Raw genomic sequence first — 45,995 nt, 5'->3', positions numbered from 1 at the left:
TCAAGATGAGATTTCCCATCGCGTTAAGCGAGTAAGATCCCTCGAAGATGACGAGGTTGATAGGTCCGAGGTGGAAGCGTGGCGACACGTGGAGCTGACGGATACTAATCGATCGAGGACTTAACTAAACCGGGAAAAGCCGAGAACGGTCCTTGGCGAATGCCAAGGAAGCATCCGACGGAAGTAGTAGCTTTCGACGAAGAAATGCTTGCATTTCGACGGAGAAAGCGGAACGGAGGAGGATGCTAGTTTGAGGCTAGACATCAGAGCCTGTTATCTAGTTTTGAAGGAATGAATCCTTCAATAAAAGTTGGCTCGGTGACGATAGCGGAGAGGACACACCCGTTCCCATCCCGAACACGGAAGTTAAGCTCTCCAGCGCCGATGGTAGTTGGGGCTGGGGCCCCTGCGAGAGTAGGACGTTGCCGGGCAAAAAGGCCAAGATTGGTTGATCCAGTCTTGGCCTTTTTGTTTTTTACAACATTTAAAATATTGTTTGAATGATTGTTTTGATTCAATTGAAAATGGAAAAAATAATATGTGAAAAAGGATTGTTTTCTTGCATTTTATTTGAATTCAATATATATTAAAAGTAAAGTCAAATATAGTCAAAGTCAATTGACAGAGGAGGGATTATGTGAGGAATATCTCTGATGTCATTGAGCAATATTTGAAACAAGTGCTAAGTATGAGCGGGCGAGATATTGTTGAAATTAAAAGAAGTGAAATTGCTGATAAATTTCAATGTGTTCCTTCGCAAATTAATTATGTAATCAATACACGCTTTACTTTAGAGAGAGGATATATTGTTGAAAGTAAGCGTGGAGGCGGAGGATATATTCGCATTACAAAAGTAAAAACACAAAATTCTTCGCAGTTAATTGATCATCTTTTGTCGTTAATCCAAGAGCGAATGAGCCAGACAAATGCAGAACATATTATTCAACGTTTAGTGGATGAAAAGGTAATTTCGAAGCGTGAAGCGAATATTATGTTAAGTGTTATCGATCGCACCGTTTTATCAATCGATCTTCCTCAACGTGATCAATTACGCGCAAGAATATTAAAAGCGATGCTTACATCTCTAAAATACAATTCGTGAGTGGGGAGAGAGGTGGATACGTTGATATGTCAAGAATGCAAGCAAAGACCAGCGACGCTCCATTTTACCAAAATTATTAATGGTGAAAAAACGGAAATTCATTTATGTGAGCAATGTGCTCATGAAAAAGGGGAAATGTTTATTTTCCCTGATAGTTCAGGATTCTCCATTAACAATTTACTTGCGGGACTATTGAACATGGATTCATCGATTAAAGAAGCAAAAGCAACGCCATTTCATAATCAAGAAATTTTGCAATGTGAACGTTGCAAAATGACGTATTCTCAATTTGTAAAGGTAGGGAAATTTGGTTGTTCGGATTGTTATGAAACGTTTCAGAATTACTTAAATCCGATTTTGCGTCGCTTGCATAGCGGAAATACGCTGCATGCCGGAAAAATTCCGAAGAGAATCGGCGGAAACATCTATGTGCGTAAGCAAATCGAACAGTTAAAGCAAAAATTACAAGAGCTTATTGTAAGAGAAGAATTTGAAAAAGCTGCAGAAGTTCGCGACCAAATTCGTGCCCTTGAAATGAAATTGAATGGGGAAGGGGGCTTTTAAGCGATGGAATTTCATCAGTTTTTTAACCGGGCACTTAGCTCATGGATGAATCAAGAAGGCCCCGATTCTGATATTGTATTAAGTAGTCGCATTCGCTTAGCGAGAAATATTAAAAATTTTTCCTTTCCAACTGTATTTACAAATGAGGAAGCTTTGCAAATTGTTCGTTTCTTTGAGATTACTTTTTCTGGAAAGAGTTATGGTCATATTGGTCGATTCGTTCTCTTAAAAATGAATGAGCTCCAACCAATTGAAAAAAGAGTATTAGTAGAAAAGCATTTGATTAGTCCACACCTAGCAGAAGATGCTGTTTTTGGAGCTTGTCTTTTATCGGAGAATGAAGAAGCAAGCATTATGATTAACGAGGAAGACCATATTCGTATTCAATGTCTGTTCCCTGGTTTCCAACTAACAGAAGCGCTTCAAGTCGCAAATGAATTGGATGACTGGATTGAAGAACATGTCGATTACGCTTTTGATGAACAAAGGGGATATTTAACAAGTTGTCCGACGAATGTAGGTACAGGATTAAGAGCCTCCGTTATGATGCATTTGCCTGCTCTTATTTTAACTCAACAGATGAATCGGATTATTCCGGCTATTAATCAGCTTGGATTGGTTGTTCGTGGCACATACGGAGAGGGTAGTGAGGCTTTAGGAAACATCTTTCAAATATCCAATCAAATCACATTAGGAAAATCTGAGGAAGATATCGTTGAAGATTTAAAAGGCGTCGTTCGCCAACTGATTGAACAAGAGAGAATGGCGCGTGAGGCATTAGTAAAAACTTCAAACATACAATTAGAAGACAGAATATTTCGTTCTTACGGCATATTAATGAATAGCCGAATTATTGAATCGAAGGAAGCGGCGCAGCGTCTCTCCGACGTTCGGTTAGGAATTGACTTAGGTTATATTAAAGATGTGCCAAAAAACATTTTAAACGAACTGATGATTTTAACGCAGCCTGGTTTTTTACAACGATATGCAGGCGGAGCTCTACGACCTCATGAAAGAGATATTCGCAGAGCTGCACTTATTCGAGAACGTCTAAATAGCTGGAAAAATAAGTGAAAAAAACGGAGGGTGATGAGAAATGATGTTTGGTCGATTCACTGAGCGTGCGCAAAAAGTTTTAGCGTTAGCTCAAGAAGAAGCGATTCGCTTAGGACATAATAATATCGGTACAGAGCACATTTTGCTTGGTTTAATTCGTGAAGGTGAAGGAATTGCTGCAAAAGCTTTAATGGCACTAGGTTTAGGTCCTGAAAAAATTCAAAAAGAAGTGGAATCATTAATTGGTCGCGGAAGCGAAGTAGGGCAAACGATTCATTATACTCCTCGTGCGAAAAAAGTAATTGAATTATCAATGGATGAGGCGCGTAAACTCGGCCATTCTTATGTCGGCACTGAACATATTTTGCTCGGGTTAATTCGCGAAGGAGAAGGAGTAGCAGCTCGCGTTTTAAATAATTTAGGTGTTAGCCTTAATAAGGCGCGCCAGCAAGTATTGCAATTGTTAGGAAGCAACGAATCTGTTTCTGGGCACCATGGAGGCACAACAACACATGTGAATACACCGACACTAGACAGCCTTGCCCGTGATTTAACCGCAATTGCAAGAGAAGGGGGCTTAGACCCTGTTATTGGGAGAAATAAAGAAATCCAACGTGTCATCGAGGTATTAAGCCGAAGAACAAAAAATAACCCTGTTTTGATCGGGGAACCTGGGGTAGGAAAAACCGCTATTGCTGAAGGATTGGCTCAACAAATCGTTAATAATGAAGTGCCAGAAACGCTTCGAGATAAGCGAGTTATGACGCTCGATATGGGTACGGTTGTTGCTGGAACGAAATATCGCGGTGAATTTGAAGATCGTTTGAAAAAAGTGATGGATGAAATACGTCAAGCAGGAAATATCATTTTGTTTATCGATGAATTGCATACGTTGATTGGTGCTGGAGGAGCAGAGGGAGCAATTGACGCTTCAAATATTTTGAAGCCTTCCCTTGCCCGCGGCGAGTTGCAGTGCATCGGTGCAACAACGCTGGATGAGTACCGAAAATACATTGAAAAGGATCCGGCTTTAGAAAGACGTTTCCAACCGATTTATGTAGAGGAGCCGACGATCGAAGAATCCATTCAAATTTTAAAAGGATTGCGAGACCGTTATGAAGCGCACCATCGCGTTTCTATTTCTGATGAAGCGATCGTTCAAGCTGTAAAGTTATCTGATCGTTATATTTCCGATCGTTTCTTACCAGATAAAGCGATCGACTTAATTGACGAAGCTTGCTCAAAAGTTCGTTTGCGTTCCTTTACTACGCCACCAAATTTAAAAGAACTTGAACAGAAGCTAGAAGAAATTCGAAAAGAAAAAGACGCAGCTGTGCAAAGCCAAGAGTTTGAAAAAGCGGCATCATTGCGCGATGCAGAACAAAAATTGCGCGAACAGCTTGAAGAAACAAAACGGGCTTGGAAAGAGAAACAAGGACAAGAAAACTCCGAAGTAACTGTTGAAGATATTGCGATGGTTGTGTCAAGTTGGACGGGTATTCCAGTATCGAAATTGGCGCAAACCGAAACAGAACGTTTGTTAAAGCTTGAAGAAATTCTTCATTCACGCGTGATCGGTCAAGAAGAAGCTGTAAAAGCTGTAGCGAAAGCAGTTCGTCGCGCGCGTGCTGGATTAAAAGATCCAAAACGCCCAATCGGTTCATTTATCTTCTTAGGTCCAACAGGAGTTGGAAAAACAGAATTAGCAAGAGCGCTTGCTGAAGCGATGTTTGGCGATGAAGATGCACTTATTCGAATCGATATGTCTGAATATATGGAGAAACATTCAACATCTCGTCTGATCGGTTCTCCTCCTGGTTATGTCGGTTACGAAGAAGGGGGACAACTAACAGAAAAAGTTCGCCGCAAGCCATATTCGGTCATTTTATTAGACGAAATAGAAAAAGCGCATCCAGATGTGTTTAATATCCTTTTACAAGTGCTTGAAGATGGTCGTTTAACCGATTCGAAAGGCCGTACCGTTGATTTCCGAAATACAATTGTGATCATGACTTCTAACGTTGGTGCGGATGCATTAAAACGTAACAAGTATGTTGGATTTAATGTGCAAGATGAAAGCCAGCAATACAAAGATATGAAAGGCAAAGTGATGGATGAATTGAAAAAGGCATTTCGTCCAGAATTCCTAAACCGAATTGACGAAATTATCGTCTTCCATTCTTTAGAGAAAAAACACTTAAAAGAAATTGTTACGTTAATGGTTGAGCAGTTGAAAAAACGTTTAAAAGAACAAGAAATTGAGCTTGAGTTAACAGATGCGGCAATCGAAAAACTAGCGGAAGAAGGATATGATCGAGAGTATGGAGCTCGCCCGTTACGTCGCGCGATTCAAAAACATATTGAAGATCGTTTGTCAGAAGAATTGTTAAAAGGAACGATCGGCAAAGGACAAAAAGTAACAGTAGATGTGAAAGATGGGCAATTTGTTGTATTAACAAACGAGGTTGTTGGGTAAATAGAAGAAAAAACAAGGTATGCAGCTAGAGGCATACCTTGTTTTTCATCTACATAAGAAAGGAATTGGACCATGGTGAAAAGAAAAACAAAGTTTGTTTGTCAACATTGTGGATACGAAACGCCGAAATGGATGGGGAAATGCCCAGGTTGCGGTGCTTGGAACTCGATGGCTGAAGAAATAGAAGCTGTCAAATCGCATTCACGAGCTTTGTTTCTTCACACAGATGAAGCGATGATCACAAAACCAGTTTCGATTACAACAGTCGAAACGACGCGTGAACCGAGAATCGAAACAGATTTAATGGAGTTTAATCGCGTGTTAGGCGGAGGAATTGTTCGTGGTTCGCTCGTATTAATTGGCGGTGATCCCGGCATCGGCAAATCAACGTTGTTGTTACAAATATCTGCTCAATTAGCGCTGAAACAGCACAAAGTATTATATATTTCTGGAGAAGAATCGGTGAAACAAACAAAGCTGCGTGCCGAGCGATTGCAAGTAGTTGCTGAACAATTGTACGTACTGTCAGAAACCAATTTAGAATATATTGCTCAAGCTATTGAAGAGACGAAACCATCTTTTGTGATTATCGATTCCATTCAAACGATTTATCGTTCCGAGATTACATCAGCTCCCGGAAGCGTTTCACAAGTGCGTGAATGCACGGCTGAGCTAATGCGGATTGCAAAGACGAAAGGGATTGCCATTTTTATCGTTGGCCATGTGACGAAAGAGGGATCCCTCGCTGGTCCACGAATATTAGAACACATGGTAGATACGGTTCTATATTTTGAAGGAGAACGCCATCATACGTATCGCATTTTACGTGCTGTAAAAAACCGTTTTGGTTCAACAAATGAAATCGGCATTTTTGAGATGAAGGAAACGGGTCTTGCTGAGGTGACAAATCCATCAGAAATTTTTCTTGAAGAACGTTCTAAAGGAGCAGCAGGCTCAACTGTTGTGGCGTCAATGGAAGGAACAAGGCCTGTTTTAGTAGAAATACAAGCATTGGTTTCTCCGACTAGCTTTGGTACACCGAGACGAATGGCAACAGGGATTGATCATAATCGTGTTTCGTTGTTAATGGCTGTACTTGAAAAACGAGTAGGGTTACTGTTGCAAAATCAAGATGCTTATTTGAAAGTAGCCGGGGGAATTAAGCTGGATGAACCGGCTATTGACTTAGCGATTGCGGTAAGTATTGCTTCGAGTTTTCGTGATCAACCGACAAATCCCGCTGATGTGATTATCGGGGAAGTAGGGTTAACTGGAGAAGTACGCCGCGTTTCGCGCATTGAACAAAGGGTACAAGAAGCGATAAAATTGGGATTTCAGCGCATGATTATCCCAAAAAGCAACCTAAGCGGGTGGAATGTTCCGAACCATGTAGAAGTGATCGGTGTAACGAATGTAGAAGAAGCGCTTTACTATACGTTAGGCGATGGGAAAAATCGGTGGATGTAATTTTCTGGTATTTAACAAATATATTAAAAAATAATTAAAAACGATGTCATTATTGGTTTCAAACATTGGAAACTGTTTATAATGTAGTAGAGGAGGTGAAAACGTGTTAAAACGGATCGTACAGTTATTTTTTCTTATTGTTGGTGGAATGTTAGGGATTATTTTCCTTCCACATTTATTTAAAATTTTGCATGTTGAGTCTATCCCTTATTTAGAGAGTCCTTATGTATCGGCGCTTTTAGGAGCGATCATCTTATTCCTTCTCACATTTTGGTTGGTCGATTATGTCGTTGGACTTATTCATTGGATGGAAGAAACGCTTGTTAAGGCTCCTGTTACCGATCTTTTATTCGGTAGCTTTGGCTTAATTTTTGGCTTAATCGTGGCCTTTTTAATTGTCATTCCTTTAAAGTCTATTCAGTTTCAAGTTGTCAATACAGTTTTGCCGATTTTTCTCACCCTTTTACTTGGTTATTTAGGATTTCAAGTAGGATTTAAGAAAAGAGATGAATTAATGAATCTTTTTTCTCTCTCGAACCGAATGACGAAGAAAAAAGGTGGGGAAGAAGAGGCAAACGAACATAAAGGGAAATCATTGAAAATTTTAGATACAAGCGTTATTATTGACGGAAGAATTGCAGATATTTGCCAAACTGGATTTTTAGAAGGAACGATTGTGATTCCTCGCTTTGTTCTCGAAGAATTGCAACATATTGCGGACTCTTCGGATGTATTAAAAAGAAATCGAGGAAGAAGAGGGCTTGATATTTTAAATCGAATCCAAAAAGAATTAGCGATGGATGTAGAAATTTACGAAGGTGATTTTGACGATATTCAAGAAGTTGACAGCAAGCTCGTAAAATTAGCAAAATTAACTTCAGGGGTTGTTGTTACAAACGATTTTAACTTAAATAAAGTATGTGAACTGCAAAATGTAGCGGTATTAAACATTAATGATTTAGCAAATGCAGTCAAGCCTGTTGTTCTTCCAGGAGAAGAGCTGAATGTGCACGTCATTAAAGATGGAAAAGAACATAATCAAGGTGTCGCTTATTTGGATGATGGAACGATGATCGTCGTTGAAGACGGAAAAGATTATATCGGCAAACGAGTGGATGTATTAGTTACGAGCGTGTTGCAAACGTCTGCGGGAAGAATGATTTTTGCAAAGTTAAAGTTGCTTGAAAAAGCATTATAGTTTATTGTTAGGGGAAAGAGCAATGGATTATCAAGTTGTCATACCAGCTGCTGGACAAGGCAAAAGAATGAATGCTGGAATGAATAAACAATTTATTGAACTTGATGGAAAACCGATCATTATTCATACGTTAAGCGTATTTGAACAAGATGATTGGTGTAAAGGAATTATTTTAGTCATTAATGAACAAGAACGTGCTCATTTTGAAAAAATGCTCAAGCAGTTTCAAATTAAAAAAGTAGTTGCCCTCGTTTCTGGAGGTTCTGAACGTCAGCATAGTGTTTATAACGGTTTAAAAGCTGTTCAACATACGGATACGGTTCTCATTCATGATGGGGCTCGTCCGTTTATCACCATTGCTAAAATTCATCAGCTTGTTGAAACAGCAAAGGAAAAGGGAGCAGCGATCGTTGCTGTTCCTGTTAAAGATACGATGAAGAGAGTGATCGATCACCTTGTAGAGCAAACGGTAGATCGATCGAGCTTGTGGGCTGTGCAAACGCCACAAGCTTTTTGCGTTTCACTTATACGAGAGGCGCACGAACGGGCCAATGCAGAAGGATTTATCGGAACAGATGACGCTAGTCTTGTTGAAAGAATGGGGAAGGAAGTTGTTGTCATCGAGGGAGACTATACGAATATCAAACTTACAACCCCTGATGATTTATTATTTGCAAAGGCCATTTTGTGTTCAATGAAAGGTGGATCATATGTATCGAATTGGACAAGGATTTGATGTTCATCAACTAGTAGAGGGTCGCCCGCTGATCATTGGCGGGGTTTCTATTCCTTATGAGAAGGGGTTGCTTGGCCATTCCGATGCGGATGTTTTGCTTCATGCGATTGCTGATGCGTGTTTAGGTGCGATTGCGGAAGGGGATATTGGCAAGCATTTCCCAGATACAGATGACTCATACAAGGATGCTGATTCAGCTGTCTTGTTGCAACATGTTTGGAATTTGGTCTGTGAAAGAGGATATAAACTTGTGAATGTAGATTGTACAATCATTGCACAAAAACCAAAGATGGCTCCATACATTCCACAAATGAGGGAGCGAATTGCGGCATTGCTAGGTGGCGATGTATCACAAGTAAACGTCAAAGCGACAACGACAGAAAAGCTCGGGTTTACTGGGCGAGGAGAAGGAATTGCTGCTCAAGCAATCGTTTTATTGCAAAAGATCGAGAGTTAACAACAATGGATTTTAGCAGAGGTTTAATGATACAATGAGGTACAGAAAAAAGCTGGATGGAGGTTAATAAGATGTCACGAGAAGTGAGAGTGCGCTATGCGCCAAGTCCGACTGGTCACTTGCATATTGGAAATGCGCGCACGGCGCTATTCAACTATTTATTTGCGCGTAATCAAAAAGGAAAATTTATTATTCGTATTGAAGATACAGACCAAAAACGAAATATCGCAGGCGGAGAGGAGAGCCAGTTAAAATATTTAAAATGGCTCGGAATTGACTGGGACGAAAGCGTAGATGTTGGCGGTGAATACGGTCCTTATCGCCAATCAGAGCGCAATCATATTTACAAACAGTACTATGAAGACTTGCTTGAACGTGGGTTAGCCTATAAATGTTACTGTACGGAAGAAGAATTAGAGCGCGAACGCGAGGAACAAATCGCGCGCGGAGAGATGCCGCGTTATTCAGGAAAATGTCGTCATCTAACAGAAGAAGAGCGCAAAAAGCTAGAGCAAGAAGGAAGACAGCCAAGCATTCGTTTTAAGGTTCCACAAGGAAAGGAATATAAATTTAACGACATCGTCAAAGGTGAAGTTTCTTTCCGATCTGATGATATTGGTGATTTTGTCATCGTCAAGAAAGATGGCACACCGCTCTATAACTTTGCGGTTGTAATTGATGACCATTTAATGAAAATTTCACATGTTCTACGCGGTGATGATCATATTTCCAATACACCAAAACAATTAATGATTTACGAAGCATTTGGCTGGGAACCTCCAGTGTTTGGACATATGACGCTCATTTTTAACGAACAACGTAAAAAATTAAGCAAACGCGATGAGTCCATTATTCAATTTATTGAGCAGTATGCTGAGTTAGGATACTTACCAGAGGCGCTTTTCAACTTCATCGCTTTGCTCGGTTGGTCTCCTGGCGGTGAAGAAGAAATTTTCTCAAAAGAACAATTGATTGAGATTTTTGACCCAGCTCGTCTTTCTAAATCGCCAGCTATATTTGATAAGCAGAAATTAACATGGATGAATAACCAATATATGAAAAAACTTGATCTTGATCGAGTTGTAGAGCTGGCTTTGCCGCATTTAGTGAAGGCAGGTCGCTTACCAGAGCAGATGAGCGAAGAACAAAAACAGTGGGCGCGTAAATTAATCGCTTTATATCAAGAGCAAATGAGTTACGGTGCCGAGATTGTTCCGTTATCTGAAATGTTCTTCAAGAGCGAAATCGAGTATGATGAAGAAGCAAAGGCGATTTTAGCTGAAGAGCAAGTGCCAGAAGTATTAAAAGCATTTTTAAACGAAATTGAAAAGCTTGAAACATTCGAGAGCGATGACATTAAAGCAGCGATTAAAGCGGTACAAAAAGCAACAGGGCAAAAAGGGAAAAAATTATTTATGCCGATTCGTGTCGCTGTGACAGGACAAACGCATGGACCTGAGTTGCCGGAAGTAATCCACTTGTTAGGAAAAGAAACGGTTGCGGCTCGCTTAGAAAAATTAGTGCGTTAACATTTTTCCTTTTATGTAATAATATAAAAATAGAATATAGGCGAAAGCGTTGATGAGGAGAAGTAAAAAGTATCGACATGACAGAGAGAATCACCTTTGGCTGGAAGTGATTTATGTTCGATGCTTTTGAAATGCACCTCAGAGTCTCCTTTCGAACCAGAGCAGAGGCGTTCTGCAGTAGAATGGAGCGGATCCCACCGTTATAAGGGTTAGAGTGAGCCTTTTTGGCTAAACAGAGTGGAACCGCGCTCAAAGCGTCTCTGTGTCGTTGTACACAGAGACGCTTTTTCGTTTAAACCTACCAAAAAAATCAGTGGAGGGGAGGAGAAAAAATGTTTAAAACATTAAAAGAAGACATTGAAGTCATTTTTGAGCAAGATCCAGCTGCAAGGAGTTATTTAGAAGTTATTTTGACGTATTCAGGACTTCACGCCATTTGGGCGCATCGCATTGCTCATGCCTTATATAAGCGAAAGTTTTTCTTTATTGCTAGATTGATTTCGCAAATTAGCCGCTTTTTTACCGGAATCGAAATTCATCCTGGTGCAAAAATTGGCCGCCGCTTTTTCATTGATCATGGCATGGGGGTCGTCATCGGAGAAACGTGTGAAATTGGCGATAATGTCACGGTTTATCAAGGAGTGACATTAGGCGGAACCGGAAAAGAAAAAGGAAAACGTCATCCAACGATTAAAGATAATTGCTTGATTGCTACAGGGGCAAAAGTACTTGGTTCCATTACAATCGGTGAAAATTGTAAAATAGGAGCGGGTTCGGTCGTACTTAAAGATGTACCGCCAAACTCTACAGTTGTTGGCATACCGGGACGCGTCGTTGTTCAAAATGGAGTTCGGGTGAACAAAGACTTAAATCATAGTGATTTACCAGACCCAATCGCAGATCGCTTTAAAGAGTTAGAGTCAGAGATCGAGAAATTAAAAGCAGAAATTGAACAACTAAAGAAAGGAACGGTGAATCATGAGCATTCAAGTTTATAATACATTGACACGAAAAAAAGAGCCGTTTATTCCGCTAGAACCAAACAAGGTAAAAATGTATGTATGCGGTCCGACGGTTTATAACTATATACACATCGGAAACGCTCGCCCGGCCATCGTTTTTGATACGATTCGTCGCTACTTGGAGTTTCGCGGCTACGAAGTGCAATACGTTTCCAATTTCACCGATGTTGATGATAAACTCATTCGAGCTGCACGTGAATTAGGTGAGGATGTTCCAACGATTGCAGAGCGATTCATTCAGGCATATTTTGAAGACATTACGGCATTAGGGTGCAAAAAAGCGAATGTTCATCCACGGGTTACAGAAAACATCGATGTTATTATTGAATTTATTCAACAATTGATCGATAAAGGATATGCTTACGAAGTAGATGGCGACGTCTATTATAGAACACGCCAATTTTCCGAATACGGTAAGCTATCTCATCAGTCGATTGATGAGTTGAAATTAGGAGCGCGAATTGAAGTCGGTGAAAAGAAAGAAGATCCGCTTGATTTTGCTTTATGGAAAGCCGCAAAAGAAGGGGAGATTTGCTGGGACAGTCCATGGGGAAAAGGCAGACCAGGATGGCATATTGAATGCTCAGCAATGGCACGGAAATATTTAGGGGATACCATTGACATTCATGCTGGCGGTCAAGATTTAACGTTCCCGCATCATGAAAACGAAATTGCCCAATCGGAGGCGTTAACAGGAAAACCTTTTGCAAAGTATTGGTTGCATAATGGATATATTAATATTAACAACGAAAAGATGTCGAAATCGCTTGGCAACTTTGTGCTAGTCCATGACATTATTAAACAAATCGATCCGCAAGTGCTGCGCTTTTTTATGCTTTCTGTTCATTATCGTCATCCAATCAACTATAGTGAGCCGTTATTAGAAAGCGCAAAAAGCGGGTTAGAACGACTTAAAAATGCTTATTTCAATTTGAAACATCGACTTGAAAGCAGCACGAACTTGACGACAGATGATGAAAAGTGGTTAACAACGATCAATGAATTGCGCGAACAATTTATCAAAGAGATGGACGATGATTTTAATACAGCCAATGCGATCGCCGTTTTATTCGAATTAGCAAAACAGGCTAACTTGTATTTATTAGAAAAAAATACGTCGGAAAAGGTGATCAAAGCGTTTCTACAGCAATTTGAGCAGCTATTTGATGTGCTCGGTCTTTCTTTACAAGAAGAAGAGTTGCTTGATGAAGAAATTGAGGCTTTAATTCAAAAGCGAATGGAAGCGAGAAAAAATCGTGATTTTGCTTTAGCGGACCAAATTCGCGAGCAACTCAGAGCAAAAAATATTATTTTAGAAGATACTCCTCAAGGAACAAGATGGAGAAGGGGTTAAAATGATTTTACGTCTACTGGATGAAGTAAAAGATTTTAAACAATTAAATGGTTTGGCGCTTGCTTATATCGGTGATGCCGTATACGAATTATTTGTGCGGCATCACCTTCTTGCTCATGGTGCTGTCAAGCCCAATCAGCTGCATAACTTGGCAAAAACGTATGTATGTGCGAAAGCGCAAGCAAGCGCTCTTCAGTTTTTAATGGAAAACGAAAAGCTCTCCGAAGAAGAAATGGCCATTGTTCGACGCGGACGAAATGCGAAATCCATGAGCGTGCCGAAAAATACAGATGTACAAACATACCGCTATAGTACAGCGTTTGAAGCGCTAATCGGTTACCATTTCCTTAATGAAAACAACGATCGCTTAGAAGAAATTATTCATCATGTTTTTACGTTGCACAAAAATGAAGAAAGGAGGAAATAAAATTGGATCTCATTATTGGAAAAAACCCTGTTTTAGAGGCGCTGAAATCAGGAAGAGAAATCAATAAAATATGGATTGCTGAAGGTTCGCAGCGCGGGCAAATGCAGTCGATCATCCAACTTGCAAAGCAAGCGGGAGTACTGATTCAATACGTTCCAAAAAAGAAAATGGATCAAATGGCTGAGGGAAATCATCAAGGAGTTGTTGCTCAAGTTGCCGCTTATCGATACTACGAAGTAGATGATTTGTTTAAAAAAGCTGAACAAAGCGGTGAACCGCCTTTTTTGATCATCCTGGACGAAATCGAGGATCCGCATAACTTAGGGTCGATTATGCGAACAGCCGATGCCGTTGGCGCGCATGGCATCATTATTCCAAAGCGGCGAGCTGTCGGTTTGACAGCAACAGTTGCCAAAGCTTCCACAGGAGCGATTGAGTACATTCCAGTTGCTCGAGTAACCAATTTAGCTCGAACCGTTGATGAATTAAAAGAACGTGGTGTATGGATTGTCGGAACAGATGCAAAAGGGGAACAAGATTACCGCTCGCTCGATGGAACGATGCCGTTAGCTCTCGTTATTGGCAGCGAAGGAAAAGGAATGAGTCGTTTAATTCGGGAAAAATGCGACTTTCTAATCCGTTTACCGATGAAAGGGAGAGTTACGTCATTAAATGCCTCGGTTGCAGCTAGCTTACTCATGTATGAGGTGTATCGAAAACGAAATCCGTTAGGGGAATAAAGATGGATATTCTCATCGTGGACGGTTATAACATTATTGGTGCTTGGCCAGAATTAAGAAAATTGCGCGATGAAGATCTTGCTTTAGCGCGAGATTTATTAATTGAAAAAATGGCCGAGTATCAAGCATTTACTGGTTATAAAGTCATTATTGTATTTGATGCACACCTCGTACAAGGAGTCGAAAAAAAATATCACGAGCATAAGGTCGAAGTCATTTTTACGAAAGAAAATGAAACGGCTGATGAATACATTGAAAAATTAGCAAAATCGCTAAACAATATTCGTACGAAAATTTATGTCGCCACTTCGGATTATACTGAGCAATGGGCGATTTTTGGCCAAGGAGCGCTGCGCAAATCCGCCCGAGAATTGTTAAGTGAAATGGAAGCGGTTGAGAAAAGCATCTCAAACAATGTAAAACATATTCAAGAAAAAAAACCTTCATCAAAAATTCCATTGACGGAAGAAGTAGCGAAAATTTTTGAAAAGTGGAGAAGAGGAGAAAAATGAACGATTGACCCTGTAAAAATTTGTACTGTATAATATTTTTATCCATGTGTGGGGCGGGGGGATCGGCGTGAGCGCAAGCATTAGCGAGAAGTTTCATAAAAATTACAAACATCTTGAAGATGAAGAAGTAGTTGATCTAGTGCATCAAGGGGATAGCGATGCATTAGATTATTTAATTCATAAATATAAAAATTTTGTTCGGGCGAAGGCGCGTTCCTATTTTTTAGTAGGGGCAGATCATGAAGATATTGTTCAAGAAGGAATGATCGGATTATATAAAGCCATTCGTGATTTTAAGGAGGACAAGCAGACATCATTTAAAGCTTTTGCTGAGTTATGTATTACAAGGCAAATGATTACAGCGATTAAAATGGCTACGCGCCAAAAACACATCCCTCTCAATTCTTATGTGTCTTTAGATAAGCCGATTTATGAGGATGACTCGGCACGAACATTAATGGATATGCTTTCAGGAGCAAAAGTGATGAACCCTGAAGAACTCCTTATTAACCGTGAAGAAGTCGATAGTATTGAAGGGAAAATATCGGAACTTTTAAGTGATTTAGAAAGAAAAGTTCTTCTTCTTTACTTAGAAGGAAGGTCTTATCAGGAAATTTCAGAGGAACTAAATCGCCACGTGAAATCAATCGATAACGCCTTGCAAAGGGTAAAGCGGAAATTAGAAAAATATGTCGAGATGCGAGGAGTTGGTCGATAGCGATAGTTGACATAAAAAAACGTTGTATGGTAAAGTTTTTAAGACGTTGTGTGGTGGGGGAGAAGTATGCGTAAAAAAGTGATTTTAGCATGTAGTCAATGTTATAGCCGAAATTACTCAACAATGAAAAATGTTGTTAATCTCCAAGAACGCCTTGAGATGAAAAAATTTTGCAAAGTTTGCAATACACATACGATCCACCGCGAAACGAAATAGATTTGCACATATTTCAAAGATTGTCTGAAAGCGACAGTCCCAAGTTGTTGGAGGTTTCGATATGCAGCGTGTGACAAAATTTTTTCGCGAAGTCGTCCGCGAGATGAAAAAAGTAAGTTGGCCAAAAAGAAAAGAATTAGTGAATTATACAATTACCGTATTAGCTACTGTTGCGTTTGTGACTGTATTTTTTGCAATCGTTGATTTAGGAATTTCAGAATTAATTCGCTTCATACTTGAATAACTCCAGTATCTCCATGATATAATGGAAGATAACATTAGGAAAATAAAGCCCGGTAAACGGGTTTTTATTTTGCCTTTATCACTCTGTTTAAGGAGGGAAGGACGTTAAAGTCCCAATCAATGGAAAAGAACTGGTATGTTATTCATACGTATTCAGGATATGAAAATAAAGTGAAAGCAAACTTGGAAAAACGTGTTGAATCGATGGGAATGCAAGATAAGATTTTCCGAGTTGTTGTTCCAGAAGAAGAAGAGACGGACACAAAAGGCGGAAAAAAGAAAGTTGTCAAGAGAAAAGTGTTTCCTGGGTATGTGCTAGTAGAAATGATTATGACTGATGATTCTTGGTATGTTGTTCGCAACACGCCAGGGGTAACCGGATTTGTTGGTTCATCTGGTGCAGGATCTAAACCAACTCCTCTTCTTGAAGAAGAAGTCAACGCCATCTTAAAACGAATGGGTGTTGATTTAGTTGAACTTGATTTTGACTTTGAATTACATGAAACCGTTCAAGTGAAAGAAGGTCCGTTTGCGAATTTTGCGGGAACGATCGAAGAAATTGATATGGATAAACGAAAGGTAAAAGTACTTGTAAACATGTTCGGACGGGAAACACCTGTCGAATTGGACTTTTCACAAATTGAAAAAATATAATAGTAAACAACTTGCAAATATGAGAGAAAAGTGATAATATTTTAAGGTCAGTATGTCTCAATTGATTGAGACGAATGCGATTATTGCTTTTCATATATGGAGTGGGAGGGAACATCCCTAATACCACATCACGGACTTAAGGAGGTGTGTCTCGTGGCTAAAAAAGTAATCAAAGTTGTAAAATTGCAAATTCCTGCAGGTAAAGCGAACCCAGCACCACCAGTAGGTCCTGCATTAGGTCAAGCTGGTGTTAATATCATGGGATTCTGTAAAGAATTCAACGCTCGTACAGCTGATCAAGCAGGTTTGATCATTCCTGTTGAAATTACGGTATATGAAGACCGTTCATTTACATTTATTACGAAAACTCCGCCTGCTGCAGTATTGCTTAAAAAAGCAGCTGGTATCGAGTCAGGTTCTGGTGAGCCAAATCGTAATAAAGTAGCAACAATCAAGCGTGATAAAGTACGCGAGATTGCTGAAACGAAAATGCCAGACCTAAATGCGGCGAGCATTGAAGCTGCTATGCGCATGATCGAAGGAACTGCGCGCAGCATGGGTATTGTCATCGAAGACTAATTGATGGCTTACAAAGGTTGCGAAAGCGGAATAAGTGGTTTTCGCAACCTTTATTCGTGGGAGGTCTTTCCGCTAAAACCACAATTAAGGAGGAAATAAAAATGCCAAAAAGAGGAAAAAGATATTTAGAGGCAGCGAAGTTAGTTGATCGCACAAAAGCTTATTCTGTTGCAGAAGCAATTGAATTAGTAAAGAAAACAAACATCGCGAAATTTGATGCAACTGTAGAAGTAGCATTCCGTTTAGGAGTAGACCCTAAAAAAGCGGATCAACAAATTCGCGGTGCGGTTGTATTGCCACACGGTACAGGTAAAGTACAACGCGTGTTAGTTTTCGCAAAAGGTGAAAAAGCGAAAGAAGCGGAAGCTGCAGGCGCAGATTACGTTGGAGATACAGATTACATCAACAAAATTCAACAAGGTTGGTTCGAGTTTGATGTGATCGTTGCGACACCTGATATGATGGGTGAAGTAGGTAAAATCGGTCGCATCTTAGGTCCAAAAGGATTAATGCCAAACCCTAAAACAGGAACAGTTACATTTGATGTTGAGAAAGCTGTAAAAGAGATTAAAGCTGGTAAAGTAGAATACCGTGTAGACAAAGCGGGTAACATCCATGTGCCAATCGGTAAAATTTCTTTTGAAAACGAGAAGTTAATTGAAAACTTCACAACTATTTATGAAACAATCTTGAAAGTAAAACCAGCTGCAGCGAAAGGTACGTACGTGAAAAACGTAACAGTTACTTCAACAATGGGACCTGGTATTAAAGTAGATCCTGCTACTTTCCCAGTTGCTCGATAAGATAAATAGTTGACTTTTATATAATCGTTGTAGTATATTAATTGTTGTTTGAAAAGTGAATATCATTTGTACCGTAGACAGTAGGTGTCCGAGAAGGGCTTAATTTCCTACCGAGGTGTTTAAACGTATAGAGAAGTGCGTGTTATAGCACTTTTAGGGTACCTCCATGTCTGCGTTGACATGGAGTTTTTTTGTTGAACGGTATAAATGGTGTTGAATTTTGATTTCTACAGGAGGTGTAAACATGAGCAGCGCACTTGAACAAAAGAAACAATTAGTAGCAGAAATCGCTGAAAAGCTTCGCGCTAGCAAATCAACGATCATCGTTGATTATCGCGGTTTAAACGTAGCGGAAGTAACAGAACTTCGTAAACAACTTCGCGAAGCAGGCGTTGAGTTCAAAGTGTACAAAAACACATTAACTCGTCGCGCTGCTGCTGAAGCAGGTTTAGAAGGTTTGGACGAAATATTAACAGGTCCAAACGCGATTGCATTCAGCAACGATGATGTTGTAGCTCCTGCGAAAATTTTGAACGAATTCACTAAAAAGTATGAAGCGTTAAAAATTAAAGCAGGAATTATCGAAGGAAACTTGGCAACTGTTGAAGAAGTTAAAGCACTTGCTGAGCTTCCATCTCGCGAGGGCTTGCTTTCTATGTTGCTTAGCGTCCTTCAAGCACCTATTCGCAACTTTGCTCTTGTTACAAAAGCAGTTGCTGATAAAAAAGAAGAACAAGGTGCTTAATTTACAACTAATCTAAAAAAATAACGATTAAGGAGGAAGATCGATCATGACTAAAGAACAAATCATTGAAGCGGTTAAAAATATGACTGTTTTAGAATTAAACGAATTAGTAAAAGCAATCGAAGAAGAGTTTGGTGTAACTGCTGCTGCTCCTGTAGTAGTTGCTGGCGGTGCTGCTGGTGGTGCTGCTGCTGAAGAGAAAACTGAATTTGATGTCATCCTTACTGATGGCGGTGCACAAAAAATTAAAGTTATCAAAGTTGTACGCGAACTTACTGGCCTTGGCTTAAAAGAAGCGAAAGACTTAGTTGACAACACTCCAAAACCAGTTAAAGAAGGCGTTTCTAAAGAAGAAGCTGAAGAAATCAAAGCTAAACTTGAAGAAGCTGGCGCTAGCGTAGAAATTAAGTAATGTCAGCTTGCATATAAAAAGCTCGCTCGTAGTGGCGAGCTTTTTTGTGTTTTGATGGCGATTCGTTTACAATAAAGACGGAAAAGAACACAAGGAAGGTGAAAATGGTTGAGTGAACATTATTATTCCAATCGTCCATCCGTAGCAAGTCAGCCGTTTGATTGGACATTTACATTGAGAGGGCACCAATTTACATTTACAGCTGATCATGGAGTTTTTTCAAAAAAAGAAGTTGATTTTGGTTCAAGATTGTTAATTGAAACATTTACAGAACCAGATATTGAAGGGGATTTTTTAGATGTTGGTTGTGGATATGGACCGATTGGTTTAGCCTTCGCAAAGGATTTCCCGCATCGAACAGTAGAAATGATCGATATTAACGAACGGGCGATTGAGTTAGCGATCATCAATAAACAAAGAAATCAAATTGATAACGCTCGCATTTACATAAGCGATTTATTTAGCAATGTTGGTGAAAAAAAATTTGCAGCAATTGTTACGAATCCGCCTATTCGTGCTGGAAAATCAATCGTTCACTCCATTTTTGAGCAAAGTCTGAACTATTTACTGCCTCAAGGAGAACTGTGGGTTGTTATTCAGAAAAAACAAGGAGCTCCTTCAGCATTAGAAAAAATCCAATCTCTTTTTCCAGAAGTCGATGTCGTCACAAAGAAAAAAGGTTATTACATTATTAAGGCAAAAAAAAGTTGACGTTAAATTCTCTATATGATACCATTATAAAATGCTAAATGTGTATTTTTTAGTTTACACATATTGCGTATGTATGTATAATTTTAGCTTTAATGGAAAAACTTATAAAATATATAATAGGTCAAACATGTGGTTTTCTTATAAGAAACCATTTCTTTTTTGTCTTATGACAAGTGGAAAACTTGTCAAGATATAAATGTTTGATTTGAGGGGTGAATCAGTTGACAGGTCAACTAGTTCAATATGGACGACACCGCCAACGAAGAAGTTATGCGCGCATTAGTGAAGTATTAGAATTGCCTAATCTTATTGAAATTCAAACTTCTTCTTATAAGTGGTTTCTTGAAGAGGGTTTACGTGAAATGTTTCAAGACATTTCACCAATTGAAGATTTTACTGGTAACTTAGCGCTTGAATTTATTGATTATAGCTTAGGGGAACCAAAGTATTCTGTTGAGGAAGCAAAAGAACGAGATGTTACATATGCAGCACCGCTTCGTGTAAAGGTACGCCTCATTAATAAAGAGACAGGTGAAGTTAAAGAACAAGATGTCTTTATGGGAGATTTTCCTTTAATGACAGAAACGGGAACGTTCATTATTAACGGTGCTGAACGTGTCATCGTTTCTCAGCTTGTTCGTTCACCAAGTGTGTATTATAGTGGAAAAGTTGATAAAAATGGAAAACGTGGTTTTTCCGCAACTGTTATTCCAAACCGAGGTGCGTGGTTAGAATACGAAACGGATGCCAAAGATGTTGTTTACGTTCGTATTGATCGTACGCGAAAATTGCCTGTTACCGTGCTTTTACGCGCTCTTGGGTTTGGATCTGATCAAGAAATCATCGATTTGCTCGGTGATAATGAGTACATTCGCAACACGCTTGAAAAAGATAATACAGAAAGTACAGAAAAAGCGTTACTTGAAATTTATGAGCGTTTACGTCCAGGTGAACCACCGACAGTCGAAAACGCTAAAAACTTATTGATTTCTCGCTTTTTTGATCCAAAACGCTACGATTTAGCGAGCGTTGGTCGTTATAAAATCAATAAGAAACTTCATATTAAAAATCGCCTATTTGGTCAACGTTTAGCGGAAACACTTGTTGATCCAGAGACAGGTGAAATTATCGCTGAAAAAGGAACAGTGCTCGATCGTAGAACATTAGATCGCATTTTACCTCATTTAGAAAAAGGGATCGGAGTTAGAACATATCGTCCAATTGGTGGGGTAGTGGAAGAAGAGTTTTCACTACAATCCATTAAAATTTATGCTCCAAATGATCCAGATGGCGAAAAAGTTATCAATGTCATTAGCAATGGATATATTCCAGAAACAGTGAAGCATATCACTCCTGCAGACATCATTGCATCCATCAGCTATTTCTTTAACTTGCTGCATGGAGTCGGTGATACGGATGATATTGACCATTTAGGAAATCGTCGTCTACGTTCTGTCGGTGAATTGCTACAAAACCAATTCCGAATTGGTCTTTCCCGCATGGAACGTGTCGTTCGCGAAAGAATGTCTATCCAAGATACAAACACGATTACGCCGCAACAACTCATTAACATTCGACCGGTCATTGCTGCGATTAAAGAGTTTTTCGGCAGCTCACAATTGTCTCAATTTATGGATCAGACGAATCCGTTAGCAGAGTTAACGCATAAACGTCGTCTTTCTGCTTTAGGACCAGGTGGATTGACGCGTGAACGTGCAGGATTTGAGGTGCGTGACGTTCACTATTCTCACTATGGTCGTATGTGTCCGATTGAAACACCAGAAGGTCCGAACATCGGTTTAATTAACTCGTTATCAACATATGCCAAAGTCAATAAATTTGGATTTATTGAGACTCCATATCGTCGTGTTGATCCGGAAACAGGAAAAGTTACAAATCAAATTGATTATTTAACAGCAGACGAAGAAGACAACTATGTGGTGGCTCAAGCCAATGCAAGAATTGCTGAAGACGGAACGTTTTTAGATGAAAATATCGTTGCTCGTTTCCGCGGTGAAAATATTGTCGTGAAACGTGACCGTGTCGATTACATGGACGTATCACCAAAACAAGTTGTATCGGCGGCAACAGCTTGCATCCCATTCTTAGAAAATGACGACTCAAACCGTGCTTTAATGGGTGCAAACATGCAGCGCCAAGCTGTTCCGTTGTTACAACCAGAGGCGCCGATTGTCGGTACGGGAATGGAATATGTAACAGCCAAAGACTCTGGAGCGGCTGTGATTTGTAAGCATCGAGGCATCGTTGAGCGAGTGGAAGCAAAAGAAATTTGGGTTCGTCGCCTAATTGAAGTAGACGGAAAAGAAGTAAAAGGAGATCTTGATAAATATCGTCTTCTAAAATTCGTTCGTTCGAACCAAGGAACATGCTATAACCAACGTCCGATTGTAAAAGTCGGCGACATCGTTGAAAAAGGTGAAATTCTCGCTGACGGTCCATCGATGGAAAAAGGAGAGCTTGCACTCGGACGAAATGTTCTTGTTGCGTTTATGACATGGGACGGATATAACTACGAAGACGCTATTATTATGAGTGAGCGTCTTGTGAAAGAAGATGTATACACGTCCATCCATATTGAAGAATATGAAGCTGAGGCACGCGATACAAAGCTAGGCCCAGAGGAAATTACACGCGATATTCCGAACGTTGGTGAAGATGCGCTTCGCAACTTAGATGAGCGTGGAATTGTCCGAATCGGTGCCGAAGTGAAAGACGGCGACTTGCTTGTAGGTAAAGTAACTCCAAAAGGCGTTACTGAATTGACAGCCGAAGAACGCCTATTGCATGCGATCTTCGGTGAAAAAGCTCGTGAAGTACGCGATACATCGCTTCGTGTTCCACACGGAGGCGGCGGTATCGTGTTGGATGTAAAAGTGTTTAATCGCGAAGATGGCGATGAGCTACCACCGGGAGTTAACCAATTAGTGCGCGTATATATCGTGCAAAAACGGAAAATTTCCGAAGGTGACAAAATGGCTGGTCGCCACGGTAACAAAGGTGTTATTTCGCGAATTTTACCTGAAGAAGACATGCCGTTTTTACCGGATGGAACACCGATTGATATCATGTTAAACCCGTTGGGCGTACCTTCACGAATGAACATTGGACAGGTGCTTGAATTGCATCTTGGTATGGCAGCGAAAAAACTAGGAATTTACGTTGCCTCTCCTGTATTCGATGGAGCGCGTGAAGAAGATGTATGGGCGACATTGGAAGAAGCAGGAATGCCGCGTGACGCTAAAACGGTCCTTTATGACGGTCGAACAGGAGAGCCATTCGATAATCGCGTTTCAGTTGGAATTATGTACATGATTAAACTTGCGCACATGGTTGACGATAAATTACATGCTCGTTCGACTGGTCCTTACTCGCTCGTTACACAACAACCACTTGGCGGAAAAGCTCAATTCGGTGGTCAACGTTTCGGTGAGATGGAAGTATGGGCGCTTGAAGCTTATGGTGCCGCTTATACATTGCAAGAAATTCTCACGGTTAAATCAGACGATGTTATTGGTCGTGTGAAAACATATGAAGCTATTGTTAAAGGTGAGAATGTCCCTGAACCAGGTGTTCCTGAATCGTTTAAAGTCTTAATTAAAGAGCTACAAAGCTTAGGAATGGACGTTACGATTTTATCTAGCGATGAAAAAGAAATTAATATGGAAAATTTCGGCGAAGATGATGATTCTCAACAAGTAGAAGTCATTCCAACAAAAGATGAATCTGCTAAAGAAGAGAAAGACGCTGTTGCGAAAGAATAACAGATTGTATGGCTTAGCCATCAAATTGTGAAACGGTCTTGAATCGACTTTAACCGTGCCAGAGATTCAGAATAAGCAATAAGGGTAAAACCTGGAGATTAAGAGGGAGGTAGGCCCCTTGCTAGATGTAAACAAGTTTGAATATATGAAAATTGGACTCGCTTCACCAGAAAAAATTCGTTCTTGGTCATATGGTGAAGTGAAAAAGCCGGAAACCATTAACTACCGTACATTAAAACCTGAAAAAGATGGCCTGTTCTGTGAGCGCATTTTCGGTCCAACGAAGGACTGGGAATGTCATTGTGGAAAATATAAGCGCGTTCGTTATAAAGGTGTCGTCTGCGACCGATGCGGTGTAGAGGTAACTCGTGCAAAAGTTCGCCGTGAGCGCATGGGTCATATTGAACTAGCAGCACCTGTTTCACATATTTGGTATTTCAAAGGAATCCCTAGCCGCATGGGGCTTGTCTTAGACATGTCCCCGCGCGCGCTAGAGGAAGTTATTTACTTCGCTTCTTATGTTGTTACAGATCCAGGCGATACTCCGCTTGAAAAGAAACAACTTCTTTCTGAGAAAGAGTATCGCGCTTATCGCGAAAAATATGGAAATTCATTCCAAGCATCAATGGGAGCAGAAGCGATTAAAAAGCTTCTGCAAGATATCGATCTTGAAAAGGAAGTAGAGGCTTTAAAAGAAGAGTTGAAAACGGCGCAAGGCCAACGCCGTGCACGTACGATCAAACGCCTCGAAGTATTAGAAGCATTCCGTAATTCCGGAAATGATCCGTCTTGGATGGTTCTTGATGTTCTTCCGGTTATTCCGCCTGAATTGCGCCCGATGGTTCAGCTTGATGGCGGTCGTTTCGCTACTTCTGATTTAAATGACTTATACCGCCGAGTTATTAACCGAAACAATCGTCTAAAACGATTGTTAGATCTGGGTGCACCAAACATCATCGTGCAAAACGAAAAACGGATGCTTCAAGAAGCGGTTGACGCACTGATCGATAACGGTCGTCGCGGTCGTCCTGTAACGGGTCCGGGAAATCGTCCGCTAAAATCTCTTTCGCATATGTTAAAAGGAAAACAAGGTCGTTTCCGTCAAAACTTGCTTGGTAAACGTGTAGACTACTCTGGTCGTTCCGTTATCGTTGTCGGTCCGAACTTAAAAATGTATCAGTGCGGCTTGCCGAAAGAAATGGCGCTAGAGCTATTCAAGCCGTTTGTGATGAAAGAACTTGTTGAGCGCGGATTGGCTCATAACATTAAAAGCGCTAAACGGAAAATTGAACGTGTACATCCAGAGGTTTGGGATGTTTTAGAAGATGTTATTAAGGAACATCCTGTATTGCTAAACCGTGCTCCAACATTGCACAGACTTGGTATTCAAGCATTCGAACCAACGCTTGTAGAAGGTCGTGCTATTCGTCTTCACCCGCTCGTTTGTACAGCTTATAACGCTGACTTCGACGGAGACCAAATGGCGGTACACGTGCCGTTATCAGCAGAAGCACAAGCGGAAGCTCGATTGCTCATGCTTGCAGCGCAAAACATTCTGAACCCGAAAGACGGAAAACCGGTCGTTACTCCTTCACAAGACATGGTTTTAGGTAACTATTACTTAACAATGGAACGTGAAGGCGCGATTGGCGAAGGAATGGTATTCAAAGATACAGATGAAGCGCTGCTTGCTTATCATAACGGTTATGTTCATTTACACTCTCGAATTGCCGTTCACGCTGGTTCGTTAAAAAATGAAACGTTCACGGAAGAACAAAATCAAAAGTTATTAATTACAACAGTAGGTAAGCTTATCTTCAACGAAATCTTACCGAAGTCATTCCCATATATTAACGAACCAACGAAAGAAAACATTGAAGGACGGACACCAGATAAATACTTCTTGGATAAAGGAGTTAACGTCAAAGAAGAAATTCGCAAGCGCGAACTTGTTCCGCCGTTCAAGAAAAAAGTTCTCGGAGATATCATCGCTGAGGTGTTCAAGCGATTCAAGATTACCGAGACATCAAAAATGCTTGACCGCATGAAGGATTTAGGTTTCCAATATTCTACAAAAGCTGGTATTACGATTGGGGTAGCTGACATCGTTGTCTTGCCTGAAAAACAAGAAATCCTACAAGAAGCAGAAGCAAAAGTCGACACAGTATTGAAACAATTTAGACGCGGTCTCATTACGGATGAAGAGCGTTATGAGCGCGTAATCTCAATCTGGAGCGAAGCAAAAGATAAAATTCAAAGCCGCCTAATGGCTTCGTTGGATAAGCGTAACCCAATCTTTATGATGAGTGACTCTGGAGCCCGCGGTAACGCATCGAACTTCACACAGCTAGCGGGTATGCGCGGTCTCATGGCAAACCCAGCTGGTCGAATTATTGAGTTGCCGATTAAATCATCATTCCGTGAAGGTTTAACCGTATTGGAGTACTTCATCTCCACGCACGGTGCGCGTAAAGGTCTTGCGGATACGGCGTTAAAAACAGCTGACTCTGGTTATTTAACACGCCGTCTTGTTGACGTTGCACAAGATGTAATCGTTCGTGAAGATGATTGCGGTACAGATCGCGGTACGCTTGTAAGAGCGCTTAAAGACGGTACAGAGGTCATCGTTAAATTAGAGGAACGCTTAGTCGGACGATATGCACGGAAAACAGTGAAACACCCTGAGACAGGTGAAATTCTTGTTAGAGAAAATGAAATGATTACTGAAGATATCGCAAGTGCTATCGTGAAAGCTGGTATCGAAGAAGTTTGGATTCGTTCGGCGTTCACATGTAATACGCGTCACGGTGTATGTAAAAAATGTTACGGACGCAACTTAGCGACAGGCGCAGAAGTTGAAGTAGGTGAAGCGGTAGGTATTATCGCTGCACAATCAATCGGTGAGCCTGGTACACAGTTAACGATGCGTACGTTCCATACAGGTGGCGTAGCGGGAGATGACATTACACAAGGTTTACCGCGTGTTCAAGAGCTGTTTGAAGCACGCAATCCGAAAGGTCAAGCGATTATTTCTGAAATTGACGGCGTAGTCGTTTCTATTAACGAAACTCGCGATCGTCAACAAGAAATCGTTGTGAAAGGCGAAGTAGAAACACGCACATATACTGCTCCGTATAGCGCAAGATTAAAAGTTCAAGAAGGCCAGCAAGTTGAGCGTGGTCAAGAACTGACAGAAGGTTCAATCGATCCGAAAGAACTATTAAAAGTAAGAGATATTACAGCTGTGCAAGAATACTTGTTGCGTGAAGTGCAAAAAGTATATCGCATGCAAGGAGTAGAAATTAGCGACAAGCACATCGAGGTAATGGTTCGTCAAATGCTTCGCAAAGTTCGCGTCATCGATGCGGGGGATACAGATTTACTCCCTGGTACGCTCCTTGATATTCATCAATTTACGGATGCAAATGAAAAAGTATTACTTGAAGGCAAAAGACCGGCAACAGCTCGTCCGGTATTGCTTGGAATTACGAAAGCATCTCTTGAAACGGATTCATTCTTGTCAGCGGCTTCGTTCCAAGAAACGACTCGCGTGTTAACAGATGCGGCTATTAAAGGTAAACGCGACGAGTTGCTTGGACTAAAAGAAAACGTCATTATCGGTAAACTTGTTCCTGCGGGAACAGGAATGGCACGTTATCGTAAGGTGAAACCTGTGATCAAAGTTAAAAAAGACGAGGATGCTGTAACATCTAAATAAAAAATGCTCATTACCGACGAGAATTTCTCGTCGGTAATGAATAAAAAATTATAGTTGACATGTCGATAAGAAAGTGTTAGCATAATAAAGGTGTTCCAAAAACCTGTTACTTTGGAGGATATGTTACATGTCTTATGAAAAAGTATCACAGGCTGAGAAAATTGTGGTTGGAACAAAACAAACAGTCAGAGCTCTAAAAGAAGGAAAAGTACAGGAAGTAGTTGTGGCCGAAGATGCGGATCCGGCTATTGTCGATAAAGTCATTTCGCTCGCAAATGAAAACAACATTCCTGTTTTGAAAGTGGATTCTATGAAAAAACTTGGAAAGGTTTGCGGGATTCAAGTAGGAGCGGCGACTGTTGGGATTATCCGTTAAAAACTGTTTTTGTGGTTTTCACTACAAAAACTTTGTTTTTGTATAAAAATGAACCACCTGGATGTGTGGACTTGAATTCGATTGTGAAGGGAGGAAATTTATCATGCCTACAATTAACCAGCTCGTACGCAAAGGTCGTACAAAAAAGGTAGTAAAATCTAAATCCCCTGCGTTAAATAAAGGGTACAACAGCTTCAAAAAAATCCAAACAAACGTATACTCTCCGCAAAAACGTGGAGTATGTACACGTGTAGGTACAATGACACCGAAAAAACCAAACTCAGCGCTTCGTAAGTATGCTCGTGTACGTTTAACAAACGGTATCGAGGTAACAGCTTATATCCCAGGTATCGGTCATAACTTACAAGAGCACAGCGTTGTATTGATCCGCGGTGGACGTGTAAAAGACTTGCCAGGGGTACGTTACCACATCATTCGTGGTGCTTTAGATACAGCTGGTGTAGCGAACCGTATGCAAGGTCGTTCTAAGTACGGTGCGAAGAAACCTAAAGCAGCTAAGAAGTAATTTAAAAGTAAAAATGATTTTTGTTGAAAGGAGGAAAACTAATGCCACGTAAAGGTCCGGTTCCTAAAAGAGATGTGTTACCAGATCCAATTTACAATTCAAAACTAGTTACTCGTTTAATCAACAAAATTATGATTGACGGTAAAAAAGGTAAGGCACAAAAAATTCTTTACACTGCGTTTGACATCATTCGTGAACGCACAGGTAAAGATCCAATGGAAGTATTCGAACAAGCATTAAAAAATGTCATGCCAGTTCTTGAAGTAAGAGCTCGTCGCGTTGGTGGAGCAAACTACCAAGTTCCTGTAGAGGTGCGTCCAGAACGTCGTACAACTTTAGGTCTTCGCTGGCTTGTAAACTACGCTCGTCTTCGTAACGAAAAAACAATGGAAGAGCGTTTAGCAAACGAAATTATGGATGCTGCTAACAACACTGGTGCGGCAGTGAAAAAACGCGAAGACACTCACAAAATGGCAGAAGCAAACAAAGCGTTTGCACACTATCGTTGGTAATTTTCCAACTAAACTAAGAATAGGTGAGAGCGATGAGGTTGAAACTAAAACGGGAATGCTCATCGCTTGTTCACCTATCTTCCTATATTTAAATAACTTATTATTATGATACTTAATTTAAGGAAGGAGAAAAAATCCATATGGCAAGACAGTTCTCCTTAGAAAACACTCGCAACATTGGAATCATGGCCCACATTGACGCTGGGAAAACAACAACGACTGAGCGTATCCTTTTCTATACTGGACGCGTTCATAAAATCGGTGAAGTTCATGAGGGCGCAGCTACAATGGACTGGATGGAGCAGGAGCAAGAACGTGGTATTACGATCACGTCTGCTGCAACAACTGCTCAATGGAAAGGTCACCGTATTAACATTATCGATACACCAGGACACGTAGACTTTACAGTTGAAGTTGAGCGTTCTTTGCGTGTATTAGACGGTGCTATAGCTGTACTAGATGCTCAATCTGGGGTAGAACCACAAACGGAAACAGTATGGCGCCAAGCGACTACATACGGGGTTCCACGTATTGTATTCGTTAACAAAATGGATAAGATCGGCGCTGATTTCTTATACTCTGTAAAAACGCTTCATGATCGTTTGCAAGCGAATGCGCACCCAGTTCAATTGCCTATCGGTTCTGAAGATCAGTTCTCTGGCATCATCGACCTTGTTGAAATGTGCGCATATCACTATCATGATGAGTTAGGTAAAAACATTGAGCGTATTGAAATTCCTGAAGATTATCGCGACATGGCAGAAGAGTATCGCGGAAAATTGATTGAAGCCGTTGCAGAACTAGATGAAGAGTTAATGATGAAGTACTTAGAAGGAGAAGAAATTACAAACGAAGAGCTAAAAGCAGCTATTCGTAAAGCAACGATTTCTGTTGAATTCTTCCCTGTATTCTGCGGTTCTGCATTTAAAAACAAAGGTGTTCAGTTATTGCTTGACGGAGTTGTTGACTACTTACCTTCTCCAGTGGATATCCCACCAATCAAAGGTGTTAACCCACAAACGGAGGAAGAAGTAGTTCGTGAGTCTCGCGATGACGCACCATTCGCAGCATTAGCGTTCAAGATTATGTCTGACCCTTATGTTGGTAAATTAACATTCTTCCGCGTTTACTCAGGTACATTAGATTCAGGTTCATACGTATTGAACTCAACAAAACGCAAACGTGAACGTATCGGTCGTATCCTACAAATGCACGCGAACCACCGTGAAGAAATTTCAAAAGTATACGCTGGTGACATCGCTGCAGCTGTAGGTTTAAAAGATACAACAACTGGCGATACTTTGTGTGATGAAAAGCACCCTGTTATTTTAGAGTCTATGCAATTCCCAGAGCCAGTTATTCAAATTGCGATTGAGCCAAAATCAAAAGCTGACCAAGATAAGATGAGCACAGCTTTACAAAAACTACAAGAAGAAGACCCAACTTTCCGTGCATGGACAGACCAAGAAACTGGTCAAACAATCATTGCTGGTATGGGTGAGCTTCACCTTGATATTATCGTTGACCGTATGCGTCGCGAATTCAAAGTGGAAGCAAACGTTGGTGCTCCACAAGTAGCATACCGCGAAACATTCCGTAAGACAGCACAAGTTGAAGGTAAATTTGTGCGTCAATCCGGTGGTCGTGGTCAATACGGTCACGTTTGGATCGAATTCTCACCAAACGAAGAAGGAAAAGGCTTCGAGTTTGAAAATGCGATCGTTGGTGGGGTTGTTCCAAAAGAATACATTCCAGCAATTCAAGCTGGTCTTGAAGAAGCAATGCAAAATGGTGTCCTTGCAGGATATCCAATCGTCGATATTAAGGCGAAACTATTTGATGGTTCTTACCATGATGTAGACTCAAGCGAAATGGCATTCAAAATCGCAGCATCTTTAGCACTTAAAAATGCTGCAGCAAAATGTGATCCTGTATTGCTTGAGCCAATCATGAAGGTAGAAGTAATTGTCCCAGAAGAATATTTAGGAGATGTCATGGGAGACATCACTTCTCGCCGCGGTCGCGTAGAAGGCATGGAAGCTCGCGGTAATGCACAAGTTGTACGTGCAATGGTTCCGCTTGCTGAAATGTTTGGATACGCAACTGCATTGCGTTCAAATACTCAAGGACGCGGAACATTCACAATGGTGTTTGACCACTATGAAGAAGTTCCTAAAAACATTGCTGAAGAAATCATTAAAAAAAATAAAGGTGAATAATTGATTTTCAAGCATTGTTCAAGTATAAATACTTATGTAAGACTTGGAAGTGAAGATGCTTGCATTTTCACTTCCGAGCATTCTATATTTTAAAACTTTATAAATTAAGGAGGATATTATAATGGCTAAAGCGAAATTCGAACGTACTAAACCACACGTTAACATTGGTACAATTGGCCACGTTGACCATGGTAAAACAACTTTAACAGCTGCTATTACAACAGTTCTTGCAAAACAAGGTAAAGCAGAAGCGAGAGCTTACGATCAAATCGACGCTGCTCCAGAAGAGCGTGAGCGCGGTATCACAATCTCAACTGCACACGTTGAGTATGAAACAGACAAACGTCACTATGCACACGTTGACTGCCCAGGTCACGCAGACTACGTTAAAAACATGATCACTGGTGCAGCACAAATGGACGGTGCGATCCTTGTAGTATCTGCTGCTGACGGTCCAATGCCACAAACTCGTGAGCACATTCTTCTTTCTCGCCAAGTAGGTGTACCATACATCGTTGTATTCTTAAACAAATGCGATATGGTAGACGATCCAGAATTATTAGAGCTTGTTGAAATGGAAGTTCGTGATCTATTATCTGAATATGACTTCCCTGGAGATGAAGTTCCAGTTATCAAAGGTTCTGCATTAAAAGCGCTTGAAGGAGATCCTGAATGGGAAGCAAAAATCATCGAGCTTATGAATGCTGTTGATGAGTATATCCCAACTCCACAACGCGAAGTCGACAAACCATTCATGATGCCAGTTGAGGACGTATTCTCAATCACTGGTCGTGGTACAGTTGCAACTGGTCGTGTTGAGCGCGGTACGTTAAAAGTTGGTGATGCTGTAGAAATCATCGGTCTTTCTGATGAGCCAAAAACTACAACAGTTACTGGTGTAGAAATGTTCCGCAAACTTCTTGACCAAGCAGAAGCTGGTGACAACATCGGTGCGCTTCTTCGCGGTGTATCCCGTGACGAAGTACAACGTGGTCAAGTATTAGCAAAACCAGGAACAATCACTCCACACACTAAATTCAAAGCGCAAGTTTACGTATTAACTAAAGAAGAAGGTGGACGTCATACTCCATTCTTCTCTAATTACCGTCCACAATTCTACTTCCGTACAACTGACGTAACAGGTATCATCACTCTTCCAGAAGGCGTAGAGATGGTAATGCCTGGCGACAACGTTGAAATGACTGTAGAATTAATCGCGCCAATCGCGATTGAAGAAGGTACAAAATTCTCTATCCGTGAAGGTGGCCGTACAGTAGGCGCAGGTTCTGTATCTGCTATCATTGAGTAATGAATCATGATAAAGGCGGTCTAGTCTAAGCTAGACCGCCATTTTATTGTATAGAGTGATCCTTTTTTACCATAAATAGAAGCAGTCGTTGAAAACCCATTAGATTGTATGTATAATATGGAGAGTGTAGAAAGAAGAAAATAAAAAGCTTGCAATAGACTTTGAAATTATATATAATAATAAACGTTGGTCTTTGACTGCGATGAAGTGGAAGGTTGCTGACACACCCGGCCGCTTTGCCATGGCGAGTGTGAAGGAAATTTCCATGGAGAATGTCTATTTTCAAAATAGGCGAAGAAGGAGGGAAAATAATGGCAAAAGAAAAAATTCGTATTCGTTTAAAAGCTTATGATCATCGAATTCTTGATCAATCTGCAGAGAAAATTGTTGAAACTGCAAAGCGTTCAGGCGCGACTGTATCTGGACCGATTCCGTTACCAACTGAGAGAACGGTTTACACGATTTTGCGTGCGGTTCATAAATACAAAGATTCTCGTGAACAGTTCGAGATGCGCACACATAAACGCTTAATTGACATCGTGAACCCAACTCCACAAACTGTAGACTCTTTAATGCGCCTAGATTTACCGTCTGGTGTCGATATCGAAATTAAACTTTAATGGTTTCGTATAGGAGGTGTGAAAGATGAAAGGAATCTTAGGTAGAAAAATCGGCATGACGCAAGTGTTCGCTGAAAACGGCGATCTTATTCCTGTTACGGTTATTCAAGCGACTCCAAACGTAGTTCTTCAAAAGAAAACGATTGAAAATGACGGTTACGAAGCGATTCAATTAGGTTTTGAAGATTTGCGTGAAAAGTTAGCAAACAAACCGCAAATTGGTCATGCTGCAAAAGCAAACACTACACCTAAGCGCTTCATTCGCGAAATTCGTGGTGTAAATCTTGACGATTACGAAGTAGGTCAAGAAGTAAAAGTTGATATTTTCAGTGAAGGTGAGATTGTAGACGTAACAGGTACGTCTAAAGGTAAAGGATTCCAAGGTGCGATCAAGCGTCATGGACAATCTCGTGGACCAATGTCACACGGTTCTCGTTATCATCGTCGTCCTGGTTCAATGGGTCCGATCGCTCCAAACCGTGTATTCAAATCAAAAGAACTTCCAGGTCGCATGGGTGGCCAACGTGTAACAGTACAAAACTTAAAAGTTGTGAAAGTGGATACTGAACGCAACTTAATCCTTATTAAAGGAAATGTACCTGGTCCAAACAAAGGACTTGTCATTATTAAAAGTGCGGTTAAAGCGAAAGCGAAATAATTTCTTTAAGAAAGGAGGATTTAACCAATGCCAAAAGTAGCATTGTATAACCAAAACGGAGAGAATATCGGTGAGATTGAATTAAATGATTCCGTATTTGGTATTGAACCGAATAAATATGTTTTATTTGAAGCGGTAATTATGCAACGTGCTTCCTTACGTCAAGGAACTCACAAAACAAAAAATCGTGCAGAAGTGAGCGGCGGTGGACGCAAACCATGGCGTCAAAAAGGTACTGGACGCGCTCGTCAAGGATCGATTCGTGCACCTCAATGGCGCGGTGGTGGTGTTGTATTTGGTCCAGTTCCACGCAGCTACAGCTACAAATTACCTAAAAAAGTTCGTCGTTTAGCAATTAAATCTGCATTATCTTCTAAGGTGCTTGAAAATAATATCGTTGTTTTAGACAACTTAACAATTGAAGCGCCAAAAACAAAAGAAATGGTTAAAATTTTAAATAACCTTTCAGTAGATCGCAAAGCGTTAATCGTTACAGCGGATGTAAACGAAAACGTGATGCTTTCAGCTCGCAACATTCCGGGTGTAACAGTTGTTACAGCAAACGGAATCAATGTTCTTGATGTACTCAACCACGACAAGCTTGTGATTACAAAAGCTGCGGTGGAAAAAGTAGAGGAGGTGCTTGCATAATGAAAGATCCTCGCGATATTATTAAGCGCCCCGTCATCACTGAGCGTTCAACTGAATTAATGGCTCAAAAAAAATATACATTTGAAGTTGATGTAAAAGCAAATAAAACAGAAGTAAAAGATGCGATTGAAGCTATTTTTGGCGTGAAAGTAGCGAAAGTGAACATCATGAACTACAAAGGAAAAGTCAAACGTGTTGGTCGCTACAGCGGTTTAACAAATCGCCGTCGCAAAGCGATTGTTACATTAACGCCAGATAGCAAAGAGATCGAACTTTTTGAAGTATAGTTTATAGTTTAAAAGCGAAGGAGGGAAACAAACATGGCGATTAAAAAATATAAGCCGACGTCAAACGGTCGTCGTGGTATGACAGTTCTTGACTTCTCAGAAATCACAACGGATCAACCGGAAAAATCGTTGCTTGCGCCATTAAAGAAAAAAGCTGGTCGCAACAACCAAGGGAAAATTACAGTACGTCATCAAGGTGGCGGTCATAAACGTCAATATCGTATTATTGACTTTAAACGTGATAAAGATGGCATTCCAGGACGCGTTGCTACAATCGAGTATGATCCAAACCGTTCCGCAAACATTGCATTAATTCATTATGCAGACGGTGAAAAACGTTATATTATTGCTCCGAAAAACCTTAAAGTAGGCATGGAAATCATGTCTGGACCAAATGCGGACATTAAAGTAGGTAACGCATTGCCACTTGAAAATATTCCTGTTGGTACATTAATACACAACATTGAATTAAAACCAGGAAAAGGCGGACAATTGGTTCGCGCTGCTGGTACATCTGCGCAAGTGCTTGGTAAAGAAGGAAAATATGTACTTGTTCGTTTAGCATCTGGCGAAGTTCGCATGATTTTAGGAACTTGCCGTGCAACAGTTGGAGAAGTAGGTAACGAACAACATGAACTTGTAAACATCGGTAAAGCAGGTCGTGCACGTTGGTTAGGAATTCGTCCTACTGTTCGCGGTTCTGTAATGAACCCAGTGGATCACCCACATGGTGGTGGTGAAGGTAAAGCACCAATCGGACGTAAGTCACCAATGACTCCATGGGGTAAACCGACACTTGGATTCAAGACTCGCAAGAAGAAAAATAAATCTGATAAATTTATCGTACGTCGTCGTAAAAAATAACGGGGTTGAGCTACGGTTCAAAAGAACCGTAGAACAATCACGAAAGGAGGTTCATTTATGGGTCGCAGCTTGAAAAAAGGTCCTTTTTGTGATGAACACTTAATGAAAAAAATTGAGAAATTAAATGAAACTGGACAAAAACAAGTGATTAAAACTTGGTCTCGTCGTTCAACAATCTTCCCACAATTTGTCGGTCATACAATTGCAGTGTATGATGGACGTAAACATGTTCCAGTTTACATCACAGAGGACATGGTAGGTCACAAGCTCGGTGAATTCGCGCCAACACGCACGTTCAGAGGTCATGCTGGCGACGATAAGAAAACAAAACGTTAATATGAGAGGAGGCTTAACTTATGCAAGCTAAAGCTGTTGCGAGAACAGTTCGTATTGCTCCTCGTAAAGCTCGTTTAGTCATTGATTTAATTCGAGGAAAGCAAGTAAGTGAAGCAGTAGCGATTCTTCGTCACACTCCAAAAGCTGCTTCTCCGATCATTGAAAAAGTATTAAAATCTGCTGTAGCTAACGCAGAGCATAACTATGACATGGATGTAAACAAATTAGTGATTACAGAAGCATACGTTGATGAAGGTCCAACATTAAAACGTTTCCGCCCTCGTGCAATGGGTCGTGCAAGCGCAATTAATAAACGCACAAGCCATATTACGATCGTGGTTTCAGAAAAGAAGGAGGGATAATCAGTGGGTCAAAAGGTAAATCCAATCGGTCTGCGCATCGGTATTATCCGTGACTGGGAATCAAGATGGTACGCTGAAAAAGATTATGCGGACCTTTTGCTTGAAGATCTTAAAATTCGTGAATACCTTACAAAACGCTTAAGTGATGCAGCGGTTTCTCGAATCGAAATTGAGCGTGCAGCAAACCGTGTTAATATCATCATCCATACAGCAAAACCAGGTATGGTTATCGGTAAAGGTGGCTCTGAAGTTGAAGCGCTTCGTAAAGCGTTAAACGAATTAACTGGCAAACGTGTTCATATTAACATCGTTGAAATTAAGAAGCCAGACTTAGAAGCGAAGTTAGTAGCGGAAAACATCGCTCGTCAAATTGAAAATCGCGTATCGTTCCGTCGTGCGCAAAAACAAGCGATTCAACGTGCAATGCGCGCAGGAGCAAAAGGAATTAAAACGATGGTTTCTGGTCGTTTAGGCGGAGCAGATATTGCTCGTTCTGAACATTACAGTGAAGGAACAGTTCCACTTCATACTCTTCGTGCTGACATCGATTATGCAACTGCAGAAGCAGATACAACATACGGAAAAATCGGTGTTAAAGTATGGATCTACCGTGGAGAGGTCCTTCCTACTAAAAAGAAAACTGAGGAAGGAGGAAATTAATCATGTTAATGCCAAAACGTGTAAAATATCGTCGTGAACATCGCGGTCGTTTGAAAGGTCGTGCAAAAGGCGGTACAGAAGTACACTTTGGTGAGTACGGTTTACAAGCTTTAGAGCCAGCTTGGATTACAAACCGTCAAATCGAGGCTGCTCGTCGTGCAATGACTCGTTATATGAAACGTGGCGGTAAAGTATGGATTAAAATTTTCCCTTCAAAACCATACACAGCAAAACCACTTGAAGTGCGCATGGGTTCCGGTAAAGGTGCTCCTGAAGGTTGGGTAGCAGTTGTAAAACCTGGTAAAGTTATGTTTGAAGTTGCTGGAGTTTCTGAAGAAGTAGCACGTGAAGCATTGCGTCTTGCTTCTCACAAACTTCCAATCAAATGTAAATTCGTAAAACGTGAAGAAATTGGTGGTGAATCTAATGAAAGCTAAAGAAATTCGCGAGCTTACCACTGCCGAAATTGAACAAAAAATTAAAGCGTTAAAAGAAGAGTTATTCAACCTTCGCTTCCAATTAGCAACAGGTCAATTGGAAAACACTGCGCGTATTCGTGAAGTGCGTAAAACAATCGCTCGTATGAAAACAATTATTCGCGAAAGAGAGATCGCTGCTAATAAATAATTAATCTCGAGAGGAGGTTCGCACAATGAGTGAACGCAATAACCGCAAAGTTTACGTTGGCCGTGTTGTGTCTGACAAAATGGATAAAACAATCACGGTCCTTGTAGAAACTTACAAAAAACATCCTCTTTACGGTAAGCGCGTAAAGTATTCTAAAAAATATAAAGCTCACGATGAAAACAACGTAGCAAAAGTGGGCGATATCGTAAAAATTATGGAAACTCGTCCTCTTTCTGCGACAAAACGTTTCCGTTTAGTAGAAATTGTTGAAAAAGCAGTTATTGTTTAATGATAACGTTCGGATCGGTTATACAATTCCGAAAGGAGGTTTCGTAGATGATTCAACAAGAATCTCGTATGAAAGTTGCTGATAACTCTGGTGCACGTGAAGTGCTTGTCATTAAAGTATTAGGTGGCTCAGGTCGTCGTTACGCAAACATCGGTGATGTTGTTGTAGCAACAGTTAAAGACGCAACACCAGGTGGCGTTGTTAAAAAAGGTCAAGTTGTAAAAGCTGTTGTGGTACGTACAAAACGTGGCGTGCGTCGTTCTGACGGTTCTTATATCCGCTTTGACGAAAATGCTTGCGTGATTATTCGTGACGATAAAAGCCCACGCGGAACTCGTATCTTCGGACCTGTTGCGCGTGAATTACGTGACAAAGACTTCATGAAAATCATTTCTCTAGCTCCAGAAGTTATTTAATGAAAAGCAAAAAGCCTTTTAAGGAGGTGCGATTCAGATGCATGTAAAAAAAGGTGATAAAGTACAAGTAATCGCTGGCAAAGACAAAGGAAAACAAGGCGTTATCCTTGCAGCGTTTCCTAAGAAAAACCGAGTGCTTGTTGAAGGTGTCAATATCGTTAAAAAACATGTGAAGCCATCTCAAGCAAATCCACAAGGCGGCATCATTAGCACAGAGGCACCTATTCACGTATCAAACGTTATGCCTTTAGACCCTAAAACAGGAGAGCCAACTCGCGTAGGATACAAAATTGTAGATGGTAAAAAAGTTCGCTATGCGAAAAAATCCGGTGAAATTTTAGATAAATAATGAAGTGATTTAGGAAGGGAGGTACTCAAATGAACCGCCTTAAAGAAAAGTATTTGAAAGAAGTTGTCCCTGCTCTGATGAGCAAGTTTAACTACAAATCTGTTATGCAAGTTCCAAAAATCGAAAAAATCGTCATCAACATGGGTGTTGGTGATGCTGTACAAAATCCAAAAGCATTAGATAGCGCTGTTGAAGAATTAGCGTTAATTTCCGGTCAAAAACCAGTTGTTACTCGTGCGAAAAAATCAATCGCTGGTTTCCGTCTTCGTGCAGGTATGCCGATCGGTGCAAAAGTTACGCTTCGCGGTGAACGCATGTATGAGTTTTTCGATAAATTAGTTTCTGTTTCTTTACCACGTGTCCGTGACTTCCGCGGGGTTTCTAAAAAATCATTCGATGGCCGTGGAAACTACACATTAGGTATTAAAGAGCAACTCATCTTCCCTGAAATTGATTACGATAAAGTAAATAAAGTTCGCGGTATGGATATCGTAATCGTTACAACAGCAAAAACAGATGAAGAAGCTCGTGAATTGCTTGCATTGCTCGGTATGCCATTCCAAAAATAATGATTCCCAATCGTAAAAAGAGGGAGGCGAAAACGTGGCTAAAAAATCAATGATTGCGAAACAAAAACGCACACCAAAGTTTAAAGTGCGTGCCTACACTCGTTGTGAGCGTTGCGGTCGTCCGCATTCTGTATACCGCAAATTTAAACTTTGCCGTATTTGTTTCCGTGAATTAGCATATAAAGGTCAACTTCCAGGCATTAAAAAAGCAAGCTGGTAATAAACCCATGAATTGGGAAGGAGGTAAAACATAATGGTGATGACAGATCCAATTGCAGATATGCTTACTCGCATTCGTAATGCGAACATGGTACGTCACGAGAAACTTGAAGTTCCTGCTTCTAAAATTAAGAGAGAAATCGCTGAAATTTTAAAGCGTGAAGGTTTCATTCGTGATGTAGAATACATTGAAGACAATAAACAAGGTATCCTCCGTATTTTCTTAAAATACGGTCCAAATAATGAACGTGTTATTACTGGTCTTAAACGTATTAGCAAACCTGGTTTGCGCGTTTATGCAAAAGCTCACGAAGTACCTCGTGTATTAAATGGTTTAGGAATCGCAATTCTTTCTACTTCTCAAGGTATTTTGACAGATAAAGAAGCGCGTCAAAAAGGCACTGGCGGCGAAGTATTAGCGTATATTTGGTAATTAGTTTGCTACGAATGGAGGTGTAATGCATGTCACGTGTTGGTAAAAAACCATTGGAAATCCCTGCTGGTGTTACAGTTACAGTGAACGGTAACACTGTCACTGTAAAAGGTCCGAAAGGTGAACTTACTCGTACTTTCCATCCTGATATGACAATTAAATTAGAAGGAAACGTTTTAACAGTTGAACGTCCAAGCGATGAAAAACTACATCGCGCGCTTCACGGTACAACTCGTAGCCTTTTAGCAAACATGGTCGAAGGTGTTTCAAAAGGCTATGAAAAAGCGCTTGAGCTTGTTGGGGTTGGTTACCGTGCTTCAAAACAAGGTAAAAAACTAGTATTGAACGTCGGTTACTCTCACCCTGTTGAAATCGAACCTGAAGAAGGATTGGAAATCGAAGTTCCAGCACAAACAAAAATCATCGTTAAAGGTGCAGACAAACAACGCGTTGGTGAATTAGCAGCAAAAATTCGTGCAGTGCGTGCTCCAGAACCTTATAAAGGAAAAGGAATTCGCTACGAAGGTGAAGTTGTTCGTCTTAAAGAAGGTAAAACAGGTAAATAATGCTGCTTAGGTAAATGAAAGGAGTGACAAGAATGATCACGAAGCTTGATAGAAATGCAGTTCGTAAAAAAAGACATGCGCGTGTTCGTCGAAAAGTATTTGGAACTGCTGAACGTCCTCGTTTAAATGTGTTTCGTTCAAACAAGCACATTTATGCTCAAGTTATCGATGATGTAAAAGCAGTGACTCTTGTGAGCGCATCTACGTTGGATAAAGAATTTGATTTAGAATCTACTGGAAACATTGAAGCAGCTAAAAAAGTTGGCGAATTAGTTGCAAAACGTGCGTTAGAAAAAGGTATTAAAAAGGTTGTTTTCGACCGCGGTGGATACTTATACCATGGACGTGTAAAAGCACTTGCAGACGCTGCTCGTGAAGTTGGATTAGAATTCTAATTAAAAAGGAGGGACAGAGATGCGTCGCATTGATCCAAACAAACTTGAACTTGAAGAACGTGTTGTTGCCGTTAACCGCGTAGCGAAGGTAGTTAAAGGTGGACGTCGTTTCCGTTTTGCTGCTTTAGTCGTTGTAGGCGACCGTAACGGACATGTTGGTTTCGGAACAGGGAAAGCTCAAGAGGTTCCAGATGCTATCCGCAAAGCAATTGAAGATGCTAAGAAAAACTTAATCACTGTGCCAATCGTTGGTACAACAATCCCACACGAAGTAATCGGTCATTTCGGAGCAGGAGAAATCATCTTAAAACCAGCTTCTGAAGGTACGGGAGTTATCGCTGGTGGTCCTGCTCGTGCGGTATTAGAGTTAGCAGGTATTAGCGACATTCTATCTAAGTCAATCGGTTCAAACACACCGATTAACATGGTACGTGCAACAATCGATGGCTTAAAACAATTAAAACGTGCGGAAGATGTAGCAAGATTGCGCGGTAAAACAGTTGAGGAACTGTTAGGATAAGGGAGGGAAAAACAATGGCGAAAAAATTAGCAATTACCCTCACTCGAAGCGTCATCGGTCGTCCACAAGACCAACGTATTACTGTAAGAACATTAGGCTTACGCAAATTACATCAAACGGTTGTTCATAACGACAATCCAGCGATTCGCGGAATGATTAACAAAGTTTCTCACCTTGTAACAGTGAAAGAATTAGAAGAATAAGGAGGTGCCTTGGAATGAAACTTCATGAATTAAAGCCAGCACCAGGTTCGCGCAAAGAACGTAACCGTGTTGGTCGTGGTATCGGCTCTGGTAACGGAAAAACTTCTGGTAGAGGTCACAAAGGTCAAAACGCTCGTTCTGGCGGCGGTGTAAGAATTGGCTTTGAAGGTGGTCAAACTCCTTTATTCCGCCGTTTACCAAAACGCGGTTTCACAAACATTCATCGTAAAGAATATGCAATTGTTAACCTTGAAGCATTAAACCGCTTCGAAGATGGTACAGAAGTAACACCAGAACTTTTACTTGAAACAGGTGTTATTAGCAAATTAAAAGCTGGCGTAAAAGTTCTTGGTGACGGTGAGATTACAAAGAAATTAACAGTTAAAGCACATAAGTTCTCTGCTTCAGCAAAAGAAGCGATTGAAGCTGTCGGCGGTAAAACTGAGGTGATTTAATGTTTCAAACAATCTCCAATTTTATGCGCGTGGGTGATATAAGAAGAAAAATTATTTTCACCCTTCTTATGTTAATCGTTTTTCGCATCGGCACATTCATTCCTGTTCCCAATGTGAATGCCGATGTGTTAAAAATGCAAGATCAATTTAATGCGTTCGGTGTATTAAATACGTTCGGCGGCGGAGCTTTACAAAACTTCTCCATTTTTGCCATGGGGGTTATGCCTTATATTACAGCATCCATCATTGTTCAACTATTGCAGATGGATGTCGTTCCTAAATTTACGGAATGGTCCAAGCAAGGAGAAGTGGGCCGGCGCAAGTTAGCTCAGTTTACCCGCTACTTTACAGTTGTGCTTGGATTTATCCAAGCGCTCGCTATGTCTTATGGTTTTAACAATATTGCAGGAGGCATGCTCATTAAGAATCCAGGAATACCGACGTATCTTTTAATCGCGACGGTATTAACAGCTGGTACGGCTTTCTTAATGTGGCTTGGTGAGCAAATTACTGCAAAAGGCGTTGGAAACGGAATATCGATTCTCATCTTCGCGGGAATCGTTTCAGGAATTCCAACGACATTAAACCAAATTTATGTTCAACAATTTGAAAATGCCGGCGATCAACTGTTCTTGCGCATTGTTACAGTTTTGTTAATCGCCTTGGCTGTGGTTGCTGTTATTGTTGGCGTCATTTATATGCAGCAGGCGCTTCGTAAAATTCCTATTCAGTACGCAAAACGCTTAGAAGGACGCAGTCCAGTAGGTGGTCATTCTACGCATTTACCGTTAAAAGTGAATCCGGCCGGCGTTATTCCGGTCATCTTTGCGGTATCGTTTATTATTACTCCACCGACGATTGCATCGTTTTTCGGCTCAAATGATGTAACATTGTGGATTAAAAAAGTTTTTGACTATACACAACCAGTTGGTATGATCATTTATGTAGCATTGATCATTGCTTTTACGTACTTTTACGCGTTTGTTCAAGTCAATCCTGAACAAATGGCTGACAATTTGAAAAAGCAAGGTGGTTACATCCCAGGTATACGTCCAGGAAAGAATACACAAGAATTCGTTACACGCGTTTTGTATCGACTTACATTTGTTGGCTCTCTATTCTTAGCAGCAATTGCTGTTCTTCCTGTCTTTTTCGTTAAATTTGCTCAACTACCGCCTTCTGCTCAAATTGGAGGAACAAGCTTGCTCATCGTTGTGGGAGTAGCGCTTGAAACGATGAAGCAGCTTGAAAGTCAGTTAGTCAAACGTCATTATAGAGGCTTTATTAAATAAGAGGTGTTGGGGAATTTTATTCCCTCTACCTCGCATAGAGCTGAGGGGGAGAAATGATGAATCTAGTATTAATGGGTCTGCCAGGTGCCGGAAAAGGTACACAAGCAGAAAAGATCGTTGAGAAATACAAAATTCCTCATATTTCTACAGGTGATATGTTTCGCGCTGCGATAAAAGAAGGAACGGAGCTGGGATTGCAAGCGAAGTCGTACATGGATCGAGGCGACCTCGTTCCAGATGAAGTAACGATCGGTATTGTCCGTGAAAGATTAAGTAAAGAAGACTGCCAAAAAGGCTTTTTACTTGATGGCTTCCCACGGACGGTAGCACAAGCAGAAGCGCTTGAGCAACTTCTTTCCGATTTAAACCGCTCGATCGACTATGTTATTAACATTGAAGTCGATAAAAATATTTTAATGGAGCGTTTAACAGGTAGAAGAATTTGTAAAGAATGTGGAGCTACCTATCATCTCGTGTTTAATCCGCCTAGCCAAGCAGGCGTTTGCGATAAATGTGGCGGTGAACTTTATCAACGTGCGGATGATAATGAGGAAACTGTTGCGAATCGTCTTGAAGTCAATTTAAAACAAACGCAGCCTTTGCTTGAGTTTTATCAAGAAAAAGGATATTTGCGCAATATTGATGGACAGCAAGAAATTGAAAAAGTGTTTGCTGATATTTGCGAACTACTTGGGGGCTTAGAGTAATGATCATTTGCAAAACCCCACGCGAAATTGAAATTATGCGTGAAGCTGGACGAATTGTCGCATTAACTCATCAAGAATTAAAAAAATATATCCAGCCAGGAATTACAACAAAAGAACTGGATCATATTGCTGAAACGTTTATTCGTAAACATGGTGCAATTCCTTCATTTAAAGGATATAATGGATTCCGTGGAAGCATTTGTACTTCAGTAAATGAAGAGCTCGTTCATGGAATTCCCGGCGACCGTGTTCTTCGTGAAGGAGACATCATCAGCATTGATATTGGCGCGAAATATAATGGTTATCACGGGGATTCTGCTTGGACGTATCCTGTTGGTAAAATCTCTGAAGAAGCACAAAAGCTTCTAGATGTAACGGAAGAAGCTTTATATCGTGGATTGCAAGAAGCAAAACCTGGCGCCCGTTTGACCAACATTTCTCACGCGATTCAAACGTATGTAGAAGCACATAATTTTTCGGTCGTGCGTGAGTATGTTGGGCATGGAATTGGTCAAGACTTACATGAAGATCCGCAAATTCCACATTATGGTCCGCCTAACAAAGGACCACGGTTAAAGCCAGGAATGGTTCTTTGCATTGAGCCAATGGTCAATGCGGGAAGTCGTTATGTTCGAACGTTGGAGGACAACTGGACAGTTGTTACTGTGGATGGAAAGTTGTGTGCACACTTTGAGCACACCATTGCCATTACCGAAACCGGATATGAGATTTTAACCACACTTTAACTTGCTGAAATTTTGAACGCTTTAGCCTTCTTGCGGATAAAAATCAATGTGAGTTCGCTTTGAATTACTTTAAAAACTGGTCGTGTATTTAAATACTAATAAACATGTTACTCATTTAAAGAAGGGAGAGCCGTTCAATGGCGAAAGACGATGTAATTGAAGTGGAAGGTACAGTCGTTGAAACATTACCAAATGCAATGTTCCGTGTAGAACTTGAAAATGGACATACGGTTTTAGCCCATGTATCCGGTAAAATTCGCATGCATTTTATTCGCATTTTACCTGGTGACAAAGTAACGGTTGAATTATCACCATATGATTTAACACGTGGAAGAATTACGTATCGATATAAATAACACTCCGTGCTAACAAGGAGGTAAGACTCATGAAAGTAAGACCATCCGTAAAACCGATTTGCGAAAAATGCAAAGTTATTCGCAGACGTGGAAAAGTTATGGTTATTTGCGAAAATCCAAAACATAAGCAAAAACAAGGATAAACTTGAGGAGGTGTATATAACATGGCACGTATTGCAGGTGTAGATATCCCTCGTGATAAACGTGTAGTCATTTCATTAACATACATTTACGGTATCGGTAAATCAACTGCAAAAAAAATCTTAGCGGAAGCTGGCGTATCTGAAGATACTCGCGTTCGCGATCTAACAGAAGAAGAATTAGGAAAAATTCGTGAAATCGTTGGTCGTCTAAAAGTAGAAGGAGATCTTCGTCGTGAAGTATCTTTAAACATTAAACGTTTAATGGAGATCGGTTGCTATCGTGGTCTTCGTCATCGTCGCGGTTTACCAGTTCGTGGCCAAAATACGAAAAACAATGCTCGTACACGTAAAGGTCCACGTCGTACAGTAGCGAACAAGAAAAAATAATTGAGTAAAGGAGGTCAATGGACGAATGGCACGTAAAACAAATACGCGTAAACGTCGTGTAAAAAAGAATATTGAAACAGGTATCGCACATATTCGTTCAACGTTTAACAACACAATCGTAACAATTACAGACGTTCATGGAAACGCAATTGCTTGGTCAAGCGCTGGTGCATTAGGCTTCAAAGGTTCTCGTAAATCTACTCCATTCGCGGCACAAATGGCTGCAGAAGCTGCGGCAAAAGCTTCTATGGAGCATGGTATGAAAACTGTTGAAGTGAACGTAAAAGGTCCGGGTGCTGGTCGTGAAGCAGCAATTCGTGCGCTTCAAGCTGCAGGATTAGAAATTACAGCTATTAGAGATGTTACGCCGGTTCCACACAACGGATGCCGTCCGCCAAAACGTCGACGTGTATAATTTCTCTGTATAGAATTTGTCTAATTGTCAATAATGGGATATGGTTAGTCAATTCTTGCAGAGAAATTAAAAACAGTTGTTGTGCACATTCGGGAATTTATTCATTGGGGAATTTCGATTGAGCTTGTTGCGGGTTTAATCGGGGTTTCGACGTTTTGAAGGAGGGTTAATTAAATGATTGAAATCGAGAAGCCAAAAATCGAAACGGTTGAAATCAGCGAAGATGCCATGTATGGCATATTCGTCGTTGAACCTCTTGAGAGTGGATTTGGTTCATCTTTGGGTAACTCCTTACGTCGTATCCTAT

The 45,995-nt window shown here is 40.6% G+C and carries 58 protein-coding genes, 2 rRNA genes, 1 pseudogene and 2 other annotated features; all 61 genes and pseudogenes read left to right on the top strand.

The window, feature by feature from the left end; translation table 11 throughout:
* Positions 1-128 (top strand): 23S ribosomal RNA (locus tag EDD69_RS13050); the annotation flags it as partial.
* A 186-nt stretch (positions 129-314) separates the two neighbouring features.
* A 5S ribosomal RNA gene (gene rrf, locus EDD69_RS13045) occupies positions 315-431 on the top strand.
* 206 nt (positions 432-637) lie between these two features.
* Positions 638-1,102 carry a CtsR family transcriptional regulator gene (locus EDD69_RS13040; RefSeq protein ID WP_132949365.1) on the top strand — a complete coding sequence of 155 codons (465 nt, stop codon included), beginning with the start codon at positions 638-640 and terminating at the stop codon, positions 1,100-1,102.
* 21 nt (positions 1,103-1,123) lie between these two features.
* Complete coding sequence (mcsA, locus tag EDD69_RS13035; RefSeq protein WP_132949367.1) at positions 1,124-1,666, top strand: protein-arginine kinase activator protein McsA; 543 nt, start codon at positions 1,124-1,126, stop codon at positions 1,664-1,666.
* Between the two features lie 3 nt (positions 1,667-1,669).
* Complete coding sequence (gene mcsB / locus EDD69_RS13030; RefSeq protein ID WP_132949364.1) at positions 1,670-2,740, top strand: protein-arginine kinase McsB; 1,071 nt, start codon at positions 1,670-1,672, stop codon at positions 2,738-2,740.
* Between the two features lie 22 nt (positions 2,741-2,762).
* Positions 2,763-5,198 carry an ATP-dependent protease ATP-binding subunit ClpC gene (gene clpC / locus EDD69_RS13025; RefSeq protein ID WP_132949363.1) on the top strand — a complete coding sequence of 812 codons (2,436 nt, stop codon included), beginning with the start codon at positions 2,763-2,765 and terminating at the stop codon, positions 5,196-5,198.
* A 72-nt stretch (positions 5,199-5,270) separates the two neighbouring features.
* On the top strand, positions 5,271-6,665 hold the full coding sequence (gene radA, locus EDD69_RS13020) for a DNA repair protein RadA (protein ID WP_132949362.1): 1,395 nt from the start codon (positions 5,271-5,273) through the stop codon (positions 6,663-6,665).
* Positions 6,666-6,768: 103 nt separating this feature from the next.
* Positions 6,769-7,863, top strand: coding sequence for a PIN/TRAM domain-containing protein (locus EDD69_RS13015; protein ID WP_132949361.1), 1,095 nt, complete (start codon positions 6,769-6,771; stop codon positions 7,861-7,863).
* A gap of 22 nt (positions 7,864-7,885) precedes the next feature.
* Positions 7,886-8,599 carry a 2-C-methyl-D-erythritol 4-phosphate cytidylyltransferase gene (ispD, locus tag EDD69_RS13010; RefSeq protein ID WP_132949360.1) on the top strand — a complete coding sequence of 238 codons (714 nt, stop codon included), beginning with the start codon at positions 7,886-7,888 and terminating at the stop codon, positions 8,597-8,599.
* Positions 8,574-9,056 carry a 2-C-methyl-D-erythritol 2,4-cyclodiphosphate synthase gene (ispF, locus tag EDD69_RS13005; protein ID WP_132949359.1) on the top strand — a complete coding sequence of 161 codons (483 nt, stop codon included), beginning with the start codon at positions 8,574-8,576 and terminating at the stop codon, positions 9,054-9,056. The genes ispD and ispF overlap by 26 nt, the downstream gene beginning before the upstream one ends.
* Positions 9,057-9,127: 71 nt before the next feature.
* On the top strand, positions 9,128-10,585 hold the full coding sequence (gene gltX / locus EDD69_RS13000; protein WP_207893286.1) for a glutamate--tRNA ligase: 1,458 nt from the start codon (positions 9,128-9,130) through the stop codon (positions 10,583-10,585).
* A gap of 40 nt (positions 10,586-10,625) precedes the next feature.
* Positions 10,626-10,850 (top strand) — a binding site (T-box leader).
* A gap of 67 nt (positions 10,851-10,917) precedes the next feature.
* Positions 10,918-11,583 (top strand): serine O-acetyltransferase, encoded by a 666-nt coding sequence (gene cysE, locus EDD69_RS12995; RefSeq protein ID WP_132949357.1) that lies wholly within the window; start codon positions 10,918-10,920, stop codon positions 11,581-11,583.
* Positions 11,564-12,961, top strand: coding sequence for a cysteine--tRNA ligase (gene cysS, locus EDD69_RS12990; RefSeq protein ID WP_132949356.1), 1,398 nt, complete (start codon positions 11,564-11,566; stop codon positions 12,959-12,961). The genes cysE and cysS overlap by 20 nt, the downstream gene beginning before the upstream one ends.
* A 4-nt stretch (positions 12,962-12,965) precedes the next feature.
* On the top strand, positions 12,966-13,388 hold the full coding sequence (locus tag EDD69_RS12985; protein WP_132949366.1) for a Mini-ribonuclease 3: 423 nt from the start codon (positions 12,966-12,968) through the stop codon (positions 13,386-13,388).
* A gap of 2 nt (positions 13,389-13,390) precedes the next feature.
* Positions 13,391-14,128, top strand: a complete 738-nt coding sequence (gene rlmB, locus EDD69_RS12980) for a 23S rRNA (guanosine(2251)-2'-O)-methyltransferase RlmB (RefSeq protein ID WP_132949355.1) — start codon at positions 13,391-13,393, stop codon at positions 14,126-14,128.
* A gap of 2 nt (positions 14,129-14,130) precedes the next feature.
* Positions 14,131-14,640 carry an NYN domain-containing protein gene (locus EDD69_RS12975; protein ID WP_132949354.1) on the top strand — a complete coding sequence of 170 codons (510 nt, stop codon included), beginning with the start codon at positions 14,131-14,133 and terminating at the stop codon, positions 14,638-14,640.
* A gap of 67 nt (positions 14,641-14,707) precedes the next feature.
* Entirely contained in the window at positions 14,708-15,358 is a 651-nt protein-coding gene (gene sigH / locus EDD69_RS12970; protein WP_132949353.1) for an RNA polymerase sporulation sigma factor SigH, read from the top strand.
* A 66-nt stretch (positions 15,359-15,424) separates the two neighbouring features.
* Positions 15,425-15,574, top strand: coding sequence for a 50S ribosomal protein L33 (gene rpmG, locus EDD69_RS12965; RefSeq protein ID WP_132949352.1), 150 nt, complete (start codon positions 15,425-15,427; stop codon positions 15,572-15,574).
* Positions 15,575-15,635: 61 nt separating this feature from the next.
* Positions 15,636-15,818, top strand: coding sequence for a preprotein translocase subunit SecE (secE, locus tag EDD69_RS12960; RefSeq protein ID WP_132949351.1), 183 nt, complete (start codon positions 15,636-15,638; stop codon positions 15,816-15,818).
* 119 nt (positions 15,819-15,937) lie between these two features.
* Complete coding sequence (nusG, locus tag EDD69_RS12955) at positions 15,938-16,471, top strand: transcription termination/antitermination protein NusG (protein ID WP_132949350.1); 534 nt, start codon at positions 15,938-15,940, stop codon at positions 16,469-16,471.
* Between the two features lie 153 nt (positions 16,472-16,624).
* Positions 16,625-17,050, top strand: a complete 426-nt coding sequence (gene rplK / locus EDD69_RS12950; protein ID WP_165871795.1) for a 50S ribosomal protein L11 — start codon at positions 16,625-16,627, stop codon at positions 17,048-17,050.
* Positions 17,051-17,151: 101 nt separating this feature from the next.
* Complete coding sequence (gene rplA, locus EDD69_RS12945) at positions 17,152-17,853, top strand: 50S ribosomal protein L1 (protein WP_132949348.1); 702 nt, start codon at positions 17,152-17,154, stop codon at positions 17,851-17,853.
* A gap of 53 nt (positions 17,854-17,906) precedes the next feature.
* Positions 17,907-18,055, top strand: a sequence feature (ribosomal protein L10 leader region).
* Between the two features lie 42 nt (positions 18,056-18,097).
* Complete coding sequence (gene rplJ / locus EDD69_RS12940; RefSeq protein WP_132949347.1) at positions 18,098-18,598, top strand: 50S ribosomal protein L10; 501 nt, start codon at positions 18,098-18,100, stop codon at positions 18,596-18,598.
* A 46-nt stretch (positions 18,599-18,644) separates the two neighbouring features.
* A complete protein-coding gene (rplL, locus tag EDD69_RS12935; RefSeq protein ID WP_132949346.1) occupies positions 18,645-19,010 on the top strand; it encodes a 50S ribosomal protein L7/L12 in 366 nt (121 codons plus the stop codon).
* 108 nt (positions 19,011-19,118) lie between these two features.
* On the top strand, positions 19,119-19,721 hold the full coding sequence (locus EDD69_RS12930; protein ID WP_132949345.1) for a class I SAM-dependent methyltransferase: 603 nt from the start codon (positions 19,119-19,121) through the stop codon (positions 19,719-19,721).
* Positions 19,722-19,942: 221 nt separating this feature from the next.
* The gene (gene rpoB / locus EDD69_RS12925; RefSeq protein ID WP_132949344.1) at positions 19,943-23,503 is read left to right on the top strand and encodes a DNA-directed RNA polymerase subunit beta; all 3,561 of its coding nucleotides are present in this window, start codon (positions 19,943-19,945) and stop codon (positions 23,501-23,503) included.
* Positions 23,504-23,621: 118 nt separating this feature from the next.
* A complete protein-coding gene (gene rpoC / locus EDD69_RS12920) occupies positions 23,622-27,221 on the top strand; it encodes a DNA-directed RNA polymerase subunit beta' (RefSeq protein ID WP_132949343.1) in 3,600 nt (1,199 codons plus the stop codon).
* Positions 27,222-27,348: 127 nt separating this feature from the next.
* A complete protein-coding gene (locus EDD69_RS12915; protein WP_132949342.1) occupies positions 27,349-27,597 on the top strand; it encodes a 50S ribosomal protein L7ae-like protein in 249 nt (82 codons plus the stop codon).
* Positions 27,598-27,700: 103 nt separating this feature from the next.
* Positions 27,701-28,123 carry a 30S ribosomal protein S12 gene (gene rpsL, locus EDD69_RS12910; protein WP_132949341.1) on the top strand — a complete coding sequence of 141 codons (423 nt, stop codon included), beginning with the start codon at positions 27,701-27,703 and terminating at the stop codon, positions 28,121-28,123.
* Positions 28,124-28,164: 41 nt separating this feature from the next.
* A complete protein-coding gene (gene rpsG / locus EDD69_RS12905) occupies positions 28,165-28,635 on the top strand; it encodes a 30S ribosomal protein S7 (protein ID WP_132949340.1) in 471 nt (156 codons plus the stop codon).
* Between the two features lie 140 nt (positions 28,636-28,775).
* Positions 28,776-30,854, top strand: a complete 2,079-nt coding sequence (gene fusA / locus EDD69_RS12900) for an elongation factor G (protein ID WP_132949339.1) — start codon at positions 28,776-28,778, stop codon at positions 30,852-30,854.
* Positions 30,855-30,975: 121 nt separating this feature from the next.
* The gene (gene tuf / locus EDD69_RS12895) at positions 30,976-32,163 is read left to right on the top strand and encodes an elongation factor Tu (protein WP_132949338.1); all 1,188 of its coding nucleotides are present in this window, start codon (positions 30,976-30,978) and stop codon (positions 32,161-32,163) included.
* Positions 32,164-32,474: 311 nt separating this feature from the next.
* A complete protein-coding gene (rpsJ, locus tag EDD69_RS12890; protein WP_009361489.1) occupies positions 32,475-32,783 on the top strand; it encodes a 30S ribosomal protein S10 in 309 nt (102 codons plus the stop codon).
* 25 nt (positions 32,784-32,808) lie between these two features.
* On the top strand, positions 32,809-33,441 hold the full coding sequence (gene rplC / locus EDD69_RS12885; protein ID WP_132949337.1) for a 50S ribosomal protein L3: 633 nt from the start codon (positions 32,809-32,811) through the stop codon (positions 33,439-33,441).
* Between the two features lie 27 nt (positions 33,442-33,468).
* Positions 33,469-34,092 carry a 50S ribosomal protein L4 gene (gene rplD / locus EDD69_RS12880; RefSeq protein ID WP_132949336.1) on the top strand — a complete coding sequence of 208 codons (624 nt, stop codon included), beginning with the start codon at positions 33,469-33,471 and terminating at the stop codon, positions 34,090-34,092.
* The gene (gene rplW, locus EDD69_RS12875; protein ID WP_132949335.1) at positions 34,092-34,379 is read left to right on the top strand and encodes a 50S ribosomal protein L23; all 288 of its coding nucleotides are present in this window, start codon (positions 34,092-34,094) and stop codon (positions 34,377-34,379) included. The genes rplD and rplW overlap by 1 nt, the downstream gene beginning before the upstream one ends.
* Before the next feature lie 33 nt (positions 34,380-34,412).
* Entirely contained in the window at positions 34,413-35,243 is an 831-nt protein-coding gene (gene rplB, locus EDD69_RS12870; protein WP_132949334.1) for a 50S ribosomal protein L2, read from the top strand.
* 57 nt (positions 35,244-35,300) lie between these two features.
* Positions 35,301-35,579: a 30S ribosomal protein S19 gene (gene rpsS, locus EDD69_RS12865; protein ID WP_003247570.1), complete on the top strand. Its 279-nt coding sequence runs from the start codon at positions 35,301-35,303 to the stop codon at positions 35,577-35,579.
* Between the two features lie 20 nt (positions 35,580-35,599).
* Positions 35,600-35,941: a 50S ribosomal protein L22 gene (rplV, locus tag EDD69_RS12860; protein ID WP_132949333.1), complete on the top strand. Its 342-nt coding sequence runs from the start codon at positions 35,600-35,602 to the stop codon at positions 35,939-35,941.
* A gap of 3 nt (positions 35,942-35,944) precedes the next feature.
* Entirely contained in the window at positions 35,945-36,601 is a 657-nt protein-coding gene (gene rpsC / locus EDD69_RS12855; protein WP_132949332.1) for a 30S ribosomal protein S3, read from the top strand.
* A gap of 2 nt (positions 36,602-36,603) precedes the next feature.
* Entirely contained in the window at positions 36,604-37,038 is a 435-nt protein-coding gene (gene rplP / locus EDD69_RS12850) for a 50S ribosomal protein L16 (RefSeq protein ID WP_132949331.1), read from the top strand.
* Entirely contained in the window at positions 37,028-37,228 is a 201-nt protein-coding gene (rpmC, locus tag EDD69_RS12845; protein ID WP_132949330.1) for a 50S ribosomal protein L29, read from the top strand. Before rplP ends, rpmC begins: the two co-directional genes overlap by 11 nt.
* Before the next feature lie 25 nt (positions 37,229-37,253).
* On the top strand, positions 37,254-37,517 hold the full coding sequence (rpsQ, locus tag EDD69_RS12840) for a 30S ribosomal protein S17 (protein ID WP_132949329.1): 264 nt from the start codon (positions 37,254-37,256) through the stop codon (positions 37,515-37,517).
* 47 nt (positions 37,518-37,564) lie between these two features.
* On the top strand, positions 37,565-37,933 hold the full coding sequence (gene rplN, locus EDD69_RS12835) for a 50S ribosomal protein L14 (RefSeq protein WP_132949328.1): 369 nt from the start codon (positions 37,565-37,567) through the stop codon (positions 37,931-37,933).
* Between the two features lie 37 nt (positions 37,934-37,970).
* Positions 37,971-38,282, top strand: coding sequence for a 50S ribosomal protein L24 (gene rplX / locus EDD69_RS12830; RefSeq protein WP_132949327.1), 312 nt, complete (start codon positions 37,971-37,973; stop codon positions 38,280-38,282).
* A 29-nt stretch (positions 38,283-38,311) separates the two neighbouring features.
* Positions 38,312-38,851, top strand: coding sequence for a 50S ribosomal protein L5 (gene rplE, locus EDD69_RS12825; protein WP_132949326.1), 540 nt, complete (start codon positions 38,312-38,314; stop codon positions 38,849-38,851).
* A gap of 34 nt (positions 38,852-38,885) precedes the next feature.
* On the top strand, positions 38,886-39,071 hold the full coding sequence (locus EDD69_RS12820) for a type Z 30S ribosomal protein S14 (protein ID WP_003247599.1): 186 nt from the start codon (positions 38,886-38,888) through the stop codon (positions 39,069-39,071).
* A gap of 33 nt (positions 39,072-39,104) precedes the next feature.
* Entirely contained in the window at positions 39,105-39,503 is a 399-nt protein-coding gene (rpsH, locus tag EDD69_RS12815) for a 30S ribosomal protein S8 (RefSeq protein ID WP_111646128.1), read from the top strand.
* Between the two features lie 29 nt (positions 39,504-39,532).
* Positions 39,533-40,069 carry a 50S ribosomal protein L6 gene (gene rplF, locus EDD69_RS12810; RefSeq protein WP_132949325.1) on the top strand — a complete coding sequence of 179 codons (537 nt, stop codon included), beginning with the start codon at positions 39,533-39,535 and terminating at the stop codon, positions 40,067-40,069.
* 32 nt (positions 40,070-40,101) lie between these two features.
* Positions 40,102-40,464: a 50S ribosomal protein L18 gene (gene rplR / locus EDD69_RS12805; protein ID WP_132949324.1), complete on the top strand. Its 363-nt coding sequence runs from the start codon at positions 40,102-40,104 to the stop codon at positions 40,462-40,464.
* Positions 40,465-40,483: 19 nt separating this feature from the next.
* The gene (gene rpsE, locus EDD69_RS12800) at positions 40,484-40,984 is read left to right on the top strand and encodes a 30S ribosomal protein S5 (RefSeq protein WP_132949323.1); all 501 of its coding nucleotides are present in this window, start codon (positions 40,484-40,486) and stop codon (positions 40,982-40,984) included.
* 14 nt (positions 40,985-40,998) lie between these two features.
* The gene (gene rpmD / locus EDD69_RS12795) at positions 40,999-41,187 is read left to right on the top strand and encodes a 50S ribosomal protein L30 (protein ID WP_132949322.1); all 189 of its coding nucleotides are present in this window, start codon (positions 40,999-41,001) and stop codon (positions 41,185-41,187) included.
* A 14-nt stretch (positions 41,188-41,201) separates the two neighbouring features.
* Positions 41,202-41,642 carry a 50S ribosomal protein L15 gene (gene rplO, locus EDD69_RS12790; RefSeq protein WP_132949321.1) on the top strand — a complete coding sequence of 147 codons (441 nt, stop codon included), beginning with the start codon at positions 41,202-41,204 and terminating at the stop codon, positions 41,640-41,642.
* Positions 41,642-42,934, top strand: a complete 1,293-nt coding sequence (gene secY / locus EDD69_RS12785) for a preprotein translocase subunit SecY (RefSeq protein WP_132949320.1) — start codon at positions 41,642-41,644, stop codon at positions 42,932-42,934. The genes rplO and secY overlap by 1 nt, the downstream gene beginning before the upstream one ends.
* 56 nt (positions 42,935-42,990) lie before the next feature.
* Positions 42,991-43,641 carry an adenylate kinase gene (locus EDD69_RS12780; RefSeq protein ID WP_132949319.1) on the top strand — a complete coding sequence of 217 codons (651 nt, stop codon included), beginning with the start codon at positions 42,991-42,993 and terminating at the stop codon, positions 43,639-43,641.
* Entirely contained in the window at positions 43,641-44,387 is a 747-nt protein-coding gene (map, locus tag EDD69_RS12775; protein ID WP_132949318.1) for a type I methionyl aminopeptidase, read from the top strand. Before EDD69_RS12780 ends, map begins: the two co-directional genes overlap by 1 nt.
* A 137-nt stretch (positions 44,388-44,524) precedes the next feature.
* A complete protein-coding gene (infA, locus tag EDD69_RS12770; RefSeq protein WP_003247618.1) occupies positions 44,525-44,743 on the top strand; it encodes a translation initiation factor IF-1 in 219 nt (72 codons plus the stop codon).
* 29 nt (positions 44,744-44,772) lie between these two features.
* Positions 44,773-44,886 carry a 50S ribosomal protein L36 gene (rpmJ, locus tag EDD69_RS12765; RefSeq protein ID WP_000868344.1) on the top strand — a complete coding sequence of 38 codons (114 nt, stop codon included), beginning with the start codon at positions 44,773-44,775 and terminating at the stop codon, positions 44,884-44,886.
* Positions 44,887-44,907: 21 nt separating this feature from the next.
* The gene (gene rpsM, locus EDD69_RS12760; RefSeq protein ID WP_132949317.1) at positions 44,908-45,273 is read left to right on the top strand and encodes a 30S ribosomal protein S13; all 366 of its coding nucleotides are present in this window, start codon (positions 44,908-44,910) and stop codon (positions 45,271-45,273) included.
* Between the two features lie 25 nt (positions 45,274-45,298).
* A complete protein-coding gene (gene rpsK, locus EDD69_RS12755; protein ID WP_132949316.1) occupies positions 45,299-45,688 on the top strand; it encodes a 30S ribosomal protein S11 in 390 nt (129 codons plus the stop codon).
* Between the two features lie 174 nt (positions 45,689-45,862).
* Positions 45,863-45,995, top strand: a pseudogene (locus tag EDD69_RS15585) (DNA-directed RNA polymerase subunit alpha); the annotation flags it as partial.

The organism is Thermolongibacillus altinsuensis (assembly GCF_004341205.1).
GTDB lineage: Bacteria > Bacillota > Bacilli > Bacillales > Anoxybacillaceae > Thermolongibacillus > Thermolongibacillus altinsuensis.
This window is presented reverse-complemented; position numbering and strand designations above follow the sequence as displayed.

Bases quoted from the DNA above. Each gene is read 5' to 3' on its own strand.
- radA (WP_132949362.1), top strand. From the start codon at position 5,271: ATGGTGAAAAGAAAAACAAAGTTTGTTTGTCAACATTGTGGATACGAA.
- rplE (WP_132949326.1), top strand. From the start codon at position 38,312: ATGAACCGCCTTAAAGAAAAGTATTTGAAAGAAGTTGTCCCTGCTCTG.
- rpsJ (WP_009361489.1), top strand. From the start codon at position 32,475: ATGGCAAAAGAAAAAATTCGTATTCGTTTAAAAGCTTATGATCATCGA.
- rplF (WP_132949325.1), top strand. From the start codon at position 39,533: ATGTCACGTGTTGGTAAAAAACCATTGGAAATCCCTGCTGGTGTTACA.
- rplV (WP_132949333.1), top strand. From the start codon at position 35,600: ATGCAAGCTAAAGCTGTTGCGAGAACAGTTCGTATTGCTCCTCGTAAA.
- rplR (WP_132949324.1), top strand. From the start codon at position 40,102: ATGATCACGAAGCTTGATAGAAATGCAGTTCGTAAAAAAAGACATGCG.
- map (WP_132949318.1), top strand. From the start codon at position 43,641: ATGATCATTTGCAAAACCCCACGCGAAATTGAAATTATGCGTGAAGCT.
- rpmD (WP_132949322.1), top strand. From the start codon at position 40,999: ATGGCGAAAAAATTAGCAATTACCCTCACTCGAAGCGTCATCGGTCGT.
- rplL (WP_132949346.1), top strand. From the start codon at position 18,645: ATGACTAAAGAACAAATCATTGAAGCGGTTAAAAATATGACTGTTTTA.
- EDD69_RS12975 (WP_132949354.1), top strand. From the start codon at position 14,131: ATGGATATTCTCATCGTGGACGGTTATAACATTATTGGTGCTTGGCCA.
- clpC (WP_132949363.1), top strand. From the start codon at position 2,763: ATGATGTTTGGTCGATTCACTGAGCGTGCGCAAAAAGTTTTAGCGTTA.
- infA (WP_003247618.1), top strand. From the start codon at position 44,525: ATGGCGAAAGACGATGTAATTGAAGTGGAAGGTACAGTCGTTGAAACA.
- nusG (WP_132949350.1), top strand. From the start codon at position 15,938: ATGGAAAAGAACTGGTATGTTATTCATACGTATTCAGGATATGAAAAT.
- rplN (WP_132949328.1), top strand. From the start codon at position 37,565: ATGATTCAACAAGAATCTCGTATGAAAGTTGCTGATAACTCTGGTGCA.
- tuf (WP_132949338.1), top strand. From the start codon at position 30,976: ATGGCTAAAGCGAAATTCGAACGTACTAAACCACACGTTAACATTGGT.
- rplO (WP_132949321.1), top strand. From the start codon at position 41,202: ATGAAACTTCATGAATTAAAGCCAGCACCAGGTTCGCGCAAAGAACGT.
- ispD (WP_132949360.1), top strand. From the start codon at position 7,886: ATGGATTATCAAGTTGTCATACCAGCTGCTGGACAAGGCAAAAGAATG.
- rplP (WP_132949331.1), top strand. From the start codon at position 36,604: ATGTTAATGCCAAAACGTGTAAAATATCGTCGTGAACATCGCGGTCGT.
- fusA (WP_132949339.1), top strand. From the start codon at position 28,776: ATGGCAAGACAGTTCTCCTTAGAAAACACTCGCAACATTGGAATCATG.
- rpsH (WP_111646128.1), top strand. From the start codon at position 39,105: ATGGTGATGACAGATCCAATTGCAGATATGCTTACTCGCATTCGTAAT.
- rpsE (WP_132949323.1), top strand. From the start codon at position 40,484: ATGCGTCGCATTGATCCAAACAAACTTGAACTTGAAGAACGTGTTGTT.
- rplW (WP_132949335.1), top strand. From the start codon at position 34,092: ATGAAAGATCCTCGCGATATTATTAAGCGCCCCGTCATCACTGAGCGT.
- cysE (WP_132949357.1), top strand. From the start codon at position 10,918: ATGTTTAAAACATTAAAAGAAGACATTGAAGTCATTTTTGAGCAAGAT.
- rplC (WP_132949337.1), top strand. From the start codon at position 32,809: ATGAAAGGAATCTTAGGTAGAAAAATCGGCATGACGCAAGTGTTCGCT.
- EDD69_RS12915 (WP_132949342.1), top strand. From the start codon at position 27,349: ATGTCTTATGAAAAAGTATCACAGGCTGAGAAAATTGTGGTTGGAACA.
- rplA (WP_132949348.1), top strand. From the start codon at position 17,152: ATGCCAAAAAGAGGAAAAAGATATTTAGAGGCAGCGAAGTTAGTTGAT.
- cysS (WP_132949356.1), top strand. From the start codon at position 11,564: ATGAGCATTCAAGTTTATAATACATTGACACGAAAAAAAGAGCCGTTT.
- rpsG (WP_132949340.1), top strand. From the start codon at position 28,165: ATGCCACGTAAAGGTCCGGTTCCTAAAAGAGATGTGTTACCAGATCCA.
- rplX (WP_132949327.1), top strand. From the start codon at position 37,971: ATGCATGTAAAAAAAGGTGATAAAGTACAAGTAATCGCTGGCAAAGAC.
- secY (WP_132949320.1), top strand. From the start codon at position 41,642: ATGTTTCAAACAATCTCCAATTTTATGCGCGTGGGTGATATAAGAAGA.
- rplB (WP_132949334.1), top strand. From the start codon at position 34,413: ATGGCGATTAAAAAATATAAGCCGACGTCAAACGGTCGTCGTGGTATG.
- ispF (WP_132949359.1), top strand. From the start codon at position 8,574: ATGTATCGAATTGGACAAGGATTTGATGTTCATCAACTAGTAGAGGGT.
- rpmG (WP_132949352.1), top strand. From the start codon at position 15,425: ATGCGTAAAAAAGTGATTTTAGCATGTAGTCAATGTTATAGCCGAAAT.
- rpsS (WP_003247570.1), top strand. From the start codon at position 35,301: ATGGGTCGCAGCTTGAAAAAAGGTCCTTTTTGTGATGAACACTTAATG.
- rplJ (WP_132949347.1), top strand. From the start codon at position 18,098: ATGAGCAGCGCACTTGAACAAAAGAAACAATTAGTAGCAGAAATCGCT.
- rpsK (WP_132949316.1), top strand. From the start codon at position 45,299: ATGGCACGTAAAACAAATACGCGTAAACGTCGTGTAAAAAAGAATATT.
- rplD (WP_132949336.1), top strand. From the start codon at position 33,469: ATGCCAAAAGTAGCATTGTATAACCAAAACGGAGAGAATATCGGTGAG.
- rpsM (WP_132949317.1), top strand. From the start codon at position 44,908: ATGGCACGTATTGCAGGTGTAGATATCCCTCGTGATAAACGTGTAGTC.
- rpmJ (WP_000868344.1), top strand. From the start codon at position 44,773: ATGAAAGTAAGACCATCCGTAAAACCGATTTGCGAAAAATGCAAAGTT.
- gltX (WP_207893286.1), top strand. From the start codon at position 9,128: ATGTCACGAGAAGTGAGAGTGCGCTATGCGCCAAGTCCGACTGGTCAC.
- mcsB (WP_132949364.1), top strand. From the start codon at position 1,670: ATGGAATTTCATCAGTTTTTTAACCGGGCACTTAGCTCATGGATGAAT.
- rpsQ (WP_132949329.1), top strand. From the start codon at position 37,254: ATGAGTGAACGCAATAACCGCAAAGTTTACGTTGGCCGTGTTGTGTCT.
- rpsL (WP_132949341.1), top strand. From the start codon at position 27,701: ATGCCTACAATTAACCAGCTCGTACGCAAAGGTCGTACAAAAAAGGTA.
- secE (WP_132949351.1), top strand. From the start codon at position 15,636: ATGCAGCGTGTGACAAAATTTTTTCGCGAAGTCGTCCGCGAGATGAAA.
- rpmC (WP_132949330.1), top strand. From the start codon at position 37,028: ATGAAAGCTAAAGAAATTCGCGAGCTTACCACTGCCGAAATTGAACAA.
- EDD69_RS12780 (WP_132949319.1), top strand. From the start codon at position 42,991: ATGAATCTAGTATTAATGGGTCTGCCAGGTGCCGGAAAAGGTACACAA.